A 44,255-nucleotide genomic window follows, 5' to 3' on the forward strand; every position below is an offset into this window, starting at 1 on the left:
AGTCCTAGTAGACCAACAAATAAATCTCAACTTTTTCAGTTGGGATTTTTTGTTTAAGCTAGGCGAGAAGTTTATCCCGATACTTCGGGAAGTCCTATTAAATCAATAAAAAAACCTCTTAAGAAATTAAGAGGTTTTTTATTTTATCTGTTTTTGTTTTTAGATTTTGAAAGTAATTACTGGACGAGAAGCATGGTTTACTAAATCCTCACTAATACTTCCGTTGAAGAAGTGAGAAAGTCCTTTTCTTCCGTGTGTACTCATTCCTATTAAATCGGCATCAACACTATTTGCAAAATTTAATATTCCTTTTTCAACATTACTTTCGTTGTAAACATGAGTTTCAAATTTGTTAATTTTAAAATTAGCAACAAACTCGTTCATGATTTGTTCAGATAATGAAGTTGGTTTGAAATTATTTGGTGTATTGATCATTGCTAAATGAAGGGTAGCATCAAATTTGTTTGCAAATTCTACTACTTTTTCAAATGGTTTTTTGATTTCTTCAGAAAAATCAGAAGCGAAAACAAAATTATTTACATCAAAGTTTTCTTGTTCTTTTTTAATAATTAAAACAGGAACTTCAGAGCTTCTAACCACTTTCTCAGCATTAGAACCAATAAACATTTCTTTGTAGCCACTTGCACCGTGTGAACCCATAACAACTAAATCTACATCATTAATTTTACTTGCTTTCAGCACACCTTCAAAAGCTAATTCAAATAAAACCGCTTCAGAAACTTTAATTCCATCAAGGTAATCTTCATCCATTAACTCCTCAAGTCTATTTATTGCAGCATTTTTAAAGAACATAATTTCAGGAAGTTCTTTTCCAGAGCCAACAGCATCGCTTCCTTGATGAGGAAGTTCAAGCATATGTAATAAAATTATTTCACCATTATTTTTTCTTGCAATTTGGGCAGCTACTTTTAAAGCATACTCAGCGTGCTTAGAAAAGTCTGTAGGTATCAAAATTTTTTTCATGATATTGTTGTGTAAATTATTGGTTATACATGTCTTAATATTTCAAGTATAAAGGTAAGAATTTTTTTTAAGATTTTTAAATGATATTTGTCATATAAAAAAAAAGACTATATTTGCACCATTATTTATTAGTACAAACTAAATAATGAGGGAAGCACTGCTTCCCTCTTTTTATAAAAATATGACATTTAAAGAACAAGTTTCAAAACTTTTAAATGATGCTTTGTTAGAAAAGCAAGAAATTTTTTTGATAGAATTAACAATTTCAGATAGTTACAAAATTATTGTAACTTTGGACGGTGATAAAGGTGTAAATCTTCAAGATTGTATAGATATCAGTAGAGTTATCGAGAATAATTTAGATAGAGAAGAGCATGATTTTTCGCTAGAAGTTGCGTCAGTCGGAGTTGGTTCTCCTTTAAAAATGACACGTCAATACAAAAAAAACATAGGTAGAACATTAATTGTTAAAACTAATGAGGAAAAAATAGAAGCCGAATTAGTAGAAGCAAATGACGAATATATAGTGTTGTCTTGGTCGGCAAGAGAACCTAAAAAAGTAGGAAAAGGTAAGGAAACGGTTCAAAAAAGAAAAGAAATTTCTTACTCAGAAATAAAAGAAGCAATTGTTACAATAAATTTTAATTAAAACAGAATAATGGAAAATATTGCATTAATCGAATCATTCTCAGAGTTTAAAGACGATAAACTTATTGATCGAGTAACGCTTATGGCGATTTTAGAAGATGTGTTTAGAAATGCTTTAAAAAAGAAGTATGGTTCTGATGACAACTTTGATATTATCATAAATCCTGATAAAGGTGATATGGAAATTTGGCAAAGAAGAATTGTAGTTGCTGATGATGATTTAGATTTAGAGCATTTAGAAATTACATTATCTGATGCAAGAAAAATTGAACCAGATTTTGAAATTGGTGAAGAGGTTTCTGAAGAAGTAAAACTTATAGATTTAGGAAGAAGAGCAATTTTGGCTTTACGTCAAAACTTAATTTCTAAAATCCACGAGCATGATAATACTAATTTGTACAAACAATTTAAAGATATTATCGGCGAAATTTATACAGCAGAAGTACACCACGTTCGTCCAAGAGTTGTCATTTTAGTCGATGATGAAGGAAATGAAATTGTACTTCCAAAAGAAAAACAAATTCCATCTGACTTTTTCCGTAAAGGAGATAACGTGAAAGGAATTATTGAAAGCGTTGAATTAAAAGGAAATAAACCACAAATTATTATGTCTAGAACTTCTGAAAAGTTTTTAGAAAAATTATTTGAACAAGAAATTCCTGAGGTTTTCGACGGCTTAATTATGATTAAAAAAGTAGTAAGAATTCCAGGTGAAAAAGCAAAAGTAGCTGTAGATTCTTATGATGATAGAATTGATCCAGTTGGAGCTTGCGTTGGTATGAAAGGTTCACGTATTCACGGAATTGTTCGTGAATTAGGTAACGAGAATATTGATGTAATTAATTATACAACAAACGCATCTTTATTAATAACAAGAGCTTTAAGTCCTGCTAAAGTTTCTTCTGTAAAAATTAATGAAGAAACAAAACATGCTGAAGTTTTCTTGAAGTTAGAAGAAGTTTCTAAAGCAATTGGTCGTGGAGGTCAGAATATTAAATTAGCAGGTCAATTATCAGGTTACGAATTAGATGTAATTAGAGAAGGAAGTGCAACAGAAGACGATGATGTTGAATTAACAGAATTCTCAGATGAAATTGATGGATGGATTATTGATGAGTTTGCAAAACTTGGTTTAGATACTGCTAAAAGTATTTTAAAACAAGATGTTGCCGATTTAGCTCGAAGAACAGATTTAGAAGAAGAAACAATACAAGAAGTAATGCGCATTTTGAAAGAAGAGTTTGAAGATTAAACTTTTTTTCAACCCAACAATATAAAAAAGAATTTATAAAAGATTTTATGTCTGAAGAAAGAATTATTAGAATAAATAAAGTTTTAAGGGAATTAAATATTTCATTAGAAAGAGCTGTCGATTATCTAAAAGATAAAGGCATTGCTATTGATGCAAATCCAAATGCAAAAATTTCTGATGCAGAATTTAATATTCTTCAAAGTCAATTTGCTGGCGACAAAGGAAACAAAGAAGCTTCCAAAGGAGTTAGTGAAGAGATTAAAAAAGAAAAAGAAGCACTTCGTCTTGAAAGAGAAAAGGAAATCGAAGATAAAAGAAAGCAAGAAGAAGAGCGTCAACGTCTTGAAGTGATTAAAGCTAAGGCAGTTGTTACAGGTCCAAAACAAATTGGTAAAATTGATTTGGAACCAAAAACTACACCTACTAATAACGTTCAGCCAGTAAAACCTGCCATTGAAAAGCCTGTTGTTGAGAAAGTAACTGAGGAAAAAGTTGAGGTTAAACCTGAAAAAACTTTAGAAAAAGTTCAAGAGCAAAAACCAAAAGTTGAGGAAGTAAAAACTGAAGAAAAAGTTGATAAAAAATCAGCAACTACAGAAGAAGCTCCAGCTGATGAAACTTTTACAACACAATATCAAAAACTATCTGGTGCAACTTTAACAGGTCAAGTAATTGATTTATCTCAATTTAATAAACCTAAGAAAACAACACCGCCTAAAATCAACAGCGCTAATAAAGTTGATCCAAATAAGAACAAAAGAAAAAGAATTCCACCAAAACCAGGCGAAGCACGTCCTGCAAATCAAGGAGGAAATAATGGTGGACAAAATAAGCCTTCAGGAACAGGTGGAAATAAATTTGGACCAAATAAACCAGGTGGAGGTTTCCAAAAAGGAAATAGACCTGCAATTGTTCAAAAAGTTGAGCCAACAGAGGAAGAGGTTAAAAACCAAATTAAAGAAACTTTAGAAAGACTTCAAGGAAAAGGTAATAAATCTAAAGCTGCTAAATACAGAAGAGATAAAAGAGATTCACATCGTCAACGTACTGATGAAGAGCAAAGAGCTATTGAAGAAGGAAGCAAAACAATCAAAGTTACAGAGTTTGTAACTGTAGGTGAAGTTGCAACTATGATGGATGTGCCAATTACAAAAGTTATTGGTACTTGTATGTCTCTTGGTATTATGGTTACAATGAATCAACGTCTTGATGCAGAAACTTTGACGATTGTTGCTGATGAGTTTGGTTATGAAGTTGAATTTATAACAACAGATATCGAAGATGCAATTGAAGTTGTTGAAGATAGACAAGAAGATTTAGTATCTAGAGCTCCAATCGTTACGGTTATGGGTCACGTTGATCATGGAAAAACATCTTTACTTGATTACATTCGTAAAGAAAATGTTATTGCAGGAGAATCAGGAGGAATTACTCAGCATATTGGTGCTTATGCAGTTACTTTAGATAATGGACAAAAAATAACATTTTTAGATACTCCAGGTCACGAAGCGTTTACCGCGATGAGAGCACGTGGAGCACAAGTTACAGATATAGCAATTATTGTAGCTGCTGCCGATGATGATATCATGCCTCAAACTAAAGAAGCAATTAGTCACGCTCAAGCCGCAGGAGTTCCAATGATTTTTGCAATAAATAAAATAGATAAACCTGCTGCAAATCCTGAAAAAATTAAGGAGCAATTAGCGGGTATGAATTTACTTGTAGAAGATTGGGGCGGAAAGTATCAATCTCATGATATTTCAGCAAAAGTTGGTACAGGTGTAAAAGAACTTTTAGAGAAGGTTTTATTAGAAGCAGAAATTTTAGATTTGAAAGCAAATCCAGAAAAACCTGCTGTAGGTACAGTAGTTGAAGCTCAATTAGATAAAGGTCGAGGTTATGTTACAACAATTCTTGTTCAAGCTGGTACATTAAAAGTTGGTGATTATGTTTTAGCAGGTAAAAATCATGGTAAGATTAAAGCAATGCATGATGAAAGAGGTAATAATGTTACAGTTGCTGGACCTTCAACACCAATTTCAATATTAGGTTTAGATGGTGCGCCTACAGCTGGTGATAAGTTTAATGTATATGAAGATGAAAGAGAAGCTAAACAAATTGCTGCTAAACGTACTCAATTAATACGTGAACAATCGGCTAGAACTAAAAAGCATACTACACTTGCTGAACTTGGTCGTCGTATAGCTCTTGGTCAATTTAAAGAGTTAAATATTATTATTAAAGGTGATGTTGATGGTTCAGTAGAAGCATTGGCCGACTCGTTCTCAAAATTATCAACTGAGGAAATTGAAATTAAAATTATTCATAAAGGTGTAGGAGCAATTACTGAAACCGATGTTATGTTAGCTTCAGCATCTGATGCAATTATTATTGGATTTAATGTTCGTCCTGCAGGAAATGCTAAACAATTAGCAGATAAAGAAGAAATCGATATCAGAAATTATTCTATCATTTACGATGCAATCGATGACTTGAAAGATGCAATGGAAGGAATGCTTTCGCCTGAAATGAAGGAAGAAATAACAGGAACTGCTGAAATTAGAGAAACTTTCAAAATATCTAAAGTTGGTACAATTGCTGGTTGTATGGTTACTGATGGTAAAATCTTTAGAAATTCTAGAATACGAATTATTAGAGAAGGTGTAGTTGTTTTTACAGGAGAATTATCTACCCTAAAACGATTTAAAGATGATGTAAAAGAAGTTTCTAAAGGTTATGATTGTGGTATACAAATCAAGAATTATAATGATATAGAACAACTAGATATTATTGAAGCTTTCCAAGAAGTAGAAGTAAAGAAAAAATTGAAATAAGAATTGATAAAAAAATCCCGATTACTCGGGATTTTTTATTTTGATAAATTATTTATTTGGTTTTATTAAAATTGCATTCGGGTATTTCTTTTTTATAATTGTTAAACTTTTTTCGGCTTCAATTCTTGTTTTAAAATTCCCGACAATAACTTTGTATGTAGGCGTATTAAAAATTATCGTGGCATCGTAGTTTTTATTCTCTCTTTTAAAGGTAATCAGTTCCTTTTTTGCAATTTCGTTTGTGCCATTAAAAATTTGTATTTTAAATCTGTTATTATTTGTAATTGAGGCGTTTATTTTTCTTTTTTCTGCTAATAATTGCTCAAATTTTTCATCTTGTTTCACATTTATACTTTGAGCGTTTATTATATTAAAGGTGTTAAATATAACAAATGACATAGTAAAAAAAACGGTTCTTTTTTTTGTTAAAAATTTCATAATAGTTTGATTTATATGCAAATATATAACTTATCAAAACAAATAAAACATTCAATATTATTTAGAATTAATATAAATTGATAACTAAGATATATTTAAGGTTTTGAGAATAATTGATAAGTCGTATTTTTGTGCAAGTTTTAAAAAAAGTATGAAGTACTTTCTAATATTGTATTTAGAAAAAATCATACCAAAATTGTCGATAATCATTAATAATATGAAAAAAGTGGGTAACCATAATTCGATTTCTAGGAAGTTAATTCTAAGCTTAGCTTTTTTGCTAACATTCTCCTTAAATTTATTTGCTCAAGAAGCTGCTTCTACAGCTGCTCCAGCAACTGTTCCTGCAACATCTGCTCCTGCAACGGGAACTGGTGATGCTGTAAAAGGGAAAGAACTTTTTAATGCTAATTGTGCGGCATGTCATAAATTAGATGCTAAAGCTACTGGTCCTGCTTTGCGTGGTGTAGCTAACAAGTATGATATGGCTTGGATTTACAAATGGGTTCATAATAGTTCTGAACTTATTAAATCAGGTGATGCAAAAGCGGTAAAAATATTTGAGGAATATAACAAGTCAGTTATGACTGCTTTCCCACAATTATCTGAAGCAGATATTGACAATATAATCGCTTATACTTCTGAACCTGCACCAAAAGCTGAAGCTCCAATAGGATTAACAAAAAAAGATGGTGGATTAGAAGCTACAGATTCTGGAATATCAAATAATGTAATTTTAGGATTTTTAGTAACAGTAATGTTGTTACTAATTGTAATGTTGTTTTTAGTATACAACATGTTGACTAAAATTGCTTCATCAAAAGGTTTAGAGCTAGTTAAAAAAGATAGATCAATATTGTCTGTTTGGAATGCCTTTGCTAAAAACCAATTTTTGGTATTAGTTTCTTCAATATTCTTATTGTTAGCGAGTGGTTATTTTGTGTACGGATATTTGTCTCAAATTGGTGTTGACCAAAATTATTCGCCTATTCAGCCTATTCATTTTTCTCACAGAATTCACGCAGGAAGTAATGGTGTTGATTGTAAATATTGTCACTCAGCAGCAAGAGTTAGTAAGAACGCAGGTATCCCTTCATTGAATGTTTGTATGAATTGTCATAAAAATATTGCTGAAGTAGCAGATACAACCGCAACACCTGAATATTCTAAAGCATTTTATGATGGAGAAATCCAAAAGTTATATGATGCGGTTGGTTGGGATAAATCAGTACAAAAATATACAGGAAAAACTAAACCTGTTAAATGGGTTAGAATTCATAATTTGCAAGATTTTGTTTATTTCAATCATTCTCAGCACGTTTCTGTTGCAGGTATTGAATGTCAAAAATGTCATGGTGAAGTTCAAACTTACGAAATACAAAAACAATTTGCTCCATTAACAATGGGTTGGTGTATTGAATGTCACCGTGCTACAGATGTTAAAATGGAAGGCAACGCTTACTACGATAAAATTCATAAAGAACTTTCGAAAAAATATGGTGTAGATAAATTAACTGCAGCACAAATGGGAGGTTTAGAATGTGGTAAATGTCACTATTAATATAATACTAAGAAGCTAATTTTTATTTACGATATGTCATCAAACAAAAAATACTGGAAAAGTGTTGAAGAACTAAACGAAAATAGTTCTATTGTTGAGACGCTTAAAAATAATGAATTTGTTGAAGAAATTCCAACAGATGAATTTTTAGGAGACGCAGCGTCTTTGTCATCATCATCAACTACTCGTCGTGATTTTTTAAAGTATGTAGGTTTCAGTACAGCTGCGGCAACTCTTGCGGCATGTGAAGGTCCAGTACATAAATCAATACCATATGTAGTTCAACCTGAGCAAATCATTCCTGGTGTTGCAGATTATTATGCAACAACTATGTTTGATGGTTTTGATTTTGCAAATCTTTTAGTTAAAACACGTGAAGGTCGTCCTATTAAAATTGAAAATAATACAATTGATGGTGCTAAATTCTCTGCAAATGCTAGAGTACACGCGTCAGTATTATCTTTATATGATAGCATGCGTTTAAAAGCTCCAAAAATGGACGCTAAAAATGCAACATGGTCAGAAGTAGAAGCAAAAATAAAAACTAGTTTAGCAGATGCTAAAGCTAAAGGTGGTCAAGTAGTTTTATTGACAAATACTTTAGCTAGTCCATCAACTGAAAAATTAATTGCTGATTTCTTATCTAAAAATCCAAACTCGAAACATGTAATTTATGATGCAGTTTCAGAATCTGCAGCTTTAGATGCTTTTGAATCAGTTTATGGTGAAAGAGCTTTAGTAGATTATGATTTTTCAAAAGCGAATACAATAGTTTCTATCGGAGCAGATTTCTTAGGAGATTGGCAAGGTGGAGGTTTTGATGCAGGATATTCAAAAGGAAGAATTCCTCAGGCTGGAAAAATGTCTAAGCATTTTCAGTTTGAAGCAAATATGACTTTATCTGGTGCATCTGCTGATAAAAGAGTGGCTATGTCTGTGGCTAATCAAAAGCAAGCACTTGTAAAAATATATAATACTATTACAAATTCTTCAGTTTCTGTTTCTTTAAATAAAGAATTTGAAGTTGAAGTAACAAAAGCGGCGCAACAATTGAAATCAGCAGGAAGTAAAGGTGTTTTGGTTTCTGGTATTCAAGATAAAAATGCGCAACTTTTGGTTATTGCAATTAATCAAGTTTTAGCGAGTGAAGCTTTTTCAACTTCTGGAACTAGACAGATAAGAAAAGGTTCAAATGAAAAAGTAGCTCAATTAATTTCTGAGATGAATGCAGGTAGTATTCATACTTTAATTATGAGTGGAGTTAATCCAGTGTATACTTTAGCAAATAGTGCTGCATTTGTTTCTGGACTTAAAAAGACTAAATTATCTGTTGCCTTTTCATTAAAAGAGGATGAGACTGCATCAATAACTAACATTGCTGCTGCAGCACCGCATTATTTAGAGTCATGGAATGACCATAGTTTAACTAAAGGTACTTATTCTTTAACTCAGCCTACAATTCGTCCATTATTCAATACAAAACAATTTCAAGATGTTTTAATGTCTTTAAATGGTTCTGCTGGTTCATATTATGATTATTTAAAATCTAATTCAGGAGCAATAATTTCTGGTTCTTCTTGGAATAAAGTTGTTCACGATGGTGTATTTGTTGGAACTCCTTCAAGTGTTTCAGGTGGAACCGCAGATTATAGTTCTGCTGCTTCAACATTGGCTCAATCAAAAGCTAGTGCTGGTTTCGAATTAATACTATATACTAAAACAGGTTTAGGAGATGGTCAGCAAGCAAACAATCCTTGGTTGCAAGAGTTTCCAGATCCAATTACAAGAGTTTCTTGGGATAATTATTTAACTATTTCAAAAGCTGATGCTGATAAATTAGAATTGGAAAATGAAATTGTTGCAAATGGAGGTTTAAACGGAAGTTATGCTACGATTGCCGTTGGAAATGTAAAAATTACTGCTCCAGTTATTGTTCAGCCAGGTCAAGCTAAAGGAACTATTGGTTTAGCTTTAGGATATGGTAAAAAAGCATCTTTAAAAGAAGAAATGCAGGTAGGTGTTAATGCCTATGCTCTATATAATAATTTTTCAAATGTTCAATCTGCTCAATTAGCTAAAGTCGATAATGTTCATGAGTTTGCTTGTGTTCAATCTCAAAAAACGCTAATGGGTAGAGGCGATATTGTGAAGGAAACAACATTGGAGGTTTTCAATACTAAAGATTCTAAAGAATGGAATCCTGTTCCAATGGTATCTTTAGATCACAAACCTGTTGAAGCTACAAAAGTTGATTTATGGGAATCATTTGATCGTTCAGTTGGACATCATTTTAATCTTTCAATTGATTTAAATGCTTGTACGGGTTGTGGAGCTTGTGTTATCGCTTGTCATGCTGAAAATAATGTACCAGTAGTTGGAAAAGAGGAAGTAAGAAGAAGTAGAGATATGCATTGGTTGCGTATTGATAGATATTATTCTTCTGAAGATACCTTTGCTGGAGATAATAAGAAAAAAGAAGAATTCGACGGTCTAACAGGTGAAAAAGGTTCATTAAGTGGATTTGGCGAAATGGAAAATCCTGCTGATAATCCTCAAGTTGTATTCCAACCTGTAATGTGTCAACATTGTAATCACGCTCCTTGTGAAACTGTTTGTCCAGTTGCGGCAACATCTCATGGTCGTCAAGGTCAAAATCAAATGGCATACAACAGATGTGTTGGAACTAGATATTGTGCAAATAACTGTCCATATAAAGTACGTCGTTTTAATTGGTTCTTATATGCTAATAATGACGAATTTAATTATCACATGAATGACGATTTAGGACGTATGGTTGTTAATCCAGATGTTAATGTTCGTTCACGTGGAGTTATGGAAAAATGTTCAATGTGTATTCAAAGAACACAATTAACAATTCTTACCGCTAAAAAAGAAGGAAGGGAAGTTGCTGTTGATGAGTTTCAAACAGCATGTTCAAGTGCATGTTCTACAGGAGCAATGAAATTTGGAGATGTTAATAATGAAGCTTCTGAAATAGCTAAATTAGCTGCAGATAAAAGAGCATACCATTTGTTAGAGCATGTTGGTACTAAACCAAACGTGGTTTATCAAGTAAAAGTTAGAAATATATAATTAATCAAGAAACAATATAAAGGATTATGTCGTCTCATTACGAAGCACCCATTAGAAAACCCTTAGTTATAGGTGATAAAAGTTATCATGATGTAACTGTTGATGTAGCTGCGCCTGTCGAAGGTAGAGCAAATAAACAGTGGTGGACTGTATTTTCTATCGCACTTGCCGCTTTCCTTTGGGGAGTTGGTTGTATAATTTATACAATTTCTACAGGTATTGGAACTTGGGGATTAAATAAAACAGTTGGTTGGGCTTGGGATATTACTAACTTCGTTTGGTGGGTTGGTATTGGTCACGCAGGAACACTTATTTCTGCTGTACTTTTGTTATTCCGTCAAAAATGGAGAATGGCTATTAACCGTTCTGCTGAAGCTATGACAATCTTCTCTGTTGTACAAGCAGGATTGTTTCCAATCATTCACATGGGTCGTCCTTGGTTAGCTTACTGGGTTGTACCAATTCCAAATCAATTAGGATCGTTATGGGTTAATTTTAACTCACCATTGTTATGGGACGTATTTGCAATTTCAACATATCTTTCTGTTTCGTTAGTGTTCTGGTGGACAGGTTTACTTCCTGATTTTGCGATGTTAAGAGACAGAGCAGTAACTCCTTTCACTAAAAGAGTTTATTCAATTTTAAGTTTTGGATGGAGTGGTAGAGCTAAAGATTGGCAACGTTTTGAAGAAGTTTCACTTGTTTTAGCAGGTTTAGCAACTCCACTTGTACTTTCGGTTCACACTATAGTATCTTTTGACTTTGCTACCTCTGTTATTCCTGGTTGGCATACAACAATTTTCCCACCATATTTCGTTGCTGGTGCCGTATTCTCAGGGTTTGCAATGGTTAATACTTTACTTATTATCATGAGAAAAGTATCAAACTTAGAAGCATACATTACAATTCAACATATCGAATTAATGAATATTGTAATCATGATTACAGGTTCTATAGTTGGTGTTGCTTATATTACGGAGTTATTCGTAGCTTGGTATTCTGGTGTAGAATATGAACAATACGCTTTCTTAAATAGAGCAACAGGACCTTATGCATGGGCTTATTGGTCAATGATGACATGTAATGTTTTCTCTCCACAGTTTATGTGGTTCAAAAAATTGAGAACAAGTATTATGTTTTCATTCATTATTTCAATTGTAGTAAATATCGGAATGTGGTTTGAACGTTTTGTAATTATTGTAACGTCATTACACCGAGACTATCTTCCGTCTTCTTGGACAATGTTCTCTCCAACTTTTGTTGACATTGGAATTTATATCGGAACAATTGGATTTTTCTTTGTTTTGTTTTTATTGTATGCAAGAACTTTCCCAGTAATTGCACAAGCAGAGGTTAAAACTATTTTGAAATCTTCTGGCGAAAATTATAAAAGAGAAAGAGAAAAAGAAGGTAATAATCATTCAGAAAAACATTAATATTTGTTATGAGTAGTAATAAAGTTATACACGCGATATACAATGATGATGATATTTTAATGGATGCCGTAAAGCAAACAAGAAAAGCACATCATCATATTGAAGAGGTTTTTACACCATTTCCTGTTCACGGATTGGATAAAGCAATGGGATTAGCTCCAACTAGACTTGCAATTTGTGCATTCATCTATGGATGTATTGGAATTACAGTGGCAACAACAATGATGAATTATATTATGATTACTGATTGGCCTCAAGATATTGGAGGAAAACCTAGTATGAGTTACATTCAAAATATGCCTGCTTTTGTTCCTGTAATGTTTGAAATGACTGTCTTTTTTGCAGCTCACTTAATGGTTATCACATTTTATATGAGAAGTAAATTGTGGCCATTTAAAGAAGCTGAAAATCCTGATGTTAGAACAACAGATGATCATTTTTTAATGGAAGTAGCTGTGAAAGATAATGAAGAAGAATTAACATCTTTCCTAAAAAATACAGGAGCAGTTGAAGTTAAAGTAATTGAAAAGCATTAATTTTAGATATGAAAAGTTTAATTAAAATAGCAGGTCTATTAGTGTTAGTAGTTTCAGTTTCATCATGTAAAGATGATTTGAAACCTAACTATCAGTACATGCCTAATATGTACGAATCAGTAGCATACGAAACTTATTCAGAATCAAATGCTTTTAATTCTCCTTATGGTTTAAAAGGTAAGGAAGGTCAACTTCCTGCAAAAGGTTCTATCAAAAGAGGTTTTGAACCTTATGATTATCCTAACACAACAGCAGGATATGATGCTGCTAAAGCAAATTTAAAATCACCTTTAGATTCTACTTCTGTTGATATGAAAAAGGCAGAAGAATTATATCTTATCTATTGTGCTATTTGCCATGGAGAAGCTGGTGATGGAAAAGGTAAACTTGTTAAGCAAGAGAAATTTTTAGGAGTCCCTAACTATAAAGATAGACCAATTACAGAAGGTAGTATTTATCATGTTATTACTTATGGTTTAAATTCAATGGGTTCTCATGCTAATCAATTAAGTTCTCACGAGCGTTGGTTAGTTACAGAGCACGTACTTAAACTTAGAAATCAATAATAGATTAATTCAATAAACAGATAGTTAAATAGATATGTACACATTTTCAAAAAATTTAAAAAACATTGCATTTGCCTTAATGATCTTAGGATTGGTAGGTATAGTGTATGGTTTTTTAGCCGCTCCAAAAACAATTGAAGAGGTAGAAAAAATAGTTGCAGAAAGTCATCATGATGGCGCACATCACACAAATGCTGAAGCGACACACAATACGCATGCAACTCACGAAAAGGCAAGTATAGACACTACTCATACAGCTACTTCAAATGAAGAGGTTGCAGAAGTTGAAAATGATTCATTACATTCTGAAATAGTTTCGAGTAACCAAGAAATAACTGAAGATACAATTGCTCATGAAGAAACTTCAAATTTAGATGTTGCTGCAATTCATGCTGAGGAAGCTAAAGATGTAGCTAAAGAAACAAAAGTTGATGAAGAGAAAGAGCATCATGCTCATCTTGAACATGTTTTGCATCAATTGCAAAATAAGCCATGGGCTGCTTTATACGTTGCTTGTATATTCTTTTTGTTAATTTCAATGGGAGTTTTAGCTTTTTATGCTATTCAACAAGTTGCACAAGCTGGTTGGTCTCCAGTTCTATTTAGAGTAATGCAAGGTATAACTGCTTATTTACCTGTTGCATCGGTTATTTTCTTTGTTTTATTGTTGCTTTCAGGTTTTCATGTGAATCATTTATTTGTTTGGATGAAAGAAGGTGTTGATGTTGTAGGTCACGAAAATTATGATAAATTAATTGCTGGAAAAACCGGATATTTAAATGTTGCGTTTTGGTTAACAAGAGCTGCAATATTTTTACTTGGTTGGAATGTTTATAGATATTTGTCAAGAAAGAACTGTTTAGCTCAAGATGAATCAAACGATAATTCTTTTTATAAAAAGAATTTTAAAATGTCAGCGGCATTTTTAGTATTCTTTATTGTATCCGAATCAATTATGGCTTGGGATTGGATTATGTCAGTTGATCCTCACTGGTTTAGTACATTGTTTGGCTGGTATGTTTTTGCAAGTTTCTTTGTAAGCGGTATAACAACAATTTCAATAGTTACATTATATCTAAAATCTAAAGGTTACTTAGAAAATGTAAATACGAGTCATATTCACGATTTATCAAAATTTATGTTTGGTATTAGTGTATTTTGGACTTACTTATGGTTCTCTCAATTTATGCTTATTTGGTATTCAAATATTCCTGAAGAGGTTACTTATTTTAAAACAAGAATTGAGCAATATAATCTACCATTCTTTGGAGCAGTAGTTATGAACTTTATCTTTCCTTTCTTAGTTTTAATAAATACTGACTTTAAACGTATTACTGGTATTGTTGTTTTCGCTGGAATCGTTATTTTATTTGGACATTATATTGATTTCTTTAATATGATTATGCCAGCAACAGTTGGTGACCAATGGTTTATTGGTGTGCCTGAAATAAGTTCATTGATGTTTTTCTTAGGTTTATTTATTTTTGTGGTATTTACTGCATTAACAAAAGCACCTTTAACACCAAAGAGAAATCCATTTATCGAAGAAAGTAAACATTTTCATTATTAATATTTAAAGTAAAAACAAATGACAAGTTTTTTGGTACTTTTTGTTTTAGTTTTATTATCAATTGCAATTTGGCAATTAACTAAAATTTATGACCTAACTCAAATCGGACAAGCATCAGACGATTCTCAAATCGCTAATGATAATGATAATAAAGTAAATGGTTACTTAATGTTTGCTTTTTTAGTATTCATTTATTTAACAACAATCTTTTGTATTGTAAAATATGGTGATTTACCATTAATGGATTCTTCAGCTTCAGAGCATGGAAAAGAAGTAGATCAATTGATGTGGATTTCAATGATATTAATTTTCTTTGTTCAAACTATTACACAAGCGTTATTACATTATTTTGCTTTTAAATATAGAGGTAAAAAGGGTCAAAAAGCAACGTATTTTGCCGATAATAATAAATTAGAATTTATTTGGAGTTCTATTCCTGCAGTAGTATTGGCAGTATTAATTTTCTACGGTCTTTATGCTTGGACAGATATTATGTTTGTAGATGAAGATGAAGATACTATAGTAGTAGAATTATATGCTAAACAGTTTGGTTGGGAAGCAAGATATTCAGGAAAAGATAATGTTTTAGGTAAAGCTAATGTTAGATATATTGAAGGTGTTAATACTTTAGGAGTTGATTTAGCTGATCCAAATGCTCAAGATGATATCGTTGTAAATGAACTTCACTTGCCAAAAGGGAAAAGAGTTGTTTTCAAAATCCGTTCTCAAGATGTTCTTCACTCTGCATACATGCCTCATTTTAGAGCTCAAATGAATTGTGTTCCTGGAATGGTTACTCAGTTTTCATTCATCCCAACAGTTACAACTGAAGATATGAGAGCTAACGAAGATATGATTGAAAAAGTTGCAAGAATCAATAAAATTAGAGAGAAAAAAAGTGCTAAATTAGTTGCTGAAGGTAAAACTGCTCTTGATCCTTACACGTTTAATTATCTATTATTATGTAATAAGATTTGTGGAGCTTCACATTACAATATGCAAATGAAAGTTGTGGTTGAATCTCCTGAAGAATTTAAAGCTTGGTTGAAAGATAAACCAACTTTAGTTCAAGCTGTTAAAACAGCTAATGCTTCACCTGAAGCTTCTGAACAATCTGAAAATAAAAATGATTCAACAACTGCTAAAAATGACACTACAGTTATTGCTAGCGTTGAAATGAAATAATAAAAATAACTTTACACTTATATGTCAGCAATGAGTAACGAACACGATCACCACGAACACGATCACCACGAAGAGCACCACCATAAGGATACCTTCATTACTAAATATATTTTTAGTATTGACCATAAGATGATTGCTAAACAATATCTTATTACGGGTATTATAATGGGTTTGATAGGTGTTGGTATGTCAATGCTTTTCAGAATGCAATTGGCATGGCCTGAGGAATCATTCAAAATTTTTAGTTTTTTCTTAGGTGAAAGAATGGCTCCAGGAGGAGTTATGAATAATGAAACTTATTTAGCTTTAGTAACCATACACGGAACAATTATGGTGTTCTTTGTATTAACTGCAGGTTTGAGCGGTACATTTAGTAATTTGCTTATTCCTCTTCAAATTGGAGCTAGAGATATGGCATCAGGTTTTATGAATATGATTTCATATTGGATGTTCTTTCTTTCAAGCGTAATAATGGTAATTTCACTTTTTGTTGAGTCTGGACCAGCTTCAGCAGGTTGGACTATTTATCCTCCATTAAGTGCTTTACCTCAAGCAATATCTGGTTCAGGTTTAGGAATGACTTTATGGTTAGTTTCGATGGCTATATTTATTGCTTCCTCTTTAATGGGTTCATTAAATTATATCGTAACGGTAATTAATTTAAGAACAAAAGGAATGTCAATGACAAGATTGCCATTAACTATTTGGGCTTTCTTCATTACAGCTGTAATTGGAGTAATTTCATTCCCGGTTTTATTATCTGCAGCTTTGATGTTGATTATGGATAGAAGTTTTGGTACTTCATTTTTCTTATCTGATATCTATTTAGCTGGTGAGGTATTAAACTATCAAGGTGGTTCACCTGTATTATTTGAGCACTTATTTTGGTTCTTAGGACATCCAGAAGTATATATTGTATTGTTACCAGCATTAGGTATTACTTCTGAAGTTATTGCAACAAACGCTCGTAAACCAATTTTTGGTTACAGAGCGATGATTATGTCAATTTTAGCAATTGCGTTTTTATCTACAATTGTTTGGGGTCACCACATGTTTATATCTGGTATGAATCCTTTCTTAGGTTCGGTGTTTACATTTACAACCTTGTTAATTGCTATTCCATCTGCTGTAAAAGCATTCAACTATATTACTACGTTATGGAAAGGTAATTTGCAATTGAATCCTGCAATGTTGTTTTCAATTGGTTTAGTTTCTACATTTATCACTGGTGGTTTAACTGGACTTATTCTTGGAGATAGTACTTTAGATATTAATGTACACGATACTTACTTTGTAGTTGCTCACTTCCACTTAGTAATGGGTATTTCTGCTCTTTACGGTATGTTTGCAGGAATTTATCACTGGTATCCTAGAATGTTCGGTAGAATGTTAAACAAAAATTTAGGTTATGTCCACTTTTGGGTAACAGCTATTTGTGCTTACGGTGTTTTCTTCCCAATGCATTTTATTGGAATGGCAGGTTTACCAAGACGTTATTATACAAATACTAATTTCCCACTATTTGACGATTTGCAAGATGTAAATGTTATTATTACAACTTTCGCATTAGTAGGTGGTGCATTCCAATTAGTTTTCCTTTGGAATTTCTTCCATAGTATTTTCTTTGGTAAGAAAACAGTTCAAAATCCTTGGAGATCAAATACTCTTGAATGGACTGCTCCAATTGAACATATTCATGGAAACTGGCCAGGTGAAATTCCTGAAGTATACAGATGGCCTTATGACTATAGTAAGCCAGGACATGATGAAGATTTTGTTCCACAAAATGTCCCAATGAAAGATGGTGAGGAAGTTTTACATCACTAAAATTATTAATTCAAAATATAAAATGCCTTTCGTATGAGAGGCATTTTTATTTCTTATAACTTTGCTATATTTGTAGTATGAACGAACATTTAGATCCAACAAATAAAGGGTATAATTCTGATGAACTTGATTTAGAAAAAAAATTAAGACCTCTTTCTTTTGATGACTTTACAGGGCAAGAACAAGTTTTAGATAACTTAAAAGTTTTTGTTGAAGCAGCTAATCAAAGAAATGAAGCTTTAGATCATACTTTATTTCATGGTCCACCTGGATTAGGAAAAACAACACTCGCTAATATACTTGCGAGCGAACTTGGTGTTGGAATTAAAATAACTTCAGGTCCAGTTTTAGATAAACCTGGTGATTTAGCTGGTTTATTAACAAATCTTGATGAGCGCGATGTTCTTTTTATTGATGAAATACATCGTTTAAGTCCTATTGTTGAAGAGTATTTATATTCCGCAATGGAAGATTTTAAAATTGATATTATGATTGAATCTGGTCCAAATGCCAGAACAGTCCAAATTAATCTTAGTCCATTTACACTTATTGGTGCAACAACGCGTTCTGGATTATTGACTGCGCCAATGAGAGCTCGTTTCGGAATTCAAAGCAGGTTACAATATTATAATACAGAATTACTTACAACTATTGTTCAACGTAGTGCTTCCATTTTAAAGATGCCTATAACCATGGAAGCCGCTATAGAAATTGCAGGAAGAAGTCGTGGAACACCTCGTATTGCCAATGCTCTTTTACGTCGTGTAAGAGATTTTGCTCAAATAAAAGGAAATGGAAAAATAGATATTGAAATTGCCAAATTTTCTCTCAAAGCATTGAATGTTGATGCGCACGGTTTGGATGAAATGGACAACAAAATTCTAAATACAATTATTGATAAATTCAAAGGTGGTCCAGTTGGTCTTTCAACATTGGCAACAGCCGTTTCTGAAAGTGGCGAAACTATTGAAGAAGTTTACGAACCTTTTTTAATTCAAGAAGGATTTATCATGAGAACACCAAGAGGAAGAGAAGTTACTGAGAAAGCATATAAACATCTTGGAAAAATTAAATTAAATGTTCAAGGAGGATTGTTTTAATTTTGATAAACAATAAAGAAAAATACAGTCAGATAATTAAAGCCGAATCCAAAAGACTCGACTTTCTTTCTTGTGGCATATCCAAAGCTCAATTTCTTGAAGAGGAAGCACCACGATTAGAAAATTGGCTCAACAAAAATCATCACGGTCAAATGTCCTATATGGAGAATCATTTTGACAAGCGATTAAATCCTACTTTGTTAGTTGAAGATTCTAAAAGTGTAATTTCTTTATTATTGAATTATTATCCTTCGGAATTCCAAAAGGAAGACAGTTATAAAATTTCAAAATATGCTTACGGTCAAGATTATCATTTTGTAATTAAAGAAAAATTAAAAGAACTTTTAAATACTATTCAAACAGAAATAGGTGAAGTGCACGGAAGAGCTTTTGTAGATTCTGCTCCGGTTTTAGATAAAGCTTGGGCGGCAAAAAGTGGTTTGGGTTGGATTGGTAAAAACAGCAATTTAATTACTCAAAAAGTGGGTTCTTTTTATTTCATTGCTGAGCTTATAATCGATTTAGAATTAGAATATGATAATCCAACAACAGATCATTGCGGAACATGTACTGCATGTGTCGATGCGTGTCCAACAGAAGCTATTGTTGCGCCTTATGTCGTTGATGGAAGCAAATGCATTTCATATTTTACCATTGAATTAAAAGATAATTTACCACATGAAATGAAAGGTAAATTTGATGATTGGGCATTTGGTTGCGATGTTTGCCAAGATGTTTGCCCATGGAATCGTTTTTCAAAATCACATAACGAACCTTTATTTAACCCAAATACAGAACTACTTTCTTACTCTAAAAAAGATTGGGAAGAAATTACAACAGAAACCTTTAATAAAGTCTTTAAAAACTCTGCTGTAAAGAGAACAAAGTTAGAAGGTTTTAAAAGGAATATTGATTTTTTGAAGAAGTAAAATTTAATTATTGGATTTCTTTTTTTCAGAAAATAATGCGCTCTTCTAGCTCTTCTAAAAAAAATATTTATAAAAATAAACAAAATGTCAGGTTTCAATTTAACTCTAATTGTATGTTGTAAAAAAATATCAAGGAAAAGTAAGTTTTTTTCTGATTTAAATTTTAATAAAGAGGTTAAATTTTGCTCGTTGATAAATAATGAATTTTCAATTTGTAAAGAATTAAATATAAAAGGAGGGAATATTTATATTCATGATAATTTTTTTATTGAGTATGATGGCGAAATGAAAAATTATGGTTATTCTGAGTTGTTTTGGGAAGAAGTTCTTGTAAAAATAGATAAACCTCAATGTTCTATTAATATTAGTAGTATGTCAAGAAATTTTGGTAGTTTTTCAGTGATATTAAAGCATGTAGAACAATTGCTGTTGGAAAATTATCATTTTTTCTTAATTACAAATAATTTAAGTGATGAAATAGTAAAAAAGTTTGAAAAAACTAATGAATTATTAAACATAGAAGGTGATTATTTTCTAATTTCCGAAAAAATAATTAATTATTTTATTAGTTGTGAAATCCTAGATTTTATGGAATATTGAAGATTGTTTTATTACTTGATTTGAAAACTAACTCTAGCAAAGAGTTTTTATGAAAAACTCCACAAATCTTTCATCATTTTGTATAAATTTTTTTAATAAAAAATACGTCAAACTTTTTACTAATTTCCGATCTAAAATTTCTCAAAAGAAAATCAATAAAAGTTTCCTTTTTAAGTTGATACTGCTACCTTTGTAAGTCAGAATAAAAAGAAAATAAAATGCACAAAGACAATAAACGTAGAGAAGCACTTTTATATCACGCAAAACCAACTCCAGGTAAAATTGAAGTAGTTCCTACAAAAAAATATGCCACTCAAAGAGATTTATCACTTGCCTATTCACCAGGTGTAGCTGAGCCTTGTTTAGAAATTGCTAAAGATGTAAATAATGTTTATAAATATACCGCAAAAGGTAATCTTGTAGCCGTAATTTCCAACGGAACTGCGGTTTTGGGTCTTGGCGATATTGGTCCAGAAGCTTCAAAACCAGTAATGGAAGGAAAAGGTCTGCTGTTCAAAATCTTTGCAGGAATTGATGTTTTCGACATTGAAGTCGATACAAAAGATGTTGATGCATTTATTGAAACCGTAAAAAATATTGCGCCAACTTTTGGTGGTATAAACCTAGAAGACATTAAAGCTCCAGAATCTTTTGAAATAGAAAGACGTTTGGTGGAAGAATTGAATATTCCTGTAATGCATGATGACCAACATGGAACGGCAATTATTTCTTCGGCAGCTTTGCTCAACGCAGTAGAATTAGCTGGAAAGAAAATGAGTGAGGTAAAAATGGTCATTTCAGGAGCAGGTTCGGCAGCTATTGCTTGTGCAAATTTATATGTTTCCTTTGGTGTAAATGAGGATAATGTTGTAATGTTCAATAGCAAAGGTGCTTTGAGAAAAGATGATCCTTCTATTTCTGAAAACCAAAGAAAATATGCTACCGATAAAAATTATGATTCCTTAGCCGATGCTATGGTTGGTGCTGATGTTTTTGTAGGTCTTTCTACAGGTGATATTGTAACTCCGGAAATGCTGATTTCAATGGCAGAAAACCCAATTGTTTTCGCTATGGCAAATCCAAATCCTGAGATAAAATACGATATTGCAATAAAAACTAGAAAGGATATCATTATGGCTACTGGTCGTTCAGATCATCCTAATCAAGTAAATAATGTTCTTGGTTTTCCTTATATTTTCCGTGGGGCTTTAGATGTTAGAGCAACAAAAATTAACGAGGAAATGAAAAAAGCAGCTGTTGTTGCTTTAGCAGAATTAGCCAAAGAGAATGTTCCTGAACAAGTGAATATTGCTTATGGTGAAACCAAATTAAATTTTGGTACCGATTATATTATTCCAAAACCATTCGATCCAAGATTGATTACAAAAGTTCCACCTGCTGTTGCCAAAGCAGCAATGGAAAGTGGTGTAGCTTTAAACCCAATTACCGATTGGGAGAAATATGAAGAAGAATTATTAGAACGAATGGGTTCTGATAATAAAATGGTGCGTTTATTGACAAATCGTGCAAAAACAGAACCAAAACGAATTGTTTTTGCCGAAGCAGATCAATTGGATGTATTAAAAGCGGCTCAAATTGTTCATGAGGAAGGAATTGGTTTCCCAATTTTACTAGGAAGAAGAGAAGATATTTTGGAATTGAAAGAGGAAATTGGTTTTGATGCCGATGTACCTATTTTTGATCCAAAGACAAAAGAAGAAGATAATCGCAGATTGAAATATGCTGATATTTTTTGGAAAGAAAGAAGAAGAAAAGGAATTTCGCTTCTTGATGCTCAAAAATGGATGCGAGAAAGAAATTATTTTGCTGCCATGATGGTCAATGAAGGCGATGCAGATGCAATGGTTTCAGGTTATTCAAGAAGTTATCCATCAGTTGTGAAGCCATTAATTCAGTTAGTTGGAAAAGCTCCAGGAATTTCCCTAATTGCTTCAACTAATATGATGATGACTAATCGCGGACCTATGTTTTTATCTGATACTGCCATCAACCCAAATCCAACAGCAGACGATTTAGCAAAAATTGCTTTAATGACTGCAAAAACAGTTAGAATGTTTGGAATGGAGCCAGTAATTGCAATGGTTTCGTTCTCAAATTTTGGTTCGTCAAATTATGAAAGTGCTAATAAAGTAAGAGAAGCAGTAGCTTATTTGCATCATTATTATCCCGATTTAATTGTTGATGGAGAAATTCAAACCGATTTTGCATTAAATCCTGAAATGCTTCAAAAGAAATTTCCATTTTCTAAACTTGCAGGAAAAAAAGTAAATACCTTGGTTTTCCCAAATCTTGAATCAGCAAATATTACCTATAAATTACTAAAAGAATTATACAAAGTAGATTCTATTGGACCAATTGTTATGGGAATGGATAAACCAGTTCATATTTTTCAATTAGGTGCAAGCGTGGAAGAAATGGTAAATATGTCTGCTGTAGCCGTTGTTGATGCACAGGAAAAACAAAGAAAACCAAAAGCAGAAAAAAAATAAAAGTCAATGTAAATGCCACTTTGGATATACTAAAATTTTGTAATTCAACTTTTTTGCTATATTTGAATGGTTTAATTAATACTTATGATTGCTCACATACAAGGAAAATTAGTTGAAAAAACACCAACAGAAGTTGTAATCGACTGTAATGGTGTTGGTTATCATATAAATATTTCTTTGCACACGTATTCGCTTTTGCCTTCAACAGATTTTATAAAACTATTTACACATCTGATTATCAAAGAAGATTCACATTCTTTGTATGGATTTGTAGAAAAATCTGAAAAAGAAATATTTAAAATGCTTTTAACCGTTTCAGGAATTGGAGCAGGAATAGCAAGAACGATGCTTTCGTCTCTTGAACCAAGACAAATTATTCAAGCATTAGCAAGTGGCGATGTAGCAACAATTCAATCAATTAAAGGAATTGGTGGCAAAACAGCACAAAGAGCAATCCTCGATTTAAAGGATAAAGTGTTAAAAATTTACGATTTAGACGAAGTTTCTATCTCTCAAAACAATACAAATCGAGATGAAGCGTTATCTGCTTTGGAGGTTTTAGGTTTTATTAGAAAAGCTTCCGAGAAAATCGTCGATAAAGTAATCAGTCAAAATCCAGATGCAACGGTTGAAGTGATTATCAAGCAAGCATTAAAAAATTTATAATTTTTGAAAACACATTACCAAAAATATATGCAATCAGCATTTAGAGTTAGTATTTTATTATTGCTTCTTTTTTCAAGTTGGAACTCTTTTTCTCAAGTAGATGAAAATGATACAATACCAAAAGGAAGTGATTTAGGTAAAATTAAATTAGGAAATCCACCAAGTATAGTTGATGCTTACAAGTATGATCCTGTTACGGATAAATATATTTTTTCAAGTACTTTTGATGGTTTTAATATTAATTATCCAATAATTTTAACACCAAAAGAATACGAACAACTGGTTTTACGTGAATCAATTAAAAAATATTTCAAAGAAAAATCAGATGCCATTGATGGTAAAAAAGAAGGAACTGAAGAAGCAAAAAGAAACTTATTACCAAGATATTATGTAAATTCAAGTTTTTTTGAAACCGTTTTTGGGGGAAATACTATAGATGTAAAACCTACAGGTTCAGTTGAAATGGATTTAGGTGTTCGTTATACAAAACAAGACAATCCGTCTTTTTCACCAAGAAATAGATCTACCACAACCTTTGATTTTGATCAAAGAATTAGCATGAGTTTACAAGGAAAAGTAGGAACTCGTTTAAATGTAAATGCTAACTATGACACACAATCTACTTTTGCTTTCCAAAATTTAATTAAATTAGAATACGACCCAACAGTTGGTGGTGGAGAAGATTCTATTCTTCAAAAATTAGAAATTGGAAATGTAAGCATGCCATTAAATAGCTCATTGATTCGTGGAGCACAAAGTTTATTTGGTGTGAAAGCACAATTACAATTTGGTAAAACAACTTTTACAGGAGTTTTCTCTGAACAAAAATCACAAACAAAAAGTGTTACTTCGCAAGGTGGAGGAACGATTGAAAATTTTGAATTGTTTGCTTTAGATTATGATTCAGACAGACACTTTTTCCTATCACAATATTTTAGAAACAAGTATGATAATTCGCTAAGAAATTATCCTAATATTGATAGTAGAATCCAAATTACTCGTCTTGAAGTTTGGGTAACAAACAGACAAAATCGTGTTAGTACAACTAATAATAATTTAAGAAATATTATTGCACTTCAAGATTTAGGAGAATCAACATATACAGGTTTGTCTAATAACCAACTTGTTGCAATTGACCCAATTCCACCTACATTCTTTATTTTTAATCCAACAGAAACACCGCCAGATAATGATGGAAATGTTCCGTCGGATAATAAAAATAACCAATACGATCCAGCACTCATCGGAACAACAGGTTTATTGAATGGTGATATTAGAGAAATTGTAACTTCAAGTTCAGGTTTTAATACTACAGTAAGTGAAGGAATTGATTATTCAAAACTTGAAAATGCAAGAAAATTAAGTCCAAATGAATATACTTATCATCCGCAACTTGGTTATGTTTCCCTGCAACAACGTTTAGCAAACGACGAAGTTCTTGCGGTGGCTTATCAATATACCATTGGAGACGAAGTGTATCAAGTAGGAGAATTTGGAACTGATGGTGCAACGGCAACAGAAGTTAACCCTTCAGGAGTTCCAGAAACGCAAACATTGATTTTAAAATTATTGAAAAGTAATTTAACCAATGTTCAAAAACCAGTTTGGAATTTGATGATGAAAAACATTTATCAAATTCAAGGTGGTTATAATTTACAACAAGAAGATTTTAGATTTAATATTCTTTATACTGATCCGTCTCCGTTAAATTATATTACTCCAGCAGGAACAACGCCGCTTCCAGCAGATGTAGCAGAAACACCACTTTTAAGAGTATTCAATCTTGATAGATTAAATTATAATAACGATCCGCAAGCTGGAGGTGATGGTTTTTTTGACTTTTTAACCAGTGCTTCTACGATAAGTAGTCAGCCAAGTAATCCAAGTTCAGGTGTTACTCAACCAAATGCTCCAGGTATAACAGTTGACCAACAAAATGGTAGATTGATTTTTACAACAGTAGAACCTTTTGGAAAACATTTATTTGAAAAGTTAAGAACTACAGCTTCAGAAAATTATCAAGGAGATCCAAACTCTATTGCTGATTATAATGAAAATCAAAAAAAATATGTTTTCCGAACAATGTATGCTAGTACACAAGCAGCAGCTTTGCAGGAAAGTGAAAAAAATAAATTCCTTTTAAGAGGTAAATATAAATCTTCAGGTGGTGATGGAATTCCTATTGGAGCTTTTAACGTTCCTAAAGGTTCTGTTGTGGTAACAGCAGGCGGAAGAGTTCTTGTTGAAGGTGTAGATTATAGTGTAAATTATCAAGCAGGAAGAGTTCAAATTCTTGATCCTTCTTTACAAGCTTCAAATACACCAATTGAAGTTTCTGTTGAAAACAATTCGGTTTTTGGACAACAAACAAGACGTTTTTTTGGTGTTAATGTGGAACATAAATTTTCAGATAAATTCCAAGTTGGCGCTACGTTTTTAAAAATGACTGAAAGACCATTCACACAAAAATCAAACTATGGTCAAGAATCGGTAAACAATACTATTTTTGGTGCCAATTTAAATTATTCTACCGAAGTTCCATTCTTAACTCGATTAGTGAATAAACTTCCTAATATGGATACTGATGTTCCATCAAATATATCCGTTCGAGGTGAAATTGCATTCCTAAAACCAGATACACCAAAAGCAGACCAGTTTGAAGGTGAATCAACTATTTATGTTGACGATTTCGAAGGTTCGCAAACTACAATTGATATGCGTTCGCCATTATCATGGTATTTGTCTTCAACACCTGAAAGAAATTCAGATAGTGATTATTTAGATTTTGGTGCAACTTCATCAGGTTTAGAATATGGTCATAAAAGAGCAAGATTAGCTTGGTATAATATTGATCCAACATTCTATACACAACGTCCAGCAGGAATCACAGATGATGATTTGTCTTTAAATACTACTAGAAGAATTTTTAGTTCAGAGTTGTATCCAGAAACTGATATTGTTCAAGGACAATCTCAAGTGATAAATACTTTAAATTTAAGTTATTTCCCTACAGAACGTGGACCATATAATTTTAATCCAGCAGCGGCTACAACAAATGATTTGCCAAATCCAACTGAAAATTTTGGTGGGATAACACGACCAATAAATTCAACCAATTTTGAGCAAGGAAATGTAGAGTTCATGCAATTTTGGATTTTAGATCCTTATGTTGGAAATGGCGCAATTGATGGTGGAAATGCGGGTAAAATTTATTTTAATCTTGGAGAAATTTCTGAAGATATTCTAAAAGACGGAAGAAAGCAATATGAAAATGGATTGCCAGAAGCTGGATCAACAACACCTACTTCTTCAACTATTTGGGGACAAGTGCCAGGTTCACAATCTTTGATTTATGCTTTTGATACTAGTGGTGCCAACAGAGCTGTTCAAGATGTTGGACTTGATGGTTTTAACGATGATCAGGAAAGAACGTTACCAGATGTTAATCCTGCATTTTATGCTCAACCTGATCCAGCAGCAGATAATTATCAATACTTTCTTCAAGCAAGTGGAAACGTAATTGATAGATATAGAAATTATAATGGTCTTCAAGGAAATTCTCCAATTGAAGTTACTGATACTAATAGAGGATCAACAACAGTTCCAGATGTTGAAGACATCAATAGAGATAATACTATGAATACTATCAATGCTTATTATGAATACAGCATTGATATTAGTCCTTCTAGTCTTGCAACAACAGGTCAAAATTATATTACAGACATTAGACCAACAACCGTTACATTACCAAATGGTTCAACTACTCAAGCTAGATGGATTCAATTTAAAATTCCAGTTTCTGAACCTGAAAATGTAATTGGTGGAATTTCAGATTTTAGAACAATTCGTTTCATGAGAATGTTCATGACTGGATTTCAACAACCTCTAACAGTTCGTTTTGGAGCATTAGATTTAGTTCGTGGCGAATGGCGTCGTTACACAAGTTATTTAGATTATAATGATACTAATATTTCTGATGACGATACAACTTTTGATGTTCAAGCGGTTAATATTCAAGAAAATGGTGATAGAACACCAATACCTTATGTAACGCCTCCAGGTGTAGTGCGTGAACAAAATTATCAAAACAACACTTTGATTAATCAAAACGAACAATCACTTTCATTGAGAGGTACAGGTTTAGAAGCTGGAGATTCTCGTGCGGTGTTTAAAAATGTAAGTGTTGATATGCGTCAGTTCAATAAATTGAAAATGTTTTTACATGCTGAAGCATTGCCAGCTGATGAACCTTCATTGGAAGATAATGAGATGGTAGCTTTTATTCGTTTCGGAAATGACTTTATTAACAACTATTATCAAGTTGAAATTCCTTTAAAGAAAACACTTCAAAATGCTTCCTCTAGTGCAGAAGAGGTTTGGCCTGAGGAAAATGAAATTGATTTGACATTGGCGTTATTAACGAAGTTAAAAATTCAAGCCATGGGAATTGATCCTTCAACATTACCTTTAGATGGTGTTTATTATCAAAATGAAGAGGATTTAGAACCATCTGCGGCAAGTAAACCTAATAAGTTGCGTCTTGGTATCAAAGGAAACCCAAACTTTGGTTTAGTTCGAACTTTAATGGTTGGTATTAAAAATCAAACCGATGTTTTAAATACAACAGAACATCCTTTAAATCCTAGAGAAATTTCGGGTGAAGTTTGGTTCAATGAGCTTCGTTTAGCAGAAATGGATAATAAAGGTGGAATGGCAGCTGTTTTAAATGTTGATGCTAATTTTGCAGATTTTGCAACAATTTCTTCAACAGGTAGAATGAGTACTATTGGTTTTGGTTCTTTAGAACAAGGTCCAAACGAGAGAAGTCGAGAAGATATTAAGCAGTATAATATTGTAACCAATTTAAGTTTAGGAAAATTACTTCCAAAAAAATGGGGAATTAATTTACCATTCAACTATTCTGTTGGAGAAGAAATCATTACACCAGAATATGATCCGTTTAATCAAGATATTCGTTTAGATCAACTACTTGATAATACAACTGATGCTGCTGAAAGAAGAAATATTGAAAATCGTGCTATTGATTATACAAAAAGAAAAAGCATCAATTTTATTGGTGTAAAAAAAGAAAGAAGTCCTGAGCAAAAACAACGTTTTTATGATCCAGAAAATTTAACACTTTCTTATTCATACAATCAAGTTGATCGTCACAACTATGAAATAGAAGACTATATTGATCAACAAGTGAATACTGCTGCCGATTATACTTTTGCTTTCAAACCAAAAGCAGTTGAACCTTTCAAAAAAGTAAAAGCATTCAAAAAGAGTAGCTATTGGAAATTATTGAGTGATTTTAATTTTAACTATTTACCATCAAATATTTCTTTCAGCACAAATATTAACCGTCAATATAATGAACAACAATTTAGATTAGTTGATGTTGAAGGAATAGGTCTTGAAAAATTATACAGAAGAAACTTTTTGTTTAATTATCAATATGGATTCAATTATAATCTAACAAAAGAATTAAAACTTAATTTCACCGCTTCGTCAAATAATATTGTTAGAAATTATCTTGATGAAAATAATGAACCTGATAATAGTTATAACATTTGGACAGATTATTGGAATCCAGGTTCGGCAAATCAGCACAATCAACAATTAGTAGTGAATTATGCTTTACCAATTAATAAAATTCCTTTTTTAAGCTTTATTAATTCAAACTATACTTATACGGGAGATTATAGCTGGCAAAGAGCTTCTTTAGCCATGCAAGAAGTAGAATCAGGCGGAATAACATATAATTTAGGAAATACTATTCAAAATGCGGCTTCACACAGATTGAATACTAAATTTACTATGGAAACGCTTTACAAATATTTAGGGCTTACTAAAGGTAAAAAACCAACACCAAAACCAACTGTAGCACCAAAACCTGGAGAAAAAGTGGTAGCAGTTAAACCTCAAGTTCAAAAAGAAAGAGGTGTGTTCATGGATGGATTGATTGGTGTTTTAACAAGTGTAAAAAATATAACTATTGATTATACAGAAAATAAAGGAACAATTCTTCCAGGATATACTCCAGGAATTGGATTCTTTGGAACTGCAAAACCAACTTTAGGATTTGCTTTTGGAAGTCAAGATGATGTTCGTTTTCTTGCGGCGCAAAATGGTTGGTTAACTAACTATCAAGATTTTAATCAAAATTTCTCTCAAGTAACTAATAAATCATTGAATTTTAATGCAGAGATGATTTTGTTCCCTGATTTTACAGTTAATTTTACCGCAAATAGAATTTACGCAGATAATTTCTCTGAGCAATATGATGTGAGTTCTGATGGGACATATAACTCAAGATCGCCCTATAATACTGGAAATTTTGCTATTTCTACCGTTATGTTAAAATCTGCTTTCAAACAAAGTGATGAAAATTATTCTTCTGCGTTTAATGATTTTAGAGGTAATAGAATTATTGTTGCAGATAGATTAGCCACACAATATTATGGAAACTCACTTTTTGCAAGAGATGCTGAAGGTTATCCTGTTGGATTTGGAAAAAACAGTCAAGCAGTATTAATTCCATCTTTATTATCAGCTTACACTGGTTTATATACTTTTGGAGCTAATGATTCTGCTAAAGATATTTCATTGAAAGCTTTCAGAAATGTTCCAATTCCTAACTGGACAATAAAATATACCGGATTGATGCGTTATAAATTCTTTAAGGATAACTTCAAAAAGTTTTCTATCAATCATGGTTATAAAGCAATGTACACTATTAATTCGTTCCGTTCTAATTTTGAATACGATCAAAACCCAACAGGACTTGATACAGGTGGAAATGTCAACAATAAATTAATTATTGGAAATATTAACTTAGAAGAGCATTTTAGTCCGTTAGTAAAAGTTGATTTTGAATTAAAAAACTCTTTCAGATTTAATGCGGAAATGAAAAAAGATAGAGTACTTTCGATGAGTTTTGACAATAATTTGCTGACAGAAGTTAACGGATTAGAATATATCGTTGGTCTTGGATACAGAATTAAAGATGTAATTCTAAATTCGCAATATGCAGATAACTCTCAAGGAATTATTAAAAGTGACATCAATATGAAAGTTGATTTCTCTTATAGAAATAATAAAACTATTGTACGTTATTTAGATTATGATAACAATCAATTAGGTGGAGGACAAAATATTTGGTCTGCAAAATTGACGGCTGATTATTCTTTTAGTAAAAACCTAACAGCAATTTTCTTTTACGATCATTCATTTTCTAAAGCTGTAATTTCAACCTCTTTCCCATTGACAAACATAAGAAGTGGATTTACATTGCGATACAACTTTGGGAACTAATTAAAATTGTGATAAAAATCATTTTTAAAATAAAATAAGAAGCCCTACATTTGGCATGAAAATAAAATTAACAAACTAACTAACTATTATCAGAATGATACCAGCTAACTTAAAATACACAAAAGATCACGAATGGGTTTCTCTTGATGGAGATGTTGCTACAGTAGGAATTACTCATTTTGCTCAAAGCGAACTTGGAGATATTGTTTATGTTGAAGTTGAAACACTTGATCAAACTTTAGAAAAAGATGAAGTTTTTGGAACTGTTGAAGCAGTAAAAACAGTTTCAGATTTGTTTTTACCTTTAGCAGGTGAAATTATTGAATTCAACGAAGACCTTGAAAGAAATCCAGAAAATGTAAATTCTGATCCTTATGGAAAAGGCTGGATGATTAAAGTAAAAGTAGCTGATGTTTCTCAATATGATGAATTATTAGATAGCGAAGCTTACGCAAGTTTAATTGGTGCTTAATAAAAAAACATTTCTCTTACTTGCCACTCTGTGGACAATTGTTATAACTGTTTTAAGTTTAATAACATTTGATTCTTCTATTGGTAGTGAAATTAAAATTCCAAATAAAGACAAAATGGTTCATTTTGTCTTTTATTTTTTATTTGTAATACTTTGGAATTTATACATTGACTTTAAAATGTTTCATCCTAAAAAAGCAATTGTGATTTTGTTTACTGCAATTGGCTATGGGGTTTTAATGGAAATTTTTCAAGGAATATTTACAACTGAAAGAACAGCAGATGCGATAGATGTTTTAGCTAATTCTACTGGTGCAATTATAGGATTAATTACCACGAAAATATATTTTCAAAATAAAACACATTAAGAATCTCACATTAGTGGGTTTTTTTTAATTTTACCATAAATATTTATTTTTAATAGAATGAAAATCAAACAATATCTTGATTCTACTTATTTGAAAACGGCTGAACAAGCAGGATTGACTGTTGAAGAAAATAAAGAAATCGTAAAAGGTTTTGTTCAAGAAGCTATTGATGAAGGATTCAAACTTATCATGATTCGTCCTGATATGGTTGCTATGGCCAGAAAAATGATTAATGATGCTAATTCAAAAGTTACCATAGGAACTGTAATTGGTTTTCACGAAGGCACAAAATCACTTGAAGATAAGTTAATAGAAGCCAATAAAGCAATAATTGATGGCGCAGATGATTTAGATTATGTTTGCAATTATGAAGCTTTTAAAAAGGGTGAAATAGATTTAGTTAAAAAGGAAATTCTAGAAGGAACAAAACTAGGTTTAGACCATCATAAAATTGTAAAATGGATTATTGAAGTTGTTGCTTTAACAGATATGCAAATAATTCAATTGTCAACACTCATTAAAAATGTTGTGATTGCTAATTTTAAAGAAGAAAACTATCAATCCGTTTTTGTAAAATCATCAACAGGATTCTTTAAAACTGAAAATAATTTACCAAATGGCGCTACTGTTCCATCGATTATAATAATGCTTGAAAATAGCTCGCCACTTCCTGTAAAAGCTGCAGGCGGAGTTCGAACATATGAAGAAGCAGTGCAAATGATTAATCTTGGTGTAAAAAGAATTGGAACTTCTGCTGCAAAAGCAATTGCAAATGGGGCAGAATCAAATAGTGATTATTAATTTTATCCTATGAAAATGTATAAAAAAATTGCAATTGTATTTTTAGTATTTTGGTCTTTTGTTGCAAATTCTCAAAATAAATTAAGTGAGCAATTTCCTGTTTTTCCTAACTGTGAAGGAAAGCAATCAAAAGAATTAGAAATTTGTTTTTACAATGAAGTACAAACATTTGTATATAATAATTTCCAAGTTCCTGAAAATTTAAAAAGCGCAAAAACGGTAGTTGTTGTACTTTTTGAGGTTAATGAAAATGGTAATTTTAAAGTACAATATGTTGATGCAAATGACGAAAGCTTAGTTGCAGAAAGTAAACGAGTTTTTTCAAAATTACCTAAAATTAAACCATCAACCTATGCAGGAAATACAACGTATTCTAAGTATTCGATTCGAATTCCAATACCATTGCAAAATCCTGCCGAGATTCCTTTTTTAGAATTAACTCCTTCAAAAAATAGTATCTCATCAACAAAAGGAAATACTGAAAAGGAATTGACAGAAATTGATAGTTTAAAGTATAATAAATTTCAAAATCCTCAATTTAAATCACATTTAAGCATTCCGCTGTCTCATAGTTATTATTCCCAATTTGATGCTGCAATGAATCAAGTTGGAGCAAATAATCATACCGTTTCAAAACCATACACTTTTTCAGAAGTTTCTAAGTATTATAATTTAGTAGATGCCAACTCAAAATTAATGAAAAACAAAACCACTTGGTGGGGAAAAAAGTTATGGAATGAGAGTATGGTTCAAATTCAAGGTGAGGATTATTGGTTTACATTGAACCCAATTTTTGATTTACAATTTGGGAAAAGTGATCCAAGTGAGGCAAAATATACTTATGTAAACACACGTGGACTTCAAGCTCGTGGAGGTTTAGGCAAACAAATAAATTTTACAACAACAATTTACGAAAGTCAAGGACGATTTGCGGATTATTTCAATAGATATGCTGAATCCATTGCGCCAGCAGGAGGAAATCCAGCAATTATTCCAGGAATAGGAATAGCAAAAGAATTTAAAACTGATGCTTACGATTTTCCTTTAGCAGAAGCCAATTTAACTTTTGCTCCAAATAAATTTTTCGACTTGCAATTGGGTTATGGTAGAAATTTCCTTGGTGATGGATATCGTTCATTACTTTTGAGTGATGGTGCAAGTCCATATCCTTTTTTTAAAATAAATACCACTTTTTGGAAGATAAAATATACTAATACTTATATGTGGATGAAAGATGTTCGTGATGCAGTAACAATCGATCGAACGTATGCAACAAAATATGTTGCCAATCACTACTTGAGTTGGAATGTAACTAAAAAATTCAATTTAGGATTTTTTGAATCTGTGGTTTGGAGCAATCAAAATGACAGAGGTTTTGATATGAGTTTTGTTAATCCAATTATTTTTTATCGAGCAGTAGAATTTTCATCTTCTTCACGAAGCGGAAATGCACTTTTAGGATTGACAGGAAAATATAAATGGAACAATCAAATCAATTTTTACGGGCAATTTCTATTAGATGAATTTTCTCTTGGAGATATGAAATCAGGTGAAAAATCATGGAAAAATAAATTTGGATATCAACTTGGAGCAAAATATTATAATGCGTTTAATATTAAAAATTTATTGCTTCAAGCAGAATATAACCATGTTCGTCCTTATGTGTATGCGCATAGCGAAATTATCACTAATTATGGTCACAACAATCAAAGTTTAGGACATCAATGGGGTGGAAATTTTAGAGAATTTATAGCAATTGCTCGTTACAACAAAGGAAGATATTTTGCAGATGCTAAAGTAACCATTGGAAAACGAGGATTAGATTTTGCTAATTCTGGTGCAAATTCAAATTATGGAAGTAATATTTACAGAGATTATGACGAAGAAAGATTTGCTAATACTGGAGTTGAAATAGGACAAGGAAACAAAACCAATGTTTTCATAGCCGATATGCAAGCTGGATATTTAATTAATCCTGCCACAAACCTAAAACTTTTTGGAAGTGTAATCTACAGAAACTTCAATCCATCAACCGAAAATCTAACCGATTTTAAAGAAAGTACTACGTGGTTTTCTGTAGGAGTTCGTTGTGATATATTTAATTGGTATTTAGATTATTAGAAGAATTTAGTTATTGAAATCAGTTAATTAAATTTATGCGTAATTATTTTATTGTTATTTTATTACTTACAAATGCTATATCCTTTTCTCAACAAGAAAATGAGATATCTGATAGTGACTATAAAAAATTACAAGCAAGAGCTAGACTAAATATTAACAATAGTGTTGATAGTTCTTTTTATTATGCAAATAAAATAGAAAAATCTTCTAATAATATTCATAAGGCATTTGCTAAAGGCATAAAATCGTATTTATATCAAAAAAAAAATGATACAATTCAATCTAATAAAAATTATGTTTTAGCTAATGAACTTATAAATAAATCTAGTGACTCTTATGAAAAAACTAGAACTAAAGCTTTGATTTTAAATTATAAAGGATTGACAGAATGGAAGAGAAAAAATTTTTCAGAAGCATTAAAATCTTATTTCAAAGCAAAAGAATTAGCAAATTTAATTAATGAAAAAGCACTAGTTATAACTTTAAATACAAATATTGCTTTGTTGTATGCAGATACCGGCGACTTTGACAATGCAATCAAAATCACAAAACAATCAAATAAGTTTATAGATAAAAATTCATTACTCTATGATGATGAAAGTTTAAAGCTAAACAAGAGTTTAATTAATTTAAACATAGGTAATTATTTTTTTAAGAAGTACGTTGAAGATACTAAGTTTATAGAGTTTTTAGACTCATCTGAAGTATATTTTCAAAAGTGTATTGTGTTTTCAAAAAAAATACATGAAAATAAATTTATTGCTCAAAGAAATTTAGCAAGTATTTATCATTTTAAAGGAAAATATGATAAGGCCGAATTGCTACTTGTATCAGCTTTGTCAATTTCAAAGGATAAGAAATTTGAAAATGAATATTTTGATATAATTTATAATATTGGAGATTTGTATTATTATAAAAAAGATTATTTAAAAGCATTAATTTATTTTAAAAAGACAGATTCCATATATCTAAGAAGTAAAATTTCTCCAATAAATTATATAAAATCAAATTATTTCCAAGCTAAAATTTATGATTCCATTGGAGATAATGAAAAAGCATTATATCACTCAAAAATTTATTTAAATAATTTTGAAAAAAACGAATTTAAAGAAAATAACGAGATAGCTAAAGTTAACTTTCTCAGAAATAATGAAAATGTAAAAGAAGAAATTTCAAAAATTATAACTCAATCGGAACGCAAAATTCTTTTTAGAAATATTATTTTAGTTATTTCCATTTTATTTGCTTTAATAATTGTTTATTTTTTATGGAGAAATATTAAAATAAAAAATAAAACTCAACTTTTGTTTGATGAATTCAAATCTAATAATGTTAAACTAACTGATTTTAATGTTGCAGATTTAAAAAAACTTATTAAGCCAAGCGCAATATCAATTAGTGAAGAAAAAGAAAAAGAACTGTTAGAAAAACTTAAAGATTTAGAAAAAAAGAACTATTTTCTAAGACAAGATTTTTCACAAGCTTTTGTTTCAAAAAAGCTAAAAACAAACACTACATATATTTCAGTTATTGTAAATAAATATTATGATAAAACATTTAGTGAATACTCTAATGAATTAAAAATAAATTACGCAATAAATGAAATGCTGAATAACCCAACCTACAGAAAATATTCTACACAAGCAATTGCAGAGAGTGTTGGTTTTAAAAATAATGTTTCATTTACAAAGTCCTTTAATAAAAGAACAGGCTTAACGCCTGCTCAGTTTATTAAAAATATTGAAGATAAAATTAACTTCTAGGAGCAGTAGAACTTTCATCATCCTTATCATCTTTTCCTCCACCACTTCCACTTCCCGCCGTTTGGGAATTTCCTCCACCTGTTGTACCTCCACCATATATGGTGTTTAACTGTTTTCTGTTTAATTCATCATGTTTAAATAAACTCACGGATAATTTTTTGATTTTCATAATTAATTTGGTTTTTAAATTGGTAATTTGTTATAACTCAAAATTAATCATAATTGTTTTGGCTAATTAAATTTTAAAGTTCATAAAAGGTTATTAAAAAAAAACTCAATAAAAATAAGGCTTTACAAGGTGTTTTGAAATTAGATATTTTATAAATTGTCTATGTTATAATTTATAAAATATCTAATTTCATTGTTTTAACTAGTGATTTTTATTATAAAATTTGTGGAAGAGAAGTCGAAACTTTCAATTCATAAATTTATATATAATGTCAGTAATATTTAACAAGTTTTTGTCGATTCATAAGTTTTCAAGTCTTTATAACGAATTTAAAGATAATTATGAATCACATCCAAATTACCCAAGTTTATTTGCTATAACTGATACATTAAGCATTCTAAAAATTGAAAATGTAGCTGCTAATGTTCCAAAAGATCAATTAGAAGAATTGCCTGATTGTTTTCTGGGTTATGTTTATGATGAAGAAAAAGGTTTGGACTTAGCTTTAGTAGAACAAAATAAGGACAAAATAAGCATAACCTTTGAAGATAATAAGAAGCAAGTTCTTTCTGTTAGTTCATTTAATGAAATATGGAATGGTGTTGTCATTGCAATTGAACCAAATAAAGTAAACGATAAAAAGACAAATGCTACATTAAATAAAACAATAGTAGTAGCATTAGGGCTTTTTGGGTTGTTTTTTTTAAAACAAGGAACTGAATTTTCAATTTTACCTAATATTAGTTTTTTTCTATACACAATTGGTTTTGTTTTTAGTGTTTTTATAATACAAGAAAAACTAGGTAGTGGTCAAGCAAGTATATCTAAATTATGCTCATTTAATGAGACTACTTCTTGCGAGTCTGTTATCAATTCTACAGGAGCAAAAATTAATAATCTGATCGATTTTTCCGACTTACCAATTATTTTTTTCAGTACATCGGCTCTTTCAATGTTGCTCGATTCAACTTCTCATTCAATTATTAATGGCTTAAGTTTATTTTCAATTCCAATAGTATTTTATTCAATCTGGTTGCAGAAAGTAAAACTTAAAAAATGGTGTATTCTTTGTTTGTCAATTTCTTCAATTTTAATTTTTCAAGCCGTATTTTTTTTAAGTAATGACACCAAATTCAATTATAATATTACTACATTTTTTATTTCAATAACTATTGTAAGTGCATTATGGTTTTTTATAAAACATTATATAGAAAGCAATGTTGATCTACAGAAAACAAATAAAGAATTAAAAAGGTTTAAACGCAATTTTAAAGTGTTTGATTTGCTTCAAAAACCGTTAAAAGTCCCAATAAAAGCTGCTATTTTTTCCACTATTGAAATTGGAGATAAAGAAAACCCAATTAGTATTTCATTAGCGTTAAGCCCAAGTTGTGGTCATTGTCATACAGCATTTGAAGACGCTATTAAATTATATAATTCAAACAAAGAGAAAGTAAGTCTTTCAATTTTCTATAATCTAAATCCTGAAAACAAAGACAATCCATATCTAGAAATTGCTAGAAATTTAATGCAAATTAACAGTTCTAATCCTGAAAATTGTATTGAAGCAATATCTGATTGGCATATAAAAAAGATGCATTTATCAGAATGGTTATTTAAGTGGGAACAGAAATTCATTGATATAGAGATTGACGAAGATTTACTGGCACAATATGAATGGTGTAGTCAAAACGAATTTAATTATACTCCAGTAAAAATAGTTAATGATAGAGAGTTTTCTAGTGAATATGAAATGGAGGAATTAAAATTCTTCATTTCTGATATTGAAGATCAAGAATTAAAACCAATTAACTTGTTTAATTAATTTCATTTTGAGTCAAATCTCTCAGTTGACTTAAAATGTTTGAGAGAATTTAATCAACAATTAATTTTAATCATGAAAAAAACAATTTTAAGTTTAAAAGGAGCTAAAGAATTAGGATCTAATGAGCAAAAGTCGATTTCTGGTGGAGGATGTCTTTGTAGAGGAAGATGCGCAACAGGTTATTATTGTGTTGGTAAATGTGGATGTTGTTTAAACGGTACAATTTGTCTTTAATTTATTATTCAAGGTAAATATCAATAAACAGACATAAATCTCAAATGTCTTAAAATAGTATTGAGAAATTTTAATCAACCATTAAATTTTATTTATTTATGAAAAAATCAATTTTAAGTTTAAAAGGAGCAAAAGAGTTAAATGCTCAGGAACAAAAATCAGTTTTAGGAGGTGCTTGTCCTTGTGAAGGAAGATGTCCGGCAGGATATGAGTGTTATGGTAAATGTGGATGTAGATGTATTAGTGGTTACTGCTAAAATTCAAGTCATCAAAATTTATTTAAAAAATTAATTAACCATTAAATATAGTATTATGAAAAAATCAATTTTAAAATTAGAAGGAGTTAAAGAATTAACAAAAAATGAGCAAAAAGTAGTAAAAGGCGGAGCGATTCCAAAGTGTGGTTATATTTGTTTTCCTGGATGTAGTGGATGTCCAAAATAATTTATAATTATGAAAAAATCAATTTTAGGTTTAATTGGAATCCAAGAGCTTACTAAAAACGAACAAAAATCAATTCAAGGTGGAATTCATCGTTGTGCAATAGATGGTTGTCCTGTTGGATATTGTTGTACAAGAGTTGGATGTAAAACAGGTAGTGCTTGTATTCAAATATAAGTAATAAATTAAATAGTCAAAATTTTCAATTGACTTTAAATTGTTGAAAAATTAATCAACCATTAAATTTTATTAATTATGAAAAAATCAATTTTAAAATTAAAAGGAGTTCAAGAGTTAACAAAAAATGAGCAGAAAGAAGTTAACGGAGGAGCAATTCCATTGTGTCAAAGACCAGACGCTTGTGCATATCCTCAATGTTGGAAATATTTTACTGTTGAGGCTTGTTTTGGAACACCAATAGAGAGACCATAAATGTAAGTTTTGTGTAATTATTTCTGTTTAAGAGAATTATTAATTTTTAATATTATGAAAAAATCAATTTTAAATTTAGTTGGAGCTCAAAAACTTACTAAAAGTGAGCAAAAAGAAGTTAATGGAGGTGCTCAAAATTATTGTATGCAAGCAAAAAATTGCGCAGATCCGGCATGCAGAAAATATTATACTGTTGAGGAATGTTTTGGAACTCCAATAGAGAGACCATAAATGTAAGTTTTGTATAATTATTTCTGTTTAACAGAATTATTAATTTTTAATATCATGAAAAAATCAATTTTAAATTTAGTTGGAGCTCAAAAGCTTACTAAAAGTGAGCTAAAAAACATTAATGGATCCGGTAGTCGCGAATGTAGATTTATTTGTGGTGTAACTGGAGGAGTAATCGGTAAAAATGGTTATTGTATTTGTTATTAATTATTTTGTTAAGTTAAAATTTTGAACTGTCTGAAAATTTTCAGACAGTTTTTTTAGTATTAAACATTTGTGAAATTACTTTATTTATAATAGTAAAGCCTTGTTTGAGTTAATTGTTTTTTAAAATTAAATATATAGTTTGTGTCAGTTTTTGTGTATTTTTAAACCCACAAGAGTTTTCACTATTCTTATTATTTACATACAATGCGCAAATTATTAATACTAGTTGTTTTATTTTCTAACGTTCTTGCTTTTTCACAAAATGGTAAAGTATTATCAGATAAAGAGTACTATTCACTTCAAGAAGAGTCAAGAAGACTTATAAATGCAAATATTGATAGTTCTTATATTCTTGCTGATAAAATTGAAAAATCAAATAAATATCTTCATAAAGCTTTTGCACTAGGTATTAAATCATATATTTTTCAAATAAAAGGTGATTCAATTCAATCAAAAAAAAATTATGCTAAAGCAGTTTTTTTTCTAAATAAAGAAAAAAACTCTATAGAAAAACTAAAAATACAATCCTACTTAATAAATTTTGAAGGTCTGTCTGAATGGAAAAGAAACAATTATTTAAAATCATTAGATTGTTTTGAAAAAGGAGAAAAAATATCAGAAGAGATTAAAGATACATTTCAGATTATAAAGTTCATGGGTAATAAAGCCTTAATTAAAAGTGAAATTGGGGAATATAATAGTGCAATAAAAATAACTAAAAAGGTTCTTTCACTAATTGATAGAAATATTAATCAGTATGATGAAAAACAATATTACTCAAATAAAAGCACAAATAATTTGCATCTAGGTTGGTATTTTCAAAAAAAATATCAGAATGATGTTTCAAAAAAGAATTATTTAGATTCGTCTTTTTTTTACTATGAGAAAGCAATTTTTTATTCAGAATATTCATTAATTAATAGAATAAATGCAGAGAAATCAATTGGTATTAATTTTCTTTTAAAAGATGAATATGATAAAGCTTTAAAGTTATTAAAAAAAACACTTGTTTTAATTAACGAAGATGATGGTGACTATAAAGCAGAAGTAGCAAATATTAACTATAATATTGGTTGCTGTTATTATTTTAAGAGAAAGCGATTAGAATCATTAGCATATTTTAAAAAAGTAGATTCTTTGTATCATTCTAACAAAAATAAAGTTCATGTAGTAAATTATATTGGTTCAAATAACTATCAAGCTAAAATATATTTAGAATTAGGAAACCTCAATGAGGCAAATAAATATTCTAAAATTGCATCAGAAGAGTATGAAAAAAATACGGAATACTTAGCAAATAAAAAAAATGAATTGATTAGCAGAATTAGTAGCAAAGAACTTCAAAATGAGATGCTGGCAATTCAAAAAAAATATAGAAGCGAATTTATTTTAGGCACAATTTTAAAAAGTATTATTATACTATTTGTTTTAGTATTAGTTTTTCTATTAGTAAAAACATACAGAGATAAAAAAAGAATAATCGCAAAAGTAAATTTGTTAATAGAGGAATCAAAAAATGAGCGTAATAAAGAAGAAACAATTAAAAATAGTGAAATAGATAAAAAAACAATTCTGATTTCTGGTGAGGAAGAGGATGAAATAGTAAAGAAAATTAATTTAGTAAACGAAAAACAACTTTACTTAAAACAAGAATTCAATCAACAATATCTTGCTAAAAAGTTGAAAACTAACACTACCTATTTGTCGTACATTTTTAATAAAGTTTATGGAAAAACATTTAGTGTTTATTATAATGAGTTAAGATTGGACTTTGTTATAAATGAAATAATAAATAACAAAAAGTTTAGAGAATATAGCACTCAAGCTATTGCTGAAAGCGCAGGTTATAAAAATGCAGATTCTTTTACTATTTCTTTTAAGAAAAAGACAGGATTAACACCTTTTCAATTTATCAATGAAATAAAAAAGAGAGAATTTATTTAAATTCTCTCTTTTTTATTGAGTTTAAGGTTTAGCATTGCCATTTGTTGCGCTTGATCCTGTTCCTGTTGTTCCCCAATCTATATCGCCAATTCCAAAATCATCTGGTTCGTCATTTTGATGATTTAACATGTCTTCTGTTATTCCACCAAAAACTTTTTTCATTTTTGAATTAGCAATTTTCTCTTCTTGAAAATCATCAAGGATTAATTTTTTTGTTTTCATAGTTTTATGTTGATTAATTATTTATTCAAATTTACACGTTTGGATGTGTCTTTTTCATATTTAAACAATCTTGTTTGCTTTGGCGGTATGTAATCGCCGTAACACTCTGATATTATTGGAATTAAAGAATAATAAATCTCCTTTAATTTGTAAATTATAGAACCTTTATTTTATAAATAATATTTTCCTTTTAAATTTTCTACTTCTTTTTGAGTCAATTTTGTGAAAGTTAAAACCAAAAACATTTCACAAGTATGTTGAAGTTAGTACAAAAGAATATCTCATTAATTGGTTATTCAAGTTTAAGAAATGAATTTGAAGAACTGTTTTTATCACATCCAAATTACCCAAGTTTATTTGCCGTAACTGATTCATTAGATTCGTTAGCAATTGAAAATATTGCAGCACGAATTGATAAGTTGCAATTGAGTGAGTTGCCAAATGTTTTTTTAGCATTTGTTAATATTGAGGATGGAAAGGAATTGGTTTTAGTTAAAAAAAGTAACGATAAAATAATTTTTGAAACTGAAAAAGGGGTAAAGTCTAACCTTTCTACAGATGATTTTGTTGCTATTTGGGATGGAATTATCGTTGCTATTGAACCAAATGTTGTAGAAAAAACAATAAATACAAAAAGTAATAATTATTTGTGGCTTATTCTTTTTGGATTGTCAATTTTTGGTGTTTTTGTATTTAGAAATGGATTTAACGGCAATCAATTATTTTTCTTTTTTTCGTCTATTATAGGATTAATAATAGGTTTTTTTATTATTCAAGAGAAATTTGGTGTTCCAAATGAGATTGCTTCCAAGATTTGTAATGGATTAAAATCAACTTGCGATTCTGTAATAAAATCAAAAAGTAGTGAAATCAATAGTTGGTTAAGCTTTTCAGATTTTCCTATTTTGTTTTTTGGAATCAATATTGTAGCGATTTTTCTTTCTGTTTCGTCAATTAATTATATTGGAATTGTTAGTGTTTTATCCATTCCTTTTCTTGGATATTCCATTTGGTTACAAAAACAAAAATTAAAAAAATGGTGTGCACTTTGTTTAATTACAGGTTCAATAATTTTCCTTCAAAGTATTGTTTTTTTGCTTTCTAATAATTTTCAAATAAGTAACAATGATAGCTTTTATTATTTTTTTAGTCTTGTATTTATTTCAGCAATTTGGTTTTATATAAAGCCCATTTTTGAGAAAAAAATTAAAAGTGAAAAACAAGTTTCCGAACTTATTCGATTTAAAAGAAACATTAAATTATTTGAATTTTTGTCAAAGGATATAAACTCAATTCAATTATTTGATACTCTTCATGGAATAGATATAGGAAATCAAGAAGCAAATATACAATTGAACTTGATTTTAAGTCCAAGTTGTGGTCATTGTCACAAAGCTTTTCAAGATGCAATTAGTTTATTGGAAAAATATCCAGAAAAAATGAAGCTTCAGATATTGTTTAATGTAAATCCTGATAATTCTGACAATCCATATCAATTAGTGATTCAAAATCTATTAGCTATAAATTATTATAGAAATCAGGAAGTTTTAGAGGCAATATCAGACTGGCATATAGAAAATCTTAGTTTGGAAATTTGGCTAAAAAAATGGGGTGGAAATGGAATAACTACAGATGTTGAAAAACAAATTCAACTACAATACAATTGGTGTTTAGAAAACAATTTCAACTACACTCCAGTAAAGATTATTAATGACAAATTATTTCCTGACGGATATGAAATTAGTGAATTAAGATATTTTTTAAATGATTTTAACGAACTGATTAAGGAGGAAAATAGAGCAATAGCACAAGCTATTTATTAAAATATTGTTGCAACGATAGTCAAAAATCTCAATTGACTTTAAATGTTTGAGATAATCAATCAATTTTAATTTTAAGATATTATGAAAAAATCAATTTTAAATTTAGGAGCTCAAGAGTTAACTAAAAACCAACAAAAAAGCATTAATGGTG

At 30.4% G+C, this 44,255-nt stretch carries 36 protein-coding genes; 32 read left to right on the plus strand and 4 right to left on the minus strand.

Annotated elements, in window-relative coordinates:
- Positions 1–159: 159 nt before the first annotated feature.
- Positions 160–984 (minus strand): universal stress protein, encoded by an 825-nt coding sequence (locus Q0049_RS09740; RefSeq protein ID WP_298119212.1) that lies wholly within the window; start codon positions 982–984, stop codon positions 160–162.
- Between the two features lie 181 nt (positions 985–1,165).
- Here Q0049_RS09740 and rimP point away from each other — a divergent pair, with 181 nt between their 5' ends.
- The 3 genes from rimP to infB are packed head-to-tail and all read left to right on the plus strand — an operon-like array spanning position 1,166 to position 5,718.
- Positions 1,166–1,633 carry a ribosome assembly cofactor RimP gene (gene rimP / locus Q0049_RS09745; protein WP_298119214.1) on the plus strand — a complete coding sequence of 156 codons (468 nt, stop codon included), beginning with the start codon at positions 1,166–1,168 and terminating at the stop codon, positions 1,631–1,633.
- 9 nt (positions 1,634–1,642) lie between these two features.
- A complete protein-coding gene (nusA, locus tag Q0049_RS09750) occupies positions 1,643–2,884 on the plus strand; it encodes a transcription termination factor NusA (protein WP_298119216.1) in 1,242 nt (413 codons plus the stop codon).
- Positions 2,885–2,931: 47 nt separating this feature from the next.
- On the plus strand, positions 2,932–5,718 hold the full coding sequence (gene infB, locus Q0049_RS09755) for a translation initiation factor IF-2 (protein ID WP_298119217.1): 2,787 nt from the start codon (positions 2,932–2,934) through the stop codon (positions 5,716–5,718).
- A gap of 48 nt (positions 5,719–5,766) precedes the next feature.
- Here infB and Q0049_RS09760 read toward each other — a convergent pair whose 3' ends face one another.
- Positions 5,767–6,117, minus strand: coding sequence for an SPOR domain-containing protein (locus Q0049_RS09760; protein WP_298119219.1), 351 nt, complete (start codon positions 6,115–6,117; stop codon positions 5,767–5,769).
- Positions 6,118–6,373: 256 nt separating this feature from the next.
- On the opposite strand from Q0049_RS09760, the gene Q0049_RS09765 reads away from it, so the two are divergent.
- From Q0049_RS09765 to Q0049_RS09855, 19 genes are all read left to right on the plus strand, one after another.
- Positions 6,374–7,717 carry a c-type cytochrome gene (locus tag Q0049_RS09765; protein ID WP_298119273.1) on the plus strand — a complete coding sequence of 448 codons (1,344 nt, stop codon included), beginning with the start codon at positions 6,374–6,376 and terminating at the stop codon, positions 7,715–7,717.
- Between the two features lie 33 nt (positions 7,718–7,750).
- Positions 7,751–10,810, plus strand: a complete 3,060-nt coding sequence (locus Q0049_RS09770) for a TAT-variant-translocated molybdopterin oxidoreductase (protein ID WP_298119221.1) — start codon at positions 7,751–7,753, stop codon at positions 10,808–10,810.
- A gap of 26 nt (positions 10,811–10,836) precedes the next feature.
- Positions 10,837–12,246, plus strand: a complete 1,410-nt coding sequence (nrfD, locus tag Q0049_RS09775; RefSeq protein ID WP_298119223.1) for an NrfD/PsrC family molybdoenzyme membrane anchor subunit — start codon at positions 10,837–10,839, stop codon at positions 12,244–12,246.
- A gap of 8 nt (positions 12,247–12,254) precedes the next feature.
- The gene (locus tag Q0049_RS09780; RefSeq protein ID WP_298119224.1) at positions 12,255–12,782 is read left to right on the plus strand and encodes a DUF3341 domain-containing protein; all 528 of its coding nucleotides are present in this window, start codon (positions 12,255–12,257) and stop codon (positions 12,780–12,782) included.
- Positions 12,783–12,790: 8 nt separating this feature from the next.
- Positions 12,791–13,348 (plus strand): cytochrome c, encoded by a 558-nt coding sequence (locus Q0049_RS09785; protein ID WP_298119226.1) that lies wholly within the window; start codon positions 12,791–12,793, stop codon positions 13,346–13,348.
- A gap of 34 nt (positions 13,349–13,382) precedes the next feature.
- Positions 13,383–14,918 (plus strand): quinol:cytochrome C oxidoreductase, encoded by a 1,536-nt coding sequence (locus Q0049_RS09790; RefSeq protein ID WP_298119228.1) that lies wholly within the window; start codon positions 13,383–13,385, stop codon positions 14,916–14,918.
- 18 nt (positions 14,919–14,936) lie between these two features.
- On the plus strand, positions 14,937–16,103 hold the full coding sequence (locus tag Q0049_RS09795) for a cytochrome c oxidase subunit II (RefSeq protein WP_298119230.1): 1,167 nt from the start codon (positions 14,937–14,939) through the stop codon (positions 16,101–16,103).
- Positions 16,104–16,124: 21 nt separating this feature from the next.
- Positions 16,125–17,930, plus strand: coding sequence for a cbb3-type cytochrome c oxidase subunit I (locus tag Q0049_RS09800; protein ID WP_298119232.1), 1,806 nt, complete (start codon positions 16,125–16,127; stop codon positions 17,928–17,930).
- A 77-nt stretch (positions 17,931–18,007) separates the two neighbouring features.
- Positions 18,008–19,030, plus strand: coding sequence for a Holliday junction branch migration DNA helicase RuvB (gene ruvB, locus Q0049_RS09805; protein WP_298119233.1), 1,023 nt, complete (start codon positions 18,008–18,010; stop codon positions 19,028–19,030).
- Between the two features lie 2 nt (positions 19,031–19,032).
- On the plus strand, positions 19,033–19,959 hold the full coding sequence (gene queG, locus Q0049_RS09810) for a tRNA epoxyqueuosine(34) reductase QueG (RefSeq protein WP_298119235.1): 927 nt from the start codon (positions 19,033–19,035) through the stop codon (positions 19,957–19,959).
- 84 nt (positions 19,960–20,043) lie between these two features.
- Positions 20,044–20,559 (plus strand): hypothetical protein, encoded by a 516-nt coding sequence (locus Q0049_RS09815; protein WP_298119237.1) that lies wholly within the window; start codon positions 20,044–20,046, stop codon positions 20,557–20,559.
- A gap of 218 nt (positions 20,560–20,777) precedes the next feature.
- Positions 20,778–23,069, plus strand: a complete 2,292-nt coding sequence (locus Q0049_RS09820; protein ID WP_298119239.1) for an NADP-dependent malic enzyme — start codon at positions 20,778–20,780, stop codon at positions 23,067–23,069.
- 84 nt (positions 23,070–23,153) lie between these two features.
- Positions 23,154–23,735 carry a Holliday junction branch migration protein RuvA gene (ruvA, locus tag Q0049_RS09825; RefSeq protein WP_298119241.1) on the plus strand — a complete coding sequence of 194 codons (582 nt, stop codon included), beginning with the start codon at positions 23,154–23,156 and terminating at the stop codon, positions 23,733–23,735.
- 27 nt (positions 23,736–23,762) lie between these two features.
- A complete protein-coding gene (sprA, locus tag Q0049_RS09830) occupies positions 23,763–31,052 on the plus strand; it encodes a cell surface protein SprA (protein ID WP_298119274.1) in 7,290 nt (2,429 codons plus the stop codon).
- Between the two features lie 94 nt (positions 31,053–31,146).
- Positions 31,147–31,524 (plus strand): glycine cleavage system protein GcvH, encoded by a 378-nt coding sequence (gene gcvH / locus Q0049_RS09835; RefSeq protein WP_298119242.1) that lies wholly within the window; start codon positions 31,147–31,149, stop codon positions 31,522–31,524.
- The gene (locus Q0049_RS09840) at positions 31,517–31,891 is read left to right on the plus strand and encodes a VanZ family protein (protein WP_298119244.1); all 375 of its coding nucleotides are present in this window, start codon (positions 31,517–31,519) and stop codon (positions 31,889–31,891) included. Before gcvH ends, Q0049_RS09840 begins: the two co-directional genes overlap by 8 nt.
- Positions 31,892–31,948: 57 nt before the next feature.
- On the plus strand, positions 31,949–32,692 hold the full coding sequence (gene deoC / locus Q0049_RS09845) for a deoxyribose-phosphate aldolase (RefSeq protein ID WP_298119246.1): 744 nt from the start codon (positions 31,949–31,951) through the stop codon (positions 32,690–32,692).
- Between the two features lie 15 nt (positions 32,693–32,707).
- The gene (locus Q0049_RS09850) at positions 32,708–34,813 is read left to right on the plus strand and encodes a gliding motility protein RemB (RefSeq protein WP_298119247.1); all 2,106 of its coding nucleotides are present in this window, start codon (positions 32,708–32,710) and stop codon (positions 34,811–34,813) included.
- Positions 34,814–34,848: 35 nt separating this feature from the next.
- Positions 34,849–36,576 carry an AraC family transcriptional regulator gene (locus tag Q0049_RS09855; RefSeq protein ID WP_298119249.1) on the plus strand — a complete coding sequence of 576 codons (1,728 nt, stop codon included), beginning with the start codon at positions 34,849–34,851 and terminating at the stop codon, positions 36,574–36,576.
- On the opposite strand, the gene Q0049_RS09860 is transcribed toward Q0049_RS09855, so the two are convergent.
- Positions 36,566–36,745 (minus strand): TIGR04149 family rSAM-modified RiPP, encoded by a 180-nt coding sequence (locus tag Q0049_RS09860; protein WP_298119250.1) that lies wholly within the window; start codon positions 36,743–36,745, stop codon positions 36,566–36,568. The genes Q0049_RS09855 and Q0049_RS09860 overlap by 11 nt on opposite strands.
- 268 nt (positions 36,746–37,013) lie before the next feature.
- On the opposite strand from Q0049_RS09860, the gene Q0049_RS09865 reads away from it, so the two are divergent.
- The 9 genes from Q0049_RS09865 (at position 37,014) to Q0049_RS09905 (ending at position 42,059) form a co-directional block, all read left to right on the plus strand.
- Positions 37,014–38,570, plus strand: a complete 1,557-nt coding sequence (locus Q0049_RS09865; RefSeq protein WP_298119251.1) for a vitamin K epoxide reductase family protein — start codon at positions 37,014–37,016, stop codon at positions 38,568–38,570.
- Positions 38,571–38,642: 72 nt separating this feature from the next.
- Positions 38,643–38,804, plus strand: coding sequence for a hypothetical protein (locus tag Q0049_RS09870; RefSeq protein ID WP_298119253.1), 162 nt, complete (start codon positions 38,643–38,645; stop codon positions 38,802–38,804).
- Positions 38,805–38,902: 98 nt separating this feature from the next.
- Entirely contained in the window at positions 38,903–39,061 is a 159-nt protein-coding gene (locus Q0049_RS09875; protein WP_298119255.1) for a hypothetical protein, read from the plus strand.
- A gap of 55 nt (positions 39,062–39,116) precedes the next feature.
- A complete protein-coding gene (locus Q0049_RS09880; protein WP_298119257.1) occupies positions 39,117–39,248 on the plus strand; it encodes a hypothetical protein in 132 nt (43 codons plus the stop codon).
- Positions 39,249–39,257: 9 nt separating this feature from the next.
- The gene (locus Q0049_RS09885; RefSeq protein WP_298119259.1) at positions 39,258–39,422 is read left to right on the plus strand and encodes a hypothetical protein; all 165 of its coding nucleotides are present in this window, start codon (positions 39,258–39,260) and stop codon (positions 39,420–39,422) included.
- A 78-nt stretch (positions 39,423–39,500) separates the two neighbouring features.
- Complete coding sequence (locus tag Q0049_RS09890; protein ID WP_298119261.1) at positions 39,501–39,677, plus strand: hypothetical protein; 177 nt, start codon at positions 39,501–39,503, stop codon at positions 39,675–39,677.
- Positions 39,678–39,731: 54 nt separating this feature from the next.
- Positions 39,732–39,908: a hypothetical protein gene (locus Q0049_RS09895; RefSeq protein ID WP_298119263.1), complete on the plus strand. Its 177-nt coding sequence runs from the start codon at positions 39,732–39,734 to the stop codon at positions 39,906–39,908.
- A 54-nt stretch (positions 39,909–39,962) separates the two neighbouring features.
- Positions 39,963–40,115: a hypothetical protein gene (locus Q0049_RS09900; protein ID WP_298119265.1), complete on the plus strand. Its 153-nt coding sequence runs from the start codon at positions 39,963–39,965 to the stop codon at positions 40,113–40,115.
- A gap of 204 nt (positions 40,116–40,319) precedes the next feature.
- Complete coding sequence (locus Q0049_RS09905; protein ID WP_298119267.1) at positions 40,320–42,059, plus strand: AraC family transcriptional regulator; 1,740 nt, start codon at positions 40,320–40,322, stop codon at positions 42,057–42,059.
- A gap of 21 nt (positions 42,060–42,080) precedes the next feature.
- Here Q0049_RS09905 and Q0049_RS09910 read toward each other — a convergent pair whose 3' ends face one another.
- Positions 42,081–42,281: a hypothetical protein gene (locus tag Q0049_RS09910; protein ID WP_298119269.1), complete on the minus strand. Its 201-nt coding sequence runs from the start codon at positions 42,279–42,281 to the stop codon at positions 42,081–42,083.
- Between the two features lie 254 nt (positions 42,282–42,535).
- Between Q0049_RS09910 and Q0049_RS09915 the strand changes: the two genes are divergently transcribed.
- A complete protein-coding gene (locus Q0049_RS09915) occupies positions 42,536–44,104 on the plus strand; it encodes a vitamin K epoxide reductase family protein (RefSeq protein ID WP_298119271.1) in 1,569 nt (522 codons plus the stop codon).
- Positions 44,105–44,255 lie beyond the last annotated feature (151 nt).

It is taken from the genome of Flavobacterium sp., from assembly GCF_027484205.1.
Lineage (GTDB): Bacteria > Bacteroidota > Bacteroidia > Flavobacteriales > Flavobacteriaceae > Flavobacterium.

Bases quoted from the DNA above. Each gene is read 5' to 3' on its own strand.
- Q0049_RS09740 (WP_298119212.1), bottom strand. From the start codon at position 984: ATGAAAAAAATTTTGATACCTACAGACTTTTCTAAGCACGCTGAGTAT.
- rimP (WP_298119214.1), top strand. From the start codon at position 1,166: ATGACATTTAAAGAACAAGTTTCAAAACTTTTAAATGATGCTTTGTTA.
- nusA (WP_298119216.1), top strand. From the start codon at position 1,643: ATGGAAAATATTGCATTAATCGAATCATTCTCAGAGTTTAAAGACGAT.
- infB (WP_298119217.1), top strand. From the start codon at position 2,932: ATGTCTGAAGAAAGAATTATTAGAATAAATAAAGTTTTAAGGGAATTA.
- Q0049_RS09760 (WP_298119219.1), bottom strand. From the start codon at position 6,117: ATGTCATTTGTTATATTTAACACCTTTAATATAATAAACGCTCAAAGT.
- Q0049_RS09765 (WP_298119273.1), top strand. From the start codon at position 6,374: ATGAAAAAAGTGGGTAACCATAATTCGATTTCTAGGAAGTTAATTCTA.
- Q0049_RS09770 (WP_298119221.1), top strand. From the start codon at position 7,751: ATGTCATCAAACAAAAAATACTGGAAAAGTGTTGAAGAACTAAACGAA.
- nrfD (WP_298119223.1), top strand. From the start codon at position 10,837: ATGTCGTCTCATTACGAAGCACCCATTAGAAAACCCTTAGTTATAGGT.
- Q0049_RS09780 (WP_298119224.1), top strand. From the start codon at position 12,255: ATGAGTAGTAATAAAGTTATACACGCGATATACAATGATGATGATATT.
- Q0049_RS09785 (WP_298119226.1), top strand. From the start codon at position 12,791: ATGAAAAGTTTAATTAAAATAGCAGGTCTATTAGTGTTAGTAGTTTCA.
- Q0049_RS09790 (WP_298119228.1), top strand. From the start codon at position 13,383: ATGTACACATTTTCAAAAAATTTAAAAAACATTGCATTTGCCTTAATG.
- Q0049_RS09795 (WP_298119230.1), top strand. From the start codon at position 14,937: ATGACAAGTTTTTTGGTACTTTTTGTTTTAGTTTTATTATCAATTGCA.
- Q0049_RS09800 (WP_298119232.1), top strand. From the start codon at position 16,125: ATGTCAGCAATGAGTAACGAACACGATCACCACGAACACGATCACCAC.
- ruvB (WP_298119233.1), top strand. From the start codon at position 18,008: ATGAACGAACATTTAGATCCAACAAATAAAGGGTATAATTCTGATGAA.
- Q0049_RS09815 (WP_298119237.1), top strand. From the start codon at position 20,044: ATGTCAGGTTTCAATTTAACTCTAATTGTATGTTGTAAAAAAATATCA.
- Q0049_RS09820 (WP_298119239.1), top strand. From the start codon at position 20,778: ATGCACAAAGACAATAAACGTAGAGAAGCACTTTTATATCACGCAAAA.
- ruvA (WP_298119241.1), top strand. From the start codon at position 23,154: ATGATTGCTCACATACAAGGAAAATTAGTTGAAAAAACACCAACAGAA.
- sprA (WP_298119274.1), top strand. From the start codon at position 23,763: ATGCAATCAGCATTTAGAGTTAGTATTTTATTATTGCTTCTTTTTTCA.
- gcvH (WP_298119242.1), top strand. From the start codon at position 31,147: ATGATACCAGCTAACTTAAAATACACAAAAGATCACGAATGGGTTTCT.
- deoC (WP_298119246.1), top strand. From the start codon at position 31,949: ATGAAAATCAAACAATATCTTGATTCTACTTATTTGAAAACGGCTGAA.
- Q0049_RS09850 (WP_298119247.1), top strand. From the start codon at position 32,708: ATGTATAAAAAAATTGCAATTGTATTTTTAGTATTTTGGTCTTTTGTT.
- Q0049_RS09855 (WP_298119249.1), top strand. From the start codon at position 34,849: ATGCGTAATTATTTTATTGTTATTTTATTACTTACAAATGCTATATCC.
- Q0049_RS09860 (WP_298119250.1), bottom strand. From the start codon at position 36,745: ATGAAAATCAAAAAATTATCCGTGAGTTTATTTAAACATGATGAATTA.
- Q0049_RS09865 (WP_298119251.1), top strand. From the start codon at position 37,014: ATGTCAGTAATATTTAACAAGTTTTTGTCGATTCATAAGTTTTCAAGT.
- Q0049_RS09870 (WP_298119253.1), top strand. From the start codon at position 38,643: ATGAAAAAAACAATTTTAAGTTTAAAAGGAGCTAAAGAATTAGGATCT.
- Q0049_RS09875 (WP_298119255.1), top strand. From the start codon at position 38,903: ATGAAAAAATCAATTTTAAGTTTAAAAGGAGCAAAAGAGTTAAATGCT.
- Q0049_RS09880 (WP_298119257.1), top strand. From the start codon at position 39,117: ATGAAAAAATCAATTTTAAAATTAGAAGGAGTTAAAGAATTAACAAAA.
- Q0049_RS09885 (WP_298119259.1), top strand. From the start codon at position 39,258: ATGAAAAAATCAATTTTAGGTTTAATTGGAATCCAAGAGCTTACTAAA.
- Q0049_RS09890 (WP_298119261.1), top strand. From the start codon at position 39,501: ATGAAAAAATCAATTTTAAAATTAAAAGGAGTTCAAGAGTTAACAAAA.
- Q0049_RS09895 (WP_298119263.1), top strand. From the start codon at position 39,732: ATGAAAAAATCAATTTTAAATTTAGTTGGAGCTCAAAAACTTACTAAA.
- Q0049_RS09900 (WP_298119265.1), top strand. From the start codon at position 39,963: ATGAAAAAATCAATTTTAAATTTAGTTGGAGCTCAAAAGCTTACTAAA.
- Q0049_RS09905 (WP_298119267.1), top strand. From the start codon at position 40,320: ATGCGCAAATTATTAATACTAGTTGTTTTATTTTCTAACGTTCTTGCT.
- Q0049_RS09910 (WP_298119269.1), bottom strand. From the start codon at position 42,281: ATGAAAACAAAAAAATTAATCCTTGATGATTTTCAAGAAGAGAAAATT.
- Q0049_RS09915 (WP_298119271.1), top strand. From the start codon at position 42,536: ATGTTGAAGTTAGTACAAAAGAATATCTCATTAATTGGTTATTCAAGT.